At 37.0% G+C, this 57,671-nt stretch carries 55 protein-coding genes and 1 other annotated feature (1 of these 56 only partly in view); of the genes, 43 read left to right on the top strand and 12 right to left on the bottom strand.

The features are described from left to right. Positions 1 to 170: 170 nt before the first annotated feature. The 7 genes from IGK91_RS12565 to IGK91_RS12535 are packed head-to-tail and all read left to right on the top strand — an operon-like array spanning position 171 to position 6,328. Positions 171 to 2,114, top strand: a complete 1,944-nt coding sequence (locus IGK91_RS12565; protein ID WP_010737235.1) for a BglG family transcription antiterminator — start codon at positions 171 to 173, stop codon at positions 2,112 to 2,114. Between the two features lies 1 nt (position 2,115). Then, complete coding sequence (locus tag IGK91_RS12560) at positions 2,116 to 2,577, top strand: PTS sugar transporter subunit IIA (protein WP_010737236.1); 462 nt, start codon at positions 2,116 to 2,118, stop codon at positions 2,575 to 2,577. A 23-nt stretch (positions 2,578 to 2,600) separates the two neighbouring features. Beyond that, positions 2,601 to 3,947: a PTS galactitol transporter subunit IIC gene (locus IGK91_RS12555; protein WP_034866475.1), complete on the top strand. Its 1,347-nt coding sequence runs from the start codon at positions 2,601 to 2,603 to the stop codon at positions 3,945 to 3,947. Positions 3,948 to 3,969: 22 nt separating this feature from the next. Further along, entirely contained in the window at positions 3,970 to 4,254 is a 285-nt protein-coding gene (locus IGK91_RS12550; RefSeq protein ID WP_010720673.1) for a PTS sugar transporter subunit IIB, read from the top strand. Between the two features lie 26 nt (positions 4,255 to 4,280). Beyond that, positions 4,281 to 5,108, top strand: coding sequence for a class II fructose-bisphosphate aldolase (locus tag IGK91_RS12545; RefSeq protein WP_010737238.1), 828 nt, complete (start codon positions 4,281 to 4,283; stop codon positions 5,106 to 5,108). Positions 5,109 to 5,120: 12 nt separating this feature from the next. Beyond that, positions 5,121 to 5,816, top strand: a complete 696-nt coding sequence (locus IGK91_RS12540) for a triose-phosphate isomerase (protein WP_081123406.1) — start codon at positions 5,121 to 5,123, stop codon at positions 5,814 to 5,816. Next, entirely contained in the window at positions 5,813 to 6,328 is a 516-nt protein-coding gene (locus IGK91_RS12535; RefSeq protein WP_034866484.1) for a YjbQ family protein, read from the top strand. Before IGK91_RS12540 ends, IGK91_RS12535 begins: the two co-directional genes overlap by 4 nt. Positions 6,329 to 6,578: 250 nt before the next feature. Here IGK91_RS12535 and IGK91_RS12530 read toward each other — a convergent pair whose 3' ends face one another. From IGK91_RS12530 to IGK91_RS12515, 4 genes are read right to left on the bottom strand one after another with little or no spacing between them, the layout of a single operon-like run. After that, positions 6,579 to 7,184 (bottom strand): response regulator transcription factor, encoded by a 606-nt coding sequence (locus tag IGK91_RS12530; protein WP_010737241.1) that lies wholly within the window; start codon positions 7,182 to 7,184, stop codon positions 6,579 to 6,581. Further along, positions 7,177 to 8,292, bottom strand: a complete 1,116-nt coding sequence (locus IGK91_RS12525; protein WP_010737242.1) for a sensor histidine kinase — start codon at positions 8,290 to 8,292, stop codon at positions 7,177 to 7,179. The genes IGK91_RS12530 and IGK91_RS12525 overlap by 8 nt, the downstream gene beginning before the upstream one ends. After that, positions 8,289 to 9,041: an ABC transporter permease gene (locus tag IGK91_RS12520; protein WP_010737243.1), complete on the bottom strand. Its 753-nt coding sequence runs from the start codon at positions 9,039 to 9,041 to the stop codon at positions 8,289 to 8,291. Before IGK91_RS12520 ends, IGK91_RS12525 begins: the two co-directional genes overlap by 4 nt. Further along, positions 9,038 to 9,922 carry an ABC transporter ATP-binding protein gene (locus IGK91_RS12515; protein WP_081123405.1) on the bottom strand — a complete coding sequence of 295 codons (885 nt, stop codon included), beginning with the start codon at positions 9,920 to 9,922 and terminating at the stop codon, positions 9,038 to 9,040. The genes IGK91_RS12520 and IGK91_RS12515 overlap by 4 nt, the downstream gene beginning before the upstream one ends. Before the next feature lie 585 nt (positions 9,923 to 10,507). On the opposite strand from IGK91_RS12515, the gene IGK91_RS12510 reads away from it, so the two are divergent. Continuing rightward, positions 10,508 to 11,941, top strand: coding sequence for a 6-phospho-beta-glucosidase (locus tag IGK91_RS12510; protein WP_081125498.1), 1,434 nt, complete (start codon positions 10,508 to 10,510; stop codon positions 11,939 to 11,941). A gap of 122 nt (positions 11,942 to 12,063) precedes the next feature. Here IGK91_RS12510 and IGK91_RS12505 read toward each other — a convergent pair whose 3' ends face one another. Then, a complete protein-coding gene (locus tag IGK91_RS12505) occupies positions 12,064 to 12,432 on the bottom strand; it encodes a hypothetical protein (protein ID WP_081123404.1) in 369 nt (122 codons plus the stop codon). Positions 12,433 to 12,683: 251 nt separating this feature from the next. On the opposite strand from IGK91_RS12505, the gene IGK91_RS12500 reads away from it, so the two are divergent. The 12 genes from IGK91_RS12500 (at position 12,684) to IGK91_RS12445 (ending at position 27,811) form a co-directional block, all read left to right on the top strand. Then, entirely contained in the window at positions 12,684 to 14,333 is a 1,650-nt protein-coding gene (locus IGK91_RS12500) for a MutS-related protein (RefSeq protein ID WP_010737246.1), read from the top strand. A 301-nt stretch (positions 14,334 to 14,634) separates the two neighbouring features. Beyond that, on the top strand, positions 14,635 to 15,570 hold the full coding sequence (locus IGK91_RS12495; protein ID WP_010720660.1) for an ABC transporter ATP-binding protein: 936 nt from the start codon (positions 14,635 to 14,637) through the stop codon (positions 15,568 to 15,570). Further along, positions 15,563 to 16,333 carry an ABC transporter permease gene (locus IGK91_RS12490; protein WP_010737247.1) on the top strand — a complete coding sequence of 257 codons (771 nt, stop codon included), beginning with the start codon at positions 15,563 to 15,565 and terminating at the stop codon, positions 16,331 to 16,333. Before IGK91_RS12495 ends, IGK91_RS12490 begins: the two co-directional genes overlap by 8 nt. Before the next feature lie 260 nt (positions 16,334 to 16,593). Then, a complete protein-coding gene (locus IGK91_RS12485; protein ID WP_010737248.1) occupies positions 16,594 to 17,112 on the top strand; it encodes a GNAT family N-acetyltransferase in 519 nt (172 codons plus the stop codon). Between the two features lie 116 nt (positions 17,113 to 17,228). Continuing rightward, entirely contained in the window at positions 17,229 to 18,191 is a 963-nt protein-coding gene (locus IGK91_RS12480) for a tRNA dihydrouridine synthase (RefSeq protein WP_010720657.1), read from the top strand. 738 nt (positions 18,192 to 18,929) lie between these two features. Continuing rightward, positions 18,930 to 20,420 (top strand): phytoene desaturase family protein, encoded by a 1,491-nt coding sequence (locus IGK91_RS12475; protein ID WP_081123402.1) that lies wholly within the window; start codon positions 18,930 to 18,932, stop codon positions 20,418 to 20,420. Beyond that, positions 20,407 to 21,276, top strand: a complete 870-nt coding sequence (locus tag IGK91_RS12470; protein ID WP_010737250.1) for a phytoene/squalene synthase family protein — start codon at positions 20,407 to 20,409, stop codon at positions 21,274 to 21,276. The genes IGK91_RS12475 and IGK91_RS12470 overlap by 14 nt, the downstream gene beginning before the upstream one ends. Positions 21,277 to 21,536: 260 nt before the next feature. After that, complete coding sequence (locus IGK91_RS12465) at positions 21,537 to 21,830, top strand: WXG100 family type VII secretion target (RefSeq protein ID WP_010720654.1); 294 nt, start codon at positions 21,537 to 21,539, stop codon at positions 21,828 to 21,830. 151 nt (positions 21,831 to 21,981) lie between these two features. Then, positions 21,982 to 22,257: an EsaB/YukD family protein gene (locus IGK91_RS12460; protein ID WP_010720653.1), complete on the top strand. Its 276-nt coding sequence runs from the start codon at positions 21,982 to 21,984 to the stop codon at positions 22,255 to 22,257. Then, a complete protein-coding gene (gene essB / locus IGK91_RS12455; RefSeq protein ID WP_081123400.1) occupies positions 22,258 to 23,430 on the top strand; it encodes a type VII secretion protein EssB in 1,173 nt (390 codons plus the stop codon). Positions 23,431 to 23,644: 214 nt separating this feature from the next. Then, on the top strand, positions 23,645 to 27,337 hold the full coding sequence (gene essC, locus IGK91_RS12450; RefSeq protein ID WP_430605307.1) for a type VII secretion protein EssC: 3,693 nt from the start codon (positions 23,645 to 23,647) through the stop codon (positions 27,335 to 27,337). Positions 27,338 to 27,367: 30 nt separating this feature from the next. Then, positions 27,368 to 27,811: a hypothetical protein gene (locus IGK91_RS12445; protein ID WP_430605306.1), complete on the top strand. Its 444-nt coding sequence runs from the start codon at positions 27,368 to 27,370 to the stop codon at positions 27,809 to 27,811. A gap of 347 nt (positions 27,812 to 28,158) precedes the next feature. On the opposite strand, the gene IGK91_RS12440 is transcribed toward IGK91_RS12445, so the two are convergent. Together IGK91_RS12440 and IGK91_RS12435 are read right to left on the bottom strand one after the other, a co-directional pair. Further along, on the bottom strand, positions 28,159 to 29,391 hold the full coding sequence (locus tag IGK91_RS12440) for an SWIM zinc finger family protein (protein WP_430605305.1): 1,233 nt from the start codon (positions 29,389 to 29,391) through the stop codon (positions 28,159 to 28,161). A 157-nt stretch (positions 29,392 to 29,548) separates the two neighbouring features. After that, positions 29,549 to 30,016 (bottom strand): Rrf2 family transcriptional regulator, encoded by a 468-nt coding sequence (locus IGK91_RS12435; RefSeq protein WP_010737255.1) that lies wholly within the window; start codon positions 30,014 to 30,016, stop codon positions 29,549 to 29,551. Between the two features lie 127 nt (positions 30,017 to 30,143). On the opposite strand from IGK91_RS12435, the gene IGK91_RS12430 reads away from it, so the two are divergent. Both IGK91_RS12430 and IGK91_RS12425 read left to right on the top strand, forming a co-directional pair. After that, positions 30,144 to 30,992 carry an SDR family oxidoreductase gene (locus IGK91_RS12430; RefSeq protein WP_010737256.1) on the top strand — a complete coding sequence of 283 codons (849 nt, stop codon included), beginning with the start codon at positions 30,144 to 30,146 and terminating at the stop codon, positions 30,990 to 30,992. Between the two features lie 444 nt (positions 30,993 to 31,436). Next, the gene (locus IGK91_RS12425; RefSeq protein ID WP_010737257.1) at positions 31,437 to 31,877 is read left to right on the top strand and encodes a DUF2798 domain-containing protein; all 441 of its coding nucleotides are present in this window, start codon (positions 31,437 to 31,439) and stop codon (positions 31,875 to 31,877) included. 152 nt (positions 31,878 to 32,029) lie between these two features. On the opposite strand, the gene IGK91_RS12420 is transcribed toward IGK91_RS12425, so the two are convergent. Beyond that, a complete protein-coding gene (locus tag IGK91_RS12420; RefSeq protein WP_010720645.1) occupies positions 32,030 to 32,545 on the bottom strand; it encodes a PadR family transcriptional regulator in 516 nt (171 codons plus the stop codon). A 112-nt stretch (positions 32,546 to 32,657) separates the two neighbouring features. Between IGK91_RS12420 and IGK91_RS12415 the strand changes: the two genes are divergently transcribed. After that, complete coding sequence (locus IGK91_RS12415) at positions 32,658 to 33,872, top strand: MFS transporter (protein WP_034700062.1); 1,215 nt, start codon at positions 32,658 to 32,660, stop codon at positions 33,870 to 33,872. Between the two features lie 262 nt (positions 33,873 to 34,134). Beyond that, positions 34,135 to 34,452, top strand: a complete 318-nt coding sequence (locus IGK91_RS12410) for a hypothetical protein (RefSeq protein ID WP_010737260.1) — start codon at positions 34,135 to 34,137, stop codon at positions 34,450 to 34,452. Positions 34,453 to 34,540: 88 nt separating this feature from the next. Here IGK91_RS12410 and IGK91_RS12405 read toward each other — a convergent pair whose 3' ends face one another. The 3 genes from IGK91_RS12405 to proB all read right to left on the bottom strand — a co-directional run bounded on the left by IGK91_RS12405 (position 34,541) and on the right by proB (position 37,036). Then, complete coding sequence (locus IGK91_RS12405) at positions 34,541 to 34,885, bottom strand: hypothetical protein (protein ID WP_010720642.1); 345 nt, start codon at positions 34,883 to 34,885, stop codon at positions 34,541 to 34,543. Between the two features lie 103 nt (positions 34,886 to 34,988). Continuing rightward, positions 34,989 to 36,233: a glutamate-5-semialdehyde dehydrogenase gene (locus tag IGK91_RS12400; protein WP_010737261.1), complete on the bottom strand. Its 1,245-nt coding sequence runs from the start codon at positions 36,231 to 36,233 to the stop codon at positions 34,989 to 34,991. Further along, positions 36,230 to 37,036 carry a glutamate 5-kinase gene (gene proB, locus IGK91_RS12395; protein WP_181934444.1) on the bottom strand — a complete coding sequence of 269 codons (807 nt, stop codon included), beginning with the start codon at positions 37,034 to 37,036 and terminating at the stop codon, positions 36,230 to 36,232. The genes IGK91_RS12400 and proB overlap by 4 nt, the downstream gene beginning before the upstream one ends. A 201-nt stretch (positions 37,037 to 37,237) precedes the next feature. Here proB and IGK91_RS12390 point away from each other — a divergent pair, with 201 nt between their 5' ends. The 12 genes from IGK91_RS12390 to IGK91_RS12335 all read left to right on the top strand — a co-directional run bounded on the left by IGK91_RS12390 (position 37,238) and on the right by IGK91_RS12335 (position 47,670). Next, positions 37,238 to 37,768 (top strand): dUTP diphosphatase, encoded by a 531-nt coding sequence (locus tag IGK91_RS12390; protein WP_010720639.1) that lies wholly within the window; start codon positions 37,238 to 37,240, stop codon positions 37,766 to 37,768. 50 nt (positions 37,769 to 37,818) lie between these two features. Continuing rightward, positions 37,819 to 39,189, top strand: coding sequence for a DNA repair protein RadA (radA, locus tag IGK91_RS12385; protein ID WP_010720638.1), 1,371 nt, complete (start codon positions 37,819 to 37,821; stop codon positions 39,187 to 39,189). Positions 39,190 to 39,222: 33 nt separating this feature from the next. After that, complete coding sequence (locus IGK91_RS12380; protein ID WP_034867277.1) at positions 39,223 to 40,383, top strand: PIN/TRAM domain-containing protein; 1,161 nt, start codon at positions 39,223 to 39,225, stop codon at positions 40,381 to 40,383. A gap of 216 nt (positions 40,384 to 40,599) precedes the next feature. Then, positions 40,600 to 42,060, top strand: coding sequence for a glutamate--tRNA ligase (gltX, locus tag IGK91_RS12375; protein ID WP_081123398.1), 1,461 nt, complete (start codon positions 40,600 to 40,602; stop codon positions 42,058 to 42,060). Next, positions 42,057 to 42,297, top strand: a binding site (T-box leader). Its footprint overlaps the gene before it by 4 nt. 75 nt (positions 42,298 to 42,372) lie before the next feature. After that, positions 42,373 to 42,909 (top strand): serine O-acetyltransferase EpsC, encoded by a 537-nt coding sequence (gene epsC / locus IGK91_RS12370; RefSeq protein WP_010720635.1) that lies wholly within the window; start codon positions 42,373 to 42,375, stop codon positions 42,907 to 42,909. Further along, positions 42,906 to 44,318 (top strand): cysteine--tRNA ligase, encoded by a 1,413-nt coding sequence (gene cysS / locus IGK91_RS12365; protein ID WP_010737263.1) that lies wholly within the window; start codon positions 42,906 to 42,908, stop codon positions 44,316 to 44,318. The genes epsC and cysS overlap by 4 nt, the downstream gene beginning before the upstream one ends. Further along, positions 44,315 to 44,710 (top strand): Mini-ribonuclease 3, encoded by a 396-nt coding sequence (locus IGK91_RS12360; protein ID WP_010720633.1) that lies wholly within the window; start codon positions 44,315 to 44,317, stop codon positions 44,708 to 44,710. The genes cysS and IGK91_RS12360 overlap by 4 nt, the downstream gene beginning before the upstream one ends. Continuing rightward, positions 44,703 to 45,590, top strand: a complete 888-nt coding sequence (gene rlmB, locus IGK91_RS12355; RefSeq protein WP_010720632.1) for a 23S rRNA (guanosine(2251)-2'-O)-methyltransferase RlmB — start codon at positions 44,703 to 44,705, stop codon at positions 45,588 to 45,590. Before IGK91_RS12360 ends, rlmB begins: the two co-directional genes overlap by 8 nt. A gap of 4 nt (positions 45,591 to 45,594) precedes the next feature. Next, entirely contained in the window at positions 45,595 to 46,125 is a 531-nt protein-coding gene (locus tag IGK91_RS12350; RefSeq protein ID WP_010737264.1) for an NYN domain-containing protein, read from the top strand. Between the two features lie 77 nt (positions 46,126 to 46,202). Continuing rightward, positions 46,203 to 46,781 carry a sigma-70 family RNA polymerase sigma factor gene (locus IGK91_RS12345; RefSeq protein ID WP_034700053.1) on the top strand — a complete coding sequence of 193 codons (579 nt, stop codon included), beginning with the start codon at positions 46,203 to 46,205 and terminating at the stop codon, positions 46,779 to 46,781. Positions 46,782 to 46,894: 113 nt separating this feature from the next. Continuing rightward, on the top strand, positions 46,895 to 47,140 hold the full coding sequence (locus IGK91_RS12340) for a Veg family protein (RefSeq protein ID WP_005875105.1): 246 nt from the start codon (positions 46,895 to 46,897) through the stop codon (positions 47,138 to 47,140). Positions 47,141 to 47,232: 92 nt separating this feature from the next. Next, positions 47,233 to 47,670 (top strand): GNAT family N-acetyltransferase, encoded by a 438-nt coding sequence (locus tag IGK91_RS12335; RefSeq protein ID WP_010720628.1) that lies wholly within the window; start codon positions 47,233 to 47,235, stop codon positions 47,668 to 47,670. A gap of 89 nt (positions 47,671 to 47,759) precedes the next feature. Here IGK91_RS12335 and mscL read toward each other — a convergent pair whose 3' ends face one another. Beyond that, positions 47,760 to 48,224, bottom strand: a complete 465-nt coding sequence (gene mscL / locus IGK91_RS12330) for a large conductance mechanosensitive channel protein MscL (protein WP_010720627.1) — start codon at positions 48,222 to 48,224, stop codon at positions 47,760 to 47,762. A gap of 235 nt (positions 48,225 to 48,459) precedes the next feature. Between mscL and yfmF the strand changes: the two genes are divergently transcribed. The 7 genes from yfmF to rny all read left to right on the top strand — a co-directional run. Further along, the gene (gene yfmF / locus IGK91_RS12325) at positions 48,460 to 49,728 is read left to right on the top strand and encodes an EF-P 5-aminopentanol modification-associated protein YfmF (RefSeq protein WP_010737266.1); all 1,269 of its coding nucleotides are present in this window, start codon (positions 48,460 to 48,462) and stop codon (positions 49,726 to 49,728) included. After that, the gene (gene yfmH / locus IGK91_RS12320) at positions 49,721 to 51,010 is read left to right on the top strand and encodes an EF-P 5-aminopentanol modification-associated protein YfmH (protein ID WP_034867280.1); all 1,290 of its coding nucleotides are present in this window, start codon (positions 49,721 to 49,723) and stop codon (positions 51,008 to 51,010) included. The genes yfmF and yfmH overlap by 8 nt, the downstream gene beginning before the upstream one ends. A gap of 230 nt (positions 51,011 to 51,240) precedes the next feature. Continuing rightward, the gene (locus IGK91_RS12315) at positions 51,241 to 52,131 is read left to right on the top strand and encodes a RodZ domain-containing protein (protein WP_010720624.1); all 891 of its coding nucleotides are present in this window, start codon (positions 51,241 to 51,243) and stop codon (positions 52,129 to 52,131) included. Positions 52,132 to 52,299: 168 nt separating this feature from the next. Next, positions 52,300 to 52,878, top strand: coding sequence for a CDP-diacylglycerol--glycerol-3-phosphate 3-phosphatidyltransferase (gene pgsA, locus IGK91_RS12310; protein WP_010737268.1), 579 nt, complete (start codon positions 52,300 to 52,302; stop codon positions 52,876 to 52,878). Between the two features lie 315 nt (positions 52,879 to 53,193). Further along, on the top strand, positions 53,194 to 54,441 hold the full coding sequence (locus IGK91_RS12305; RefSeq protein ID WP_010737269.1) for a competence/damage-inducible protein A: 1,248 nt from the start codon (positions 53,194 to 53,196) through the stop codon (positions 54,439 to 54,441). Between the two features lie 105 nt (positions 54,442 to 54,546). Beyond that, complete coding sequence (recA, locus tag IGK91_RS12300) at positions 54,547 to 55,587, top strand: recombinase RecA (protein ID WP_010720621.1); 1,041 nt, start codon at positions 54,547 to 54,549, stop codon at positions 55,585 to 55,587. Between the two features lie 568 nt (positions 55,588 to 56,155). Beyond that, a protein-coding gene (rny, locus tag IGK91_RS12295) for a ribonuclease Y (protein WP_010720620.1) crosses the window boundary here: on the top strand, positions 56,156 to 57,671 show its 5' portion. The gene runs 41 nt beyond the window's last position; 1,516 of the gene's 1,557 nt are visible here — the first part of the coding sequence; it begins with the start codon at positions 56,156 to 56,158; its stop codon lies beyond the right edge, outside the window.

The raw sequence follows: 57,671 nt of genomic DNA, 5'->3' as shown, positions 1-57,671 counted from the left end.
CTTTTTTCATTTTGAATCATAAAAAAGATGTCGTGAGTTTCACCAACATCAAAAAAGTATAGGGGCATAATAATCTGTTCCACTTTAATGTGGAACAGATTACGTATTTATCTTTAGTGAGAAAAACTCTATGATATAGACAAGGAAAACGTTTTCTGAGGTGATAATGGATGTTATCAAAGCGCGAGAGTCAGTTAATTGAATTACTTTTAGAGGAGGAGAATTTTCAACCAGCAAGTTTCTTTAGTGAAAAACTCAATGTTTCAAATAAAACAATTTATCAAGATATTCAGAAGCTTGGACAGTTCTTGAATCGTTTTGAGTTAAAAATTGAAAAAAAACCTCGCATTGGGATCTACCTAATTGGAACGTCAACTAAAAAAAATGATGCCAAAATATTTATCACTAGTAAAGAAGCTATGTCAACAGAGGTAAAGTATAGTTCAAATTATCGTAGAGTGTACTTATTCGCCAATCTAATTTTTAAAACGGATAAAAAAAGATATGAGTATTTTGAAAAAAAGTTTTTTGTCAGTATTGCAACTTTGCGTAAGGATTATGAGGAAATCATCAAATATTGTCGGTTAGCTGGGATTAGGATTACTTCAAATCATGTAATAGACACACAAAAAACACCTGAAGAGTTGATCCAGCGGACATTTGTCAATTATTTTGAAAAAAACATCGGTGTAGGGAATGAAAAATGTCAATATCACTTTGTTTTTGATCAAGCGATGGTTCAGTTTGTGGATGATTTTGTAAAGAATTTTTACCAACAGTCTAAACAGCAACCAACAAATTATATTGTCCATTCACTCAAACTTTCGTTGTTAACTTTGATTGGTCGAGTAAAGCATGGCTACCATTCACAAACAAATAAAAATCCTTTGTTTGTCGAAATAAAGAAAATGGAATTATATATGGTGGCACTAGATTTTTCAAATGGGGTCAAAGATGAATTGAATTGTTCCTTTACGATAAATGATCTTTACTTTATTTGTTCGTTGTTTATGGGACATGGAGTGAGACCGTTTGTGAATCTGGCAACCCATAGTCAACAAATCATGGAGACCACCAAACAATTTATTCAAGATATGTCGACACTGGTTGAGAAGGATTTGGGGCAAGATAGTCAGCTGCTTCAATCTCTATTTGCCCATATTGAGCCAATGGTTTATCGGTTGCAAATGGGGATTACCATTAAAAATCCTTTAAAAGAGGATATCATTCGGCAATACAGCACAATGTATACGCTAACAACTTACTGTATTCCAAAATTGGAAAAAGCAATGGGAATCAGAGTAACGGATGATGAAATTACTTTTTTGACTATTCATTTTCAGCTAGCTTTTGAAAAAATTGTGAATACGAAGCATGTTTTTCTTATTTGTCCAACGGGGTTGGGAACTTCGCAATTATTATTTCAGCGTATTCGTCATAGTTCTCCTAGCACCGTAGTCTATGAAGTGATTGATGTTCAAAAGTTGCAGGATTACAACTTAGATAGTGTCGATTTGATTATTTCAACAGTCAAATTAGAAAATGAATATCAAACGCCGATTATTTATGTTCGACCATTACCAACGAAAGAAGAAATTGCATTGATTAATCGTCATCTTCTTACCTTGAATCAACAAGACAATACATTTTTACCATCCATTGCACCGGATAAAACGATTTTAAAGAAATATTTGAAGGATGGTTGGATGTTCTTGAATCAAGATTTTGATAGTAGAGAATCTGTACTTTCTTTCATCACTGAGAAATATAAAGAAGAACAATTAGTAAAGGATAATTTTCTTGAGGTTGTACTTCAAAGAGAAAAACTAGGAGCTACCGGACTTTCATCAGGCGTAGCCATCCCACATGCAAATCCTAAATATGTAGTCAAAACAAAAATTTCTATTATCACTCTAAAAAACAAAATTACTTGGGGAGATGTGGATGTAAGGGTTGTTTTATTCTTAGCGATTGCAGAAGAAGATATGATTCAAGTGAAAAATATGATTGCACTACTTTATGATGTCTTTGTCTCACCTGAGAGAATAAAAAGTATTGCAAGTAAAGAAACAAGGAATGAGATTATTAACGAAATTATAGGAAAGAGGAAGTAAGATGACGAGTTATTTTGGAAAGAAAATTGCATTATTTCAATCTGAGGTAAAGAGTCAGAAGGAAGCTTTATCAATTATTGCAACTTGTCTATATCAAACAGGTTTAGTGAAGGATTCGTTTGCAGAGAATGTACTGAAAAGAGAAGAAGTGTTTCCTACTGGCTTATTAATCAATGATGTTGGGATTGCTATTCCACATACGGATGCAGAACACGTGAATGATTCTCAAATTGCATTTATGTCATTGAAAAAACCAGTAACTTTTTATGAAATGGGAACTGCAGATAAGGAAATTTCAGTCAGCTTGATCTTCATGTTGGCGTTGAAAGAACCACATGCACAGTTAGAAATGTTACAGAAGTTAATTACGATGTTTCAAAAAAAAGAGGTGGTTCAAAAGCTTCAAGCTGTAAATAATACTGAGGAGTATTATCAAATTATTGAAAAAGAAGGATTCGTTTAATAACCATTTTGAGGGGGAGCATTATGTTAGATTTATTACAAAAATTTGTTGATCTCGGATCAATCGTTGTATTGCCAATCTTAATTTTTGTTTTTGGTTTGATTTTAGGAACGAAACCGAGTAAGGCTTTTATTTCAGCATTAACGGTTGGTGTTGGATTTGTCGGGTTGAATTTAGTTATCGATTTATTGACCAATAGCTTAGGACCAGCAGCACAAGCGATGGTTGAACGTTTTGGACTAAACTTAACAACCATTGATGTTGGTTGGCCGGCAGCAGCTGCGATTTCTTATGGAACCGTTTTAGGTAGTTTGGCGATTCCAGTAGCTATCGTAGTCAATGTGTTATTAATTATTGTTGGCTTAACAAAAACACTGAATGTTGATATTTGGAATATCTGGCATGCAGCATTTGTTGCTTCACTTGTCTACGCAGTAACGAATGACTTTGCAATGGGCATGTTGGCAACGGTTATTTATACAATGATGATTTTATTGTTTGGCGATATTTTAGGACCAATCATCAATAAATTCTATGGATTTCCAAATATTACCTTCCCACACGGAACGGCAGCACCCGGGTTTGTTTTTGCCTTACCTTTAAATTGGTTATTCGATAGGATTCCAGGATTGAAAGATTGGCATGCAGATCCAGAAACGATTCAAAAACGGTTTGGCATCTTTGGTGATTCAACAGTCATGGGCTTTTTAATTGGTTTGGTTATGGGGATTTTAGCTGGATATGATGTTGCGGGAATTGGACAATTAGCGGTGAAAACTGGCGCTGTAATGGTCTTAATGCCTAAAATGGTGGCACTTTTAATGGAAGGCTTAACGCCTATTTCAGAATCAGCAAATTCATTTGTTCAAAAACGTTTCCCAGGAAGAGAATTATATATCGGAATGGATGCCGCATTGTCAGTAGGACACCCAGCTGTATTATCTTCTTCGTTAATCTTAGTCCCAATCACGATTTTATTAGCAGTGATTTTACCAGGTAACACAACCTTGCCTTTCGGTGATTTGGCAACTATTCCATTCTTAGTTTGTTTGATGGCAGCTGTCTTTGGTGGAAACATTATTCGAACAATCTTAGGTGGGACGATCTACATGGTCACCATTTTATACATCACTTCATGGGTGGCACCATTTTTAACAAAAGCAGCACAAGCGGCAAACTTTGATTTACAAGGACATTCATCAGTAACTGCGATGGCAGAAGGTGGACTGTGGACAACACTTCTATACGTGGGTGGTGCAAAACTATTTGGTTACTTTGCCCTAGTCGGAATTGGTCTGATTATTACAGGTTTACTATTCTACGTGAATCGCATTTTACCTAAAAGAGCAGCTAAACAAACTGAAGTTTAATACAAAATAGGAGAGATGACAGATGAAAAAATTATTAATTATGTGCGGAACAGGTGTGGCTACTTCAACAGTGGTAACAGGAAAAGTAAAAGAATGGTTGAAATCAAAAGGACTCGAAAATGAAGTGAAACTATATCAATCAAAAGTTGCTGATGAGATTGGCAAAATTGATGACTACGATATTGTGGTCAGTACGACCGTGGTTCCTGACAACATTAAAGATAAAGTAATTATGGGGCTTCCTTTATTAACCGGAATTGGCATTGATGGGTTGTTTGACGAAATTGAAGCGAAGATTAAAGCCTAAAAAATACTTGAAAAGAAGGTAATCAAATGTTAGTTACAACGAAAGAGATGTTTGAAAAAGCGCAAAAAGAAAACTATGCGATTCCGGCAGCAAACTTTTTTGATTTAGATTCTGCAAGAACCTTTGTAGAGGTTGCAGAAAAAATGCAAAAGCCATTAATTTTAGCCTTTGCACAAGCGCATATTGAAGAATGTCCTCTTGAAGAGGCAGCATTAATTGCAACATATTTAGCCAAAAAAGCAAGTGTTCCAGTAGCACTTCATTTGGATCATGGACAAGATGAGGAAATCATCAAGCAAGCAATCGAGCTTGGGTTCACTTCTGTGATGATAGATGCTTCGCAGGATGAGATTGAAACAAATATTCGTCGTTCAAAAGCAATTACGGAATATGCTCATGAAAGAGGTGTTGTGGTAGAGGCTGAGATTGGACACGTGGGAACGGGAAATAGTTATGAATTTAAGGAAACCACGGACACCATTTATACCGAAGTGGAGGAAGCAGCACGTTTTGCGAAAGAAACCGGCGTCGATTCATTGGCAGTTTCGATAGGTACGGCTCATGGGCAATACAAAGGAACACCGAAAATCAGCTTTGAGCGGTTGGAAGAAATTAAAAATGAAGTTTCAATTCCATTAGTGTTGCATGGGGGCTCATCATCTGGTGATGAAAATCTACACAAATGTGCTGTTTCAGGGATCAATAAAATTAATATCTTTACTGATTTTATCACAGCAGCAATGGATGTAATTAACGAAGAAAAACCAGAGGATTATTTTACACTTAAACGATTAGCGAACCAAGCGATTGCAGATACGTTATCGCATTATTACAAAGTATTTGCAACAAAATAGAGGAGGGTTCTCATGAGAACAGTAAGAAAACCATTTTTTGTGGTTAATCCTAAATCTTATTTGTATGGTGAACAGGCATTGGAACTAGCAAAAACAGCGGATCAATTAGCTGCAGCATACGACATCGATATCATTTTTACTTGTCAACATGTTGATGTTCGGCTAATTAAAGAACAGACAACGCAGTTGATTGTGAGTGTTCAACATATCGATGGGATAGCCCCTGGTAGAGGGATGGGACACGTTTTACCTGAAGGCGTTGTAGCGGCTGGAGCAGAAGCGACCTTCCTTAATCACGCAGAATGTCCTTTATCGGTTAGTGAGCTGTGCGATGCCGTCAAGCGAGCAAAGGAACTTGGTCTATTGACTATTGTTTGTGCAAATTCTTTAGAAGAGGCGAAGCTCGTAGCTTCCTTGAAACCTGATGTGATGGTTTGTGAGCCTACGGAATTAATAGGTACAGGTCAAGCAAGTGACATTTCTTATATGATTCAAACCAATGAAGCTGTACGCAAGATGGATCCTGAAATTTTTATTCTGCAGGCAGCAGGGATTTCAACGGTAGCAGATGTTCGCAAAGCACTTGATTCGGGGGCTGATGCAACGGGTGGAACCAGCGGGATTGTTTGTGCCAAAGATCCTGTGGACACATTGAAAGCGATGATTGAAGAAGTAAGTAAATGGAAAAAGGAGCAATCGACAAAATGACAACTTATACTGAGCAACTTGTTTTGACTTCAAATGGTCAGCGAGTGACGTATCATAACATTACCGAACAAGTAAAAGAAATGGTGGCAAAAAGTGGGATAAAAAATGGCATTTGTCTTGTTCAGTCGCCACATACTACTTGTTCAGTTATTTTTGAGGAATTCATGCACGATTTGGATTTTAATGGGGATGAATTTTTACAGGTTGATTTAAATCGGATTCTTGATCGAATTATTCCTCGAGAATTAACGGAAAATACCAATTATCGTTATCCTGGTCCGAAGCATCTTGATTTCTTGCTGTCCTTAGATGATCCAGACTATGCTGGTGATGCTGGAACGATTTTAAATGGAGATGCACATATTCGAGCATCATTCTTCGGAGCAAGTGAAAATTTCATTGTCAAAGAGGAAACATTAATGACAGGAGCTGTCGGCTCGATTTATTTCATTGATTTTGATCAAAACCGTGTTAGAAATCGAAAATGCCATATTTTAGTAATGGGTGAATAGAAAAGTAATAAGAAACAAACATTTGGGAAACTAATTGAATGGTCACACCTATAAAAATTAATACGAAAGATAATAGTTAGTTCATTCCGTTTTTTTGGTTAAACTACTAAAATTCATCATAGAGAATACTATAGGGAAACAAAAACTATTTAGTTTAGAAAAAGTATAGCCAGTTATCTGATCGGTAAATAAGATCATTGGGAAGACCTTGCTTAAGGCGTTCTTCTCAGTGATCTTAATTTATTGTTGTTTAAATCCATCCTTGCTTTATTGCAAAATTTATCGCTTCAATTCGTGAACGTGATGCTGTTTTGCTTAGAATAGCAGAGATGTAATTACGTACAGTTCCCTCACTCAAAAATAGAGTTTGGGCAATTTGTTGGGTGCTGATGCCGGTTTTTAACAACGTTAAAATTTCAAGCTCTCTTGGGGTTAAAGGGTTTTTTTGAGTAATGAATGATTGAATAACCAATTCAGGTGAAAAAATCGTATCACCCGCCATGATTGAGCGGATCGAACGAATAAGTTCTTCACTGGGACTATCTTTTAGCATATAACCGTTGACATTGTTCTGTAAAGCTTGCTGAAAATAGTGTTCTTGCGCAAAGGTAGTCAGAACCATAATTTTCACATCCTGTTTCAATAAACGAAGCTGCTTAGCAATTTCCAAGCCAGTCAACTTAGGCATTTCAATGTCTAATAAAACGATATTTGGTTTCAATTTGATGATGTCAGATAATGCCGTATCACCATCTGTTGCAGAACCAATAACTTCAAAATCTGTTTCAAGATTCAAAATCATCGTTAATGCAGTGTTCAATAATTGTTGATCCTCTGCCAAATACAATTTAATCATGCTCATTCTCCTTAGGCAACGAAATGACAATCTTTACTCCTTGTGTTCCAGTGATCGTCAACTGTCCTTTTTCAGTTTGAATCCGTTCTTTCATTCCGCTGATTCCATAGCCGGTTGATTTTAGTTGAGTGAATCCTTGTCCATTATCTTGAATGGTAATAAAATAGGTATCTATATTCTCGGTAAAATCAATCATCGCAATACTAGCTTTGCTGTGACGAATCATATTTGTGATGGCTTCTTTAATAACTGCGGATACTGTATGTTGAATGTTCGTCGGCCATTTTTCGGCTAGTTCCTCTCCTACAGAATGAAGCTGAATATTGGTAAGAACTAAATTTTTTTCTTCTTCTAGCATCGTTTGGGCAATTGTTCGCTCTTGTAAATTTGAAACGATCCCGCGAACTAATGATAAGTTTTTTCGGGAAGTCTCAGCAATATCATGTAATTCATTGGTTGCTTGGCGTGAATCAATTGCTATTAATTTCTCCGCTAATTCAGCCTTTAATGAAATGATGGAAAACGCTTGGCCTAAATGATCATGGAGATCACGAGCAATACGATCTCGTTCATTTTGGCGCACAACTGCTTCTAAACGTTTATTTTGTTGGTTGAGGCGATAGATCCGCCGATAAGATTCCCCTACCGACTTAGCTGCTAGTGGTGTAATAATAGCAGCTATGATAGTGATACCTACATTAATGTAACTGGATGAATGGGTGAAACGAGTGGTCCACAACATAGCGCCAAGACTAATCATGACGCTTACATAATAACCAGTCAAATAATGATAGAATAAACGTTTGGTTACTGGCAGGGAGCCAATCTCCCAGGCAACGAAAATAAAGAGATATCCATTTTTTTGAAAGATACCAAATAAGCAGGCAATCAATAATTGAAGGAAAACGTCCCCTGTTAAAAATTTATGAACTTCATAGCCATCTCGGTAAGCTTTTAAAAAAATAACTAAAAGTAATATAAATAACCAGTCAAACCAAGAAGTAAGGGGGAACAATGAATAGATCGTCGGTATTAAAAATACTAACCAGAAATAAGGTGCAATGCCGAATCGTTTTGGGAAAAATATGTGCTTTTCGAAAAAACTCATATGGTAGAAACCTCACTTTTACTTTGAAAAAAGACGACTACTTTGAACAGTACGAATAAAATGATCGTCCAAACTAAGAGTACCCCAAAACTAACAAAATTAAAACGTTGATAATTGATAAATCTTCTTAAAATTACAGCTGTTTGATAAGTTGGTAGCCAGTGTCCAACCTTTTGTACCCATGGGGGCATTATGCTAAGTGGCCACCATAGTCCGCTTAAAATTGCCATGGGAAAAACGATGAGATTACTAAGCAAATTTACTACGTTATCTGAACCTAATAGAGAGATGATCATTCCAATCAATATAAGTGGGAATGATAACAATGGAACGAGGAATAAAAGACCTATTAAATGAAACCAATTAATTGTTAGCTGATTTACTAAAATTCCAGTCATTATTAGTGCCAAAACCGAAAGTATATTTAACGATAGAAAGACGATTAACATCGATAGATAATATTGTGATTTTGAACCTGGACGTAGTGCTACAAATAAATCGAACTTTCTAGTATGATCTTCTAACAGAGTATGTGCGACTGTCATAACAGAACTAATCAATGAGCTATACACAATCATACTAATCATATAAGCGATATTCCATGTTTTCGAAGCTGCTGGTTGTGTTATTACCTGAGTAAATATAAGGTAAAAGCCTGTTGGCATGGCGATACTGAATAAGAGGAAGCGCAAGTTACGGAATACGATGCGTTTATAGTTGATTTGAACTTGAAACAAGAATTTTTTCATTTACCGCTACCTCCAATTACTTTTTGAAATAAAGAAGCCAACGAATTTTGCTGAATGGCTAATTCGTCTAATTGATTAAGATAAGGAATTAAAGCTTCCATCACTACGTTTGGCTCATCAGTTATTAATTGAAGCTGCTGATTAGTTTTTAAACATTCTTTAACAGCTGAAATGGATGTGAATGTTTCTTTTGGTAATGGAGTGGTAAATTGGATGCTTATATGACCACTTTTTTTCCGCAATGATTTCAAGGTACCATCGTATACTAACCTAGTATCTTTTAAAATAAGGATTCGATCTGCAATCTGATCTAGTTCCTCCAGATAATGGTTAGTGATAAAAAAAGTCTTTCCATTTTGCTTCAAACGGTCAATACTTTCCCAGAATGATTGTCGACTATTACTATCCATTCCAGCAGTCGGCTCATCTAAAAAAATTAGTTGAGGGTTTCCTGCCATAGTTGTTGCAAAAGTCAACCGACGTTTTTGTCCGCCAGACAATTGATCTAAGTAACACTTCTCTTTTTCTTTTAAGTTGGCTAAGCGAATCAAGGCTTCATAAGATAATGGGTTGTGATAGTAACTACGAGCAAGATTTAAACATTCTTTGACGGTGACTCGTTCGAGTGATAAGTTTTGTTGCAACATTACACCGACTTTGTCACGGACTTTCCTGATATCTTGGGTTCCCATCACATAAGTAGTTCCTGAATTTGGTTGAATCAATTGGTTAAGTAGATTGATCAGAGTGGATTTTCCTGCACCATTTTCTCCTAATAGTGCGACAGTCTCTCCGGGTGCAATCTGAAATGAGATATTATCTAAAACGGTTGTCCGGTTATACACCTTCGATAAGTTTTGTACATCGATTATTGGATTCATATTCTTTCCTCCTACTGATGTTATCTTAGCTATTTTTTGAGTTGTAAAACAGTCATGGATGTCATCAGTTGGACATGACAATTGTCATGTCTAAAGAACACAGAAATGTAGACTGCTGACTGAATAGTCAAAAAGTTGTTATTATTAATTAAAGAAGTGGAGAAAAGCTAAACTACCTTGTTGATTGTTCATTATGGAAACTCTTTTCACTTATATCTACTATTAAATTTCGCTAATTTTGATGTGGGGGAGGACTTTTGTTACTTGGCAACCAACTGATTTTTTTTGGAAGTTTGTGATTCATGGGGCACGTAAATTACTTTTATCAGACGTTCTACGGTATAATAAATGACGAACATGTTTCATTCATTTTCCTCTTACAACTAATTGAAAGCGTTTGTATTTTTGCTTCAAGAAAGATACTTAGATGCTTGGAGTATACTTTTGTTGATATCATTGATTGGAAAACGATACCTGATGCGCTTGTCACTAAAGTTTTTCCTGACAAGTGTGCATTTGGTGGTGTTCTAACTTCGTTTACTAAAGCAATTGAAATAAATTTGAGATGAAAAAGGAGCGGATAGGATGGCTTTTCCAGAGAATTTTTTATGGGGCGGTGCATTAGCAGCCCATCAATTTGAAGGTGGTGTAATTGGAACGTCAAAAGGGCTTTCGGTGGCTGACGTGATGACAGCTGGCTCACATGGTGTACCTCGAGTAATTACAGATGGAGTTGTGGAAGGTAATTATTATCCCAATCATGTAGGGATTGATTTTTACTATCGCTATAAAGAAGATATTGCACTGTTTGCTGATCTTGGGTTCAAATGTTTTCGTACATCGATTGCTTGGTCACGTATTTTTCCAAATGGAGATGAGCTGGAACCTAATGAAGAAGGTCTTCAATTTTATGACGATGTCTTTGACGAGCTGTTGAAATATGGGATTGAACCGGTTATTACATTGTCCCATTTTGAAATGCCCTATCATATTGCCAAAGAATATGGTGGATTTATGAATCGTCAAACGATCGATTTCTTTCTTAAGTTTGCAGAAGTGGTATTTGAGCGCTATCAAAATAAGGTGAAATACTGGATGACATTCAACGAGATCAACAACCAAATGAACTATTCAAATGATATTTTTGGTTGGACCAACTCAGGGGTTCATTTTGGCGATTATGAAAATCCAGAAGAAGCGATGTACATTTGTGGCCATCATACGTTAGTTGCTTCTGCTAAGGCGGTTAAACTAGGAAAATCAATTAATCCAGATTTCGAGATTGGGAATATGATTGCGATGGTGCCTATTTATCCATTTTCTTCTCGACCAGCGGATCAAATCTTAGCGCAACAGATGATGCATGATCGTTGGTTTTTCTGTGATGTACAAGTTCGTGGACACTATCCAAATTATGCCCTTAAAATGTTTGAGCGTAAAGGGTACCAGATCGATATAACAGAAGCAGATCGACAAGCACTCGCTGAAGGTACAGTGGATTATATCGGTTTTTCATACTACATGAGTAATACGGTCGATTCGCAAGTCCATCAAGATGTTTCAACGAATGTTAGTGGTGGAAGTACGTACTCCGTAACGAATCCATTTATTAAGGAATCCGACTGGGGGTGGGCGATCGATCCAGAAGGTCTCCGCTATTCATTGAATGCTTTTTATGAGCGTTATGAACTCCCATTATTTATTGTTGAAAATGGGTTTGGTGCCATTGATGTTCTGGAGGCGGATCACACGATTCATGATCCTTACCGTATCGAATATTTACGTAGTCATATCCAAGAGATGGAAAAGGCGATCAATGAAGATGGTGTCGTGCTTTTGGGTTACACGCCGTGGGGTTGTATTGATTGCGTGTCATTTACAACAGGGGAGATGAAAAAGCGTTACGGTTTTATCTATGTTGATCGGAACAATGATGGTTCTGGTACGCTAGAAAGGTATAAAAAAGACTCCTATGATTGGTATAAGCGGGTAACAACCTCTAATGGAACAGAGCTTTAGACGAGCAAACATGTAAATAGAACACAAAAAATCAGCTGGTTGTTTTCAAATCAGCTGATTTACTATTTATTTGTATTAAATTGAAAGAGAGTAAAAAGTTTATGCAAGTTGACCAACCTTGTTTATAGAACCGTTTTTATTTTTTTCCATAAGTGATCCAGATCCATTGTTCCGTACTCTGCTTTAGAAATAGCTATCACTGGTATCTGAGGGAATTTCTTTTCAATTTCTTCTTTGGCATAGGCAAACGTTGGGGTTAGTAAAATAATATCTGCTTCCGAGGCGTGTTCGTCTATCTGACTTGCTTCATATATTTTAAGAGCCCAAGATTGATTTTTTTCTCTTAAAAACTTCGCTAATTTCATTTCTAAGAACTGGGTTTGCAAACTACCATTGGTAGAAATAAAATTAAAAGACAGATCAAAAATGACAATAGTTTTCATTTTTTGTTCCGCATGTTTTTGAGGATTGTTCATCGAAGTAGTAGCCATTTGTTTTCTTCCTTTCGTTTCACCTATTCGTTATCTCTAGTATACGACAATTATTTTGTAAGCGCTATTTTAAGTTGGTGGAAATAAGTGTGCTTTTTCTTTTAATTTCATTTCATATAGCTACATAGTGAATAAATTGAATAAATATGAATAAACAGCTATTTTATGTTGAACTTTCATTATTCAGCTCATAAAAGGGGTCAAACAATGCTATACTTTATCCAATGGAAAACAGAATAGGAGAAAAATGTATGGATCAAAAAACATTTATTGTGCTATTGATTTGTGGCGTGATCGTTTTGCTCATTGCTCTAGATTTCAATGCGCGTCGAAAATTAAAAGAAAGTGTCCATCAGAAGTGGGGAAGAGTGCCTTATCAACCTCGATTTGATAAAGAAAAAAGTTTAAAGGAAGCGTGGCTCACAGAAAAAGAATTTCGTTCATGGTCAAGTGAAGTGGATGACTTGACGTGGTACGATTTGGATATGTTTGAAGTTTTTGAAGGCATCAACCTGACATACTCTAGTATTGGTTCAGAAGCTTTATATCAACGGCTGAGGAGCTTTAACTTTGGAAAAGATCAGCGATTAGAAAAGTTAATTGCTTTTTACCAAGAAAACCCTCAAACAAGAGAAAAAATCCAATATCAATTTGCACGACTAGGGAAAAAAGATGGTAATTTTACGAAGCAATATTTAGCGGATGGCCAAAGTAAACAGATCGGACATGTCGGCTTTTATACTTTTTTAGGTCTCTTACCGATCATTGGTTTAATTTTATTATTATTTGGACAAGTCTTAGGTATTTATCTAGCGATTGGTAGTTTGATTTTTAACACACTTTATTATCAAGTCAAGAAACAGACATTAGAAACTGAGATTAATAGTATGGGTTACCTAGTCTCAACGATCTCAACAGCGAATCAAGTAGCAAAGATTGCTACACCGGTTCAAGATGAATTACGGCAAAATGTTAAACCGTTAAAAGATATTCCTAAATTTGGTTTTTCTTTTCGAGTTAAGAGTGGGTCGGAAGCAGAAATTTTATTTGATTATGTCAATATGATGTTCATGTTGCCGTTTATTTCTTATCACTTTGTTATTAGCAGGTTAGAGAAAAAAACGAAAGAAGCAATGAAGGTTTGGGAATTATTGGGAGAAATGGAAGTAGCGGCTGCGGTTCTCAACTATCGTACTTACATGCCCATTACCTGTCAGCCAGAATTTACGGACAATGGCGTAGAGGCAGAAGATCTCTATCATCCTCTCTTGAAGGAAGCGGTAGTGAACCCAGTAGATTGGCACCAGAACATTTTAGTGACGGGCTCGAATGCTTCAGGTAAATCTACTTATGTGAAAAGTATTGCGATCAATTGTATCTTAGCACAGACGATCCAAACAGCCCTCGCAGAAAAGTTTACCTTGCAGCACGGTCACGTACTGACTTCTATGGCGATCGAAGATGACTTGTTTGCAGGAGATAGTTATTTTGTTTCAGAAATCAAATCGATTAAACGTCTACTAGCTCAAGTGGAAAAAGGGGAAAGATGTTATTGTTTTGTGGATGAGATTTTAAAGGGAACCAATACGATCGAACGGATTGCTTCTTCTGCAGCAGCAGTAAGATGGTTGGCAGATTATCCTTCACTAGCTTTTGTGGCGACTCACGATATTGAATTGACTGAGATCTTGAAAAATGAATGTGAGAATGTCCATTTTGAGGAACAGGTCACAGCAGAAAAAGGAATCAGTTTTGATTTTAAATTAAAGCAAGGTCCAGCAAAAACCAGAAATGCGATTGCATTATTGAAAGTCTTAAATTATCCGGAAAAACTAGTTGCGGATGCAAAAGAAGCAGCAACATTTTTTGATCAACATCGAAAATGGGAGATTTTTGACTAAAACGTGCGGTCTTAATATGTCAGGCTTGAATGGTTTGTCGCAAACTCATTTATATTAAAAAAGGAAGAAAGCGTGCCTTTTCCTGATGGAGAAATCATGCTTTCTTCCTTTTTGGAAATGGATAAAAGGATTCATTTATTTTAGTAGAACAATTGATCGAAAGAAGATGAAATGATTGATTTTATATTGGATGCTCGAATACATAAAATTCTATTTTTATTTTGAAAACTTTATTCATTTTCTTTCAATCATTCCATGTTACAATAGAGAATCAGATGGAAAAAAGGAGATCGTTAAAAAAATGACACAGGCTCTTGAAATAAAGAATTTAAAAAAAGTATACGCAACGGGAGTTGAAGCGTTGCGAGGGATTGATTTAACGGTGGAAGAGGGCGATTTTTATGCCTTGCTTGGTCCTAATGGTGCGGGGAAATCTACGACAATTGGGATCATCACTTCACTTGTGAATAAAACTTCTGGTGAAGTAAAAGTGTTTGGTTATGACTTGGATACTGATTTGGTTCGTGCCAAACAACAAATCGGATTAGTACCGCAAGAATTCAATTTTAATCCTTTTGAAACAGTTCAACAGATCGTAGTGAATCAAGCAGGATATTATGGTGTTTCACGACAAGAAGCAATCAAGCGTAGTGAAAAATACCTTAAGCAATCCAATCTATGGGAAAAAAGAAATGTTCGTGCACGCATGCTTTCTGGTGGTATGAAACGGCGACTGATGATTGCTAGAGCATTGATGCATGAACCGAAACTATTGATTTTAGATGAACCTACTGCAGGTGTAGATATTGAACTAAGACGTGAAATGTGGGAGTTCTTGCGAGAATTAAATGAACAAGGTACCACGATTATTCTAACGACTCATTATTTGGAAGAAGCCGAAATGTTGTGTCGGAATATCGGGATTATCCAATCAGGTGAATTGATTGAAAATACAAGTATGAAATCATTACTTTCTAAATTACAATTTGAAACGTTTATTTTTGACTTAGCACCGTATGAACAAGCGCCAGTTCTACAAGGGTACACTAGTACGTTTGAAGATGAGCGGACCCTTGCTGTTGAAGTAGAACGGGATCAAGGGGTCAACGGAATCTTTGATCAATTAAGTGAACAAGGGATAAAAGTGCTTTCGATGAGAAATAAATCGAATCGCTTAGAAGAATTATTCTTGAAAATCACGGAAGAAAATGGTCATGTGGAGGAAAAAAATGTTTAGTCTTTATTTTACAGCTTTAAAAAGTTTAGCCATCAAGGAAACCAATCGCTACTTGCGGATTTGGGTCCAAACACTGGTTCCACCAGTGATTACCACCTCACTTTATTTTGTGATCTTTGGGAAAATGATTGGCGGACGTATTGGGGATATGGGTGGATTTTCCTACATGGAATTTATTGTTCCAGGGTTGATCATGATGTCCGTTATCACTAGTTCTTATTCCAATGTTTCGTCCTCATTTTTTTCTCAAAAATTCCAGAAAAATATTGAAGAAATTTTAGTTGCGCCCGTTCCCACACATGTGATTATTTGGGGATTTGTGATTGGTGGACTGGGACGTAGTATCTTGGTCGGGGCGTTGGTAACGATGATTTCGCTATTCTTCGTTCCGCTAAATGTCTTCTCTTGGGGCATCGTGATTGTTACTTTGCTGATGACATCGATTTTATTTTCACTAGCGGGTTTGATCAATGGGATTTTCGCACAGTCGTATGATGATGTGTCGATCGTGCCAACCTTTGTCCTTCAGCCATTGACATACCTCGGTGGTGTCTTTTATTCGATCTCTATGTTGCCACCAATCTGGCAGGCAATTTCTAAAGTTAATCCGATCGTTTACATGATTTCAGGATTTCGTTATGGGTTCCTTGGAACGACAGATGTACCCATCATGATTTCGATCACGATTCTTGTGTTATTTAGTTTAGTGCTTTATTCACTATGCTGGTATTTAATCAATAAAGGTAGAGGGTTAAGAAGCTAGAGTTTGTGGAATGATCAAAAAAACTTATTTGGTTTTCTACAGAAACGGATTGATTTGATCAAATTTTTGGTAATAGACAAGAAATAGTTGAGTCTAGGATAGATGCTTATCCTAGACTTTTTTTGTTCGATTAAAGGACTTCCTGATACAAATTTAGACGATCTCCACTTAAACTAGCTAAATATAATGTGTTAAAATGATAACTAATCTTTAGCTTTTAGTGTCTTATCTAGTATAGAAAAATAAAAAGGGGATATGGAATGACAATTGAATTTCGCAAAACGACGTTAGCTGATGTGCCAGCCGTCATGAAAATCATTAATGAAGCAAAACGGTTATTAGCTTCCGCTGATAGTCCGCAATGGCAAAATGGTTATCCAAATGAAGAAACGATCAGGCAAGATATCGAAAAAACATGGTCTTATGTTTTGGTAGTCGATGGAATCATTGCTGGAACATTAGCCTTACAAAAAACATCTGATAAAAATTATCAAGAAATCTTTGAAGGAAGTTGGGAAAAAGCTGATGCGCCCTATACAACAATCCATCGCATTGCACTAGCTGATGCATTTCGCGGACAAAAGCTGGCTTACCGACTCGTTGAGTATGCAGAAGCAGAAACAAAGGCCTTAGGAATGGCACAAGTAAGAGTTGATACGCACAAAAAGAATACTAGTATGCAACGTATCATGGCTCATTGTGGGTTTGAGTTACGTGGTATCGTCTATGTCGACGATGAGATAGACAATGAACGATTGGCGTATCAAAAATTGCTTTAGTAAAGGAAGCAGTGGTTTTGCTTCTTTTGTTGATTCCTAGTATAATGACTCTGTTTTTTAGAATAGTGAACGAAGAGTATTACATGGCGAAACTACAATGAAATGGAGAGTTATCAGTGAAAGAAAATTTTTGGGCAGAATTACCGAAGCCCTTTTTTATATTAGCACCAATGGAGGATGTCACAGATGTGGTGTTTCGACATGTTGTGCAGGCGGCAGGAGCGCCCGATGTGTTTTTTACAGAATTTACAAATTCCGATAGTTTCTGCCATCCTGATGGTAAAGAAAGTGTCAGAGGTCGCTTGACATTTACCGAAGATGAACAGCCGATGGTTGCTCATATCTGGGGTGATAAACCAGAATTTTTTAGACAAATGAGTATCGAACTAGCAGAAATGGGTTTTAAAGGGATCGATTTGAATATGGGATGTCCGGTTCCTAACGTTGCTGAACGTGGGAAAGGGAGTGGCTTGATTCTTCGTCCAGAAGTTGCAGCGGAACTGATCGAAGCAGCGAAAGCAGGAGGATTACCTGTAAGCGTCAAGACAAGAATCGGCTATACAGAACAAGAAGAGTTGGAAGGTTGGTTGAGTCATTTATTGAAACAAGATATCGCCAATCTTTCTGTTCATTTACGTACGAGAAAAGAAATGAGTAAAGTAGATGCTCATTGGGAGTTGATCCCTCAAATCGTAGCATTAAGAGATCAACTTGCGCCACAAACGTTGCTTACGATCAATGGCGACATTCCTGATCGGCAAACGGGCTTGGAATTAGTTGAAAAATATGGTGTAGACGGGATTATGATCGGTCGTGGGATCTTTAAAAATCCTTTTGCTTTTGAAAAAGAACCAAGGGAACATTCAGCAACTGAATTGATTGATCTTTTACGTCTGCAATTAGATCTCCAAGACCAATATGCCAAAGAAATCCCCCGTTCAATGACTGGGCTACATCGTTTCTTTAAAATCTATGTCAAAGGATTTCCGGGCGCAAGTGACTTACGTGTTCAATTAATGAATACTAAATCGACCGACGAAGTCAGAGCGCTTTTAAATGCTTTTTCTAATCAAGAGTAACCGATGAAAATTTCAAGAATACTGTATTCTGTTTGTATTTTTGAATCTTATAAAAGAAATCAGAGGTAGATAAAACGCCGAATGATCCGAATGAATTTTCGTGATCATTGGGCTTTTTTTGTAAAAGTAGTTATTTAATGAGAAAATTGAATGGCAAATGAGACAAAAATTGTCACAGTCTCTTCTAGTATCTCTAAAAACGAATAAACGGCGTTCAAGAAGCAACTCCTCAACAATAAGCGATGATTTTCTAAAACATGAGGAGCTGTTTCAAAAAATTCTTTCTTATTGTCATCAGAGCTACCCGATGTTTTCACGACCTCTGATTCACGGTGTTCAAAGAGCTGACCTTCGGCGATAAGTCAAAAAATCTCAAAACATGGGAAGCTGTTTCGAGATTTCCATCCTTAATGCTCCTGCGATTACTCGTCGCAGTTTTTACTTGGTGAGCGCTCAGGTCAAAACCCTCTTTTCACGACCTCTTGTTCACGGTGAGACAAAAGTAGCATCTTCGGAAATAAGCTGAAATTTACCAAAAATTTGAGAAGCACCAAGTAGGTAACAATCAACATCAAAAACTAGTTTTTGTGTTTCTTGTCAATTTTCGGAAATTCCTTCTTATTTCTTGATGCTAAACACTTTTGTCTCAACCTCTTTGAGCATATTAGTTTATCACTTGATAAATTTTGCGTTATCATTAAATTTATCAAGTGATAAAAAAGGTAAGTAGGTGATCCCATGAAAAAAATTATTGTCATTGGGGCGGGAGTAGCTGGATTAAGTGCCGCAGTTCGGTTGCAAAAGCTAGGATATGAAGTCACACTGTACGAAAAAGATCGTCAAGTTGGCGGGAAAATGAATCAAATCAAAACGGCAGGATTTACCTTTGATTTAGGGCCAACGATTGTAATGATGCCAGAAATTTATCGGGAAGTATTTGAATTTTGTGGGAAAGACCCCGATGACTACATTTCAATGAAAAAAGTTGATCCAATGTTAAAACTGTATTTCAACAAAGAGGAACCAATCGAGTTTTCCAATGATTTAATTGAATTGACAAAGACGTTGGAAAACATTTCGTCAGAAGATACACAAGGTTATTTCGCATTTTTAGCAGATATCTATCAGCGATATACGATCGCAAAAGAAGCCTTTATCACGAAATCATTTCGTGGTTTTTGGGATTTTTATAATCCTAAATCATTATGGGCAGGGATCCGCTTGCGGACATTCAGCGATGCGTATACGTCTATTTCTAAATTTGTGAAGGATGACCGTTTGCGTAAATCATTGGCTTTTCAAACACTTTATATCGGGGTATCGCCTTATCAAGGACCCTCTTTATATACGATTATTCCAATGATCGAATTATTTTATGGTGTTTATTTTATTGAAGGTGGAATGTATACGTTAGCGACTTCATTGGCTCGATTGTTTGAAGAGTTAGGTGGAAAGATCGTTTACGAAACATCAGTAGATGAAATCCTAATTGACAATAAGATTGCTAAAGGGATCCGAATCGGGAAAGAACAAGTGATGGCTGATGCTATTGTATGTGGCGCTGATTTTCCTTATGCGATGAAGGAATTAATTCCTGATGAAAGAAAACGGGGAAAGTATACAAATAAAAAAATCGCTAAATTTGAATATTCATGTTCTTGTTTTTTGATGTATCTTGGCTTAGACAAGAAATACCCAGAGGAACACTTGCATAGTATTTATTTTGCAGAAGACTTTAAAAAAAATGTTGATGATCTCTTTGAACGAGGAAAGTTACCAGATGATCCATCTTTTTATTTGTACCGACCGTCATTGATGGATGATTCGCTTGCACCTGAGGGTCAGGAAGGCTTATATGTCTTAGTACCAGTGCCAGAATTGTCAAAATATGAGAAGTGGACGGAACAAACGATGCAAGCCTATCGCCAAAAAATCATCCGATTGCTCAAAGAAAAGACGATTTTTAAGGATATCGATGAGCATATCGTATCCGAAACATTGATCACGCCCAAAGATTTTTCTGAACGTTTCAATGCTTATAATGGAGCGACTTTTGGCTTAAAACCGACATTGAAACAAAGTAATTATTACCGCCCGCATAACAAATTTTCTGCAGCAGAAAATTTATATTTTTGTGGGAGTAGTACCCATCCTGGCGCAGGGGTACCAATTGTTATGCAAAGCGCAAAATTAGCGGTAGAGGAGCTGTTGAGAGATGATAACCATTAACAATGATCCTTTTCAAGAATACCAAAAAGATTTTGCCTATTGTGAATCAATCATCAAGAAAAATTCAAAATCGTTTTACCTGGCTTTCTCACAGTTGCCTAAACGAAAAGCTCAAAGTGTCTATGCCGTGTATGCGTTTTGCCGACGTGCAGATGATTTGATTGATCGCGACAACAATCAAGCGGGATTGAGACAGTTAGAACGGCAATTGCTAGATTTTAATGAGGGAAAGGTTCCCAACGATCCAGTCTGGCGTGCGTTATCAGTGGTCTTTGACAATTTCCCCATGGTAACCGCTCCTTTTTTTGATATGCTGACTGGTCAACGAAAAGATGCTGATTTTAAGCAACCAGAAACAAGAAAAGATCTTGAAGAATATTGTTATTACGTTGCAGGTAGTGTAGGTTTGATGTTGCTTCCGCTTTTAACTGAGCGCCCAGCTGACATCGTTGTACCAGCTAAAAAATTAGGAGAAGCGATGCAGTTAACGAATATTTTACGAGATGTTGGAGAAGATTATCAAATGGGGCGAATCTACCTGACAAAAGAAGACATGACTAGATTTGGGGTGGCAACTACCATGTTAAAAGAAAAGCAAGCCCAAACACAATTAGTCGCTTTATGGGAATCACTGGCTAAGCAGGCTGAAAACTTATATGAAGAATCATTTGAAATGTTTCCTCTTATTACAGAAGATTGTCGTCAAGCACTTGCCAGTGCTGCGTTTATTTATCGTGAGCAATTAAATATCGTGAGAAAACAGCATTATTCTTTATTTGATAATAAGAATAAAGTTAGTCATTATCGAAAAGTACAGCTTTTAAAAGAGGTCAAAAGTTATCTCAAAAGCTATTGAACCGTCTGATTATTAAAGAACCGAATATAAATTCAATATTGTTGTTTTCAAACGATCATTAGTTGAAAAAATTGAAAGCAATGAGCCCGAGACCAAAAAGGTTGTCGGGCTTTTTATCACTGTTTTGTTACATAGGTCTTTCTATGCGAGAAAAATTTTCAGATAAAAATAAAGATTTAGCGGAATATTTTAGAACTTGTCGTATATTATTCATGACCAAGGTAATAGTTTTACCAACTAAATGCTAGGAGGATGGAAGAATGGGACCAATTGCAGTTACGCCTGATCAATTAAAATCACAAGCGAAGATCTATCAGCAATCAGCGCTCCAAATACAAGAGGCTATCCGAAAAGTAAATACGATGAACCAGCAAATTGCACATAATTGGAAAGGACAAGCTTTTCAAGCATATCTTGATCAGTATCACCAGTTAGAAGGTAGCGTTAAACAAATGACACAATTATTTGAAAGTATTTATGAGCAACTCAACAACTATGCGAATACCGTCTCAGAACGGGATCGTCAAGATGCTCGGAATTTTGGGTTGCTATAGCGTTTATCAGTAAAAACCAATCTTCGTTTGACTTGTACCCATTAAAGCAGCAAATGTCAGTTGTTTTTTAGCTATTTTCATTTGGTTTTTGTTTTGATTCCTTGACTTTGAATGTAAAAAATAAGCCATACATGAAAAAAGGGGTAACTCAATGAAACAGGGAATAGTCATTGATATTTGTTTGCAAATCGAACAGCAAACGATCGACTTGCAAATACCTAGGGAAATAACCATTAGGCGCTTAAAGGAATTATTTGTGAACGCGCTTCAGGTTTCTTCGATCGTGCTACCGGCTGCGTTCGATTTAGAAGTGACAAATAAATCAATACGATTGAATGAAGAATTTCTTTTATCAGATTATCCAATTAGTCATGGTGACCAACTGTTAATCAAGCCACGTATCCTTAATGGTGGTGACAACAAGTAATTGAAGAGCGAAAAGGATGTATTTAAAAAAGAAGGTATTAAAATAACCGATGAACGAGTGGAAATTCAGCTACAAGCGAATCAATATGCGCTGGATCAGATCGAACAATATACATTTTTTTTAAAACCTAAAAGAAATTTACTGGCAGGTGACGTTAGCCATTTATCTACAGAAAAATTAATCATTCAATACAAAAAAACAAATCAAATGAAGTGTTTCTCACAGGTTTTGATTAAATTAGATTTTTACCAACGATTATTGCTTGCCCAAAAAGTCAATCAATTGTGTGATTTTATGAATGGACCGATCCAACCATTGTTTCATCCCGATAATTTGTTTCTGTTTGGAGAAGAGATTTTTCTTGCACATCGAGGGTTTATGCAAGTTATCGCTCCATATACGGTCACTGAAAATGATTTTCTGAAGCAATATCGGGCACTGGTGTTGGCTATCTTATATCCTAATTTGAGTTATGAGAGTTTAAATGGAGGAAGTGAAGGATTAACAGATGACTTGTCGAAATTGCTCCATGGAGCAAAAAATGTAACAGAAATCAATCAGATTATTAGCGACCAAATCGAAACACAAAAGGAGATTCGAGCGACAGAATTACGTGTGGTCAGTAGGAAAAATTACTTTATTTTTAAACGGGGTAGCCTTTTATTCAGCTTGTCAACCATCCTTTTTGCTTTATTAACAGGAATTTATGCGTTTTATCAATTACCACAGATAGAACGGAGCGTGGATGCACAAGCAAAATATATAGCCAAGGATTATGCAGGTGTTTTAACGGCTTTAGCAGATGTATCCCCCAGTTTGTTTTCTCAAAGTATCAAATATATAGTGGCTGTTAGTGTCATTCAATTAGATCATTTAACTTCATTAGAAAAAACAGCTATTTTAAATCAATTATCTCAAGAGTCAAGTGAGAATCGTTTGCTTTATTGGATTTACATTGACAGAAATAATCTCCAACAGGCATTGGATATCGCTCAAAACATTGGAGATGAGCAGTATCTTTTGCATGTCTATACTAAGTTATATCTGACAGTAAAAATGAACGATCAAATGAGTGGTGAAAAAAAGCAAAAATTACTAAAAAACTATCAAGAAAAAATTAGTCAATATAGCAAAAAGCCAGGAGAGAATAAATCTGAAAATCCCACAAAATAAGACACTATGCACCGAAAATCAGATGAATATCAGTCTTTCCATCCTTTTTGATCTCTTTTATTTTGGGGAGATGTTTATTCATGAAGTATTTACTCAAAATGATAAAGAGCTGGTGATCGCCGGCAAAAAAATCTGTTATATCAAACAGCATATAAATTTTTCAGACTCTTCGATCAAAGATGATCCGAGGTTTCTGATATTAAAGCATGAAACATTGCAGAGAAAGTGGATCGATCCACCGAAGCAATTGATTGATATTTCATGTGCAACAACCTCTGCCTTGATGATTGAATCAGATGCAATGATTGCGATAGATTATCAGGATAATAACTATCAATTGAGTATATATCCTAGTAAAGCACCCGTTTATTATAATCAGCAACTTGTAACAAAAGGTGTATTTACTTTCCAAGTAGGTGATCAGATCGTAGTGGATCAGTGGATTATCGAAAGGCGGGAAAAGCAGTGGCAGATCATCGGTTTAGGTCAAGCGATCCAATTAAATCCATGGGTACTTTCTGAAGTCCCTTATATACCTGAATATCCTAAGCACTTCCCCTTTTTTAGAAGAAGCCCTAGAATCTATCTGGAAGAGCCAAAAGTACAAGTGGAGGTTCGATTACCGAGACACGAAGCAGCTCAGGAGAAACAATCCTTTTTTAAATTGGTTCTCCCGTCTTTAGGCATATTTATCTTAAGCGGAATGTTTCTATTTTTTAGCAATCGAAACCTGCTTCTGATACTAGGTATGTATGGACTTAATTTATTGACGTCCAGTATCTCTACTATCAATTATTTATTAAATAAAAAGAAAATAAAACGAAAAAAAAGTGAACAAAAAATAACTATCCAACAATATAGAATCAAAAAAGCTTTTGAATTAAACAGGTTACAGCAAAGACAAAAAGAAGTTTTACAGTACATGTATCCTTCTAATAATCAATTAGCACGAATGACAAAGGAATGTCATCCAAGAATCTATGAACGTCGACCAAAGGATAAAGATTTTTTAACCGTTTGCTTAGGAATAGGCGAACGTCCATCCAGTTTTAAAATTGTTAGTTCTTATTTGGATGAGGATCAATGGAACGATGAAATTCTATCCGATTTTATTCGTCCTTATCAAAAATTAAAGAACGCACCTATTGCGATTTCATTAGCAACTCAGTCAGTGGGGCTTGTCGGTCCATCGAATGTTTTGCAGGAAGCTCTTCAATCTTTACTATTTCAAATTTCTGTCTTGCACTCTTACCAAGAGGTTGAGTTTATCACTCTTCTTCAAGAAAAAGAATATGAAAAAACATGGAAAAATTGGCGTTGGTTACCACATCATACGTTGCGATCCTTTCCACTTAAACAAAGAGGGCTCCTATTCAATTTAAAAAATCGAGAGTTGGTTTTAAGTGCATTTTATAAGATCCTTTCTAAAAGGAAGCAAAAACTACAACATGCTGATTATCAGAAGATAGCTTTTAAACCAACTTATGTTTTTTCAATTATCACAGAAGAAGGCTTGTGGGAGCATGAAATCAGTGAGTTTTTAACGGAAGAATTAAATCGGTATGATGTCGTAGTTATTTGGGCGAAGGAATCTATCGATCAGTTGCCTGAAACTGTAACGACGTTAATAGCGTATCAAAGTCAAGATATTGCTATGTTGATCAATCATAAAGAACAACACATTAATCAACCATTTACACCTAATCGTTTACCAACTAGTTATCCACTTGAACAAGCAATTTTTCGCTTAGCTAACTTATTCCATGAAGAAATTGAAAATCAAAATCTGCCAGAAAAAATCAATTTATTAGAGCAATATCAAGTTCAGACTGTTGAGGAGTTAATGATTTCTAAGCGCTGGTTGAACGCAGAGCCAAGTAAGACATTGCGTTCATTGATCGGCTGGCAGAGAAAAAATCAGGGGATCTACTGGGATCTCCATGAACAGGCACATGGACCTCATGCTTTAATTGGTGGCACGACTGGTTCAGGGAAGTCAGAATTTCTGATTACTTATTTAGTGGGATTAGCCATCAATTTTTCTCCTGAAGATGTAGGGATTCTAGTGATTGATTGGAAAGGTGGCGGCCTCGCACAAACAGTAAGTAAGTTGCCACATTTTATGGGTGCGATCACTAATTTAGACCGAGTTGGTACGTCCCGTGCATTGATCAGTATCAAAGCGGAGCTGGAAAAGCGACAAAGGTTACTTGCGACCTATGAAGTAAACAACATCAATGAGTATATGCAGTTATACAAACAACGAAAACAAAGGAACGTTTCTGCGTACCCTGATCAGCCGCTGCCTCATCTTTTTCTAGTATCCGATGAGTTTGCCGAATTAAAAGTCAATGTGCCAGAATTTTTGGAGGAGCTGACTTCAGTAGCGCGGATTGGTCGTTCACTTGGCGTCCATTTAATTTTAGCTACCCAAAAACCAGCCGGAGTAGTCAACGACCAAATCGAGGCGAATAGTAAAAGTAAAGTGGCATTGAAAATGGCAAGTGTTCAAGACTCAAAGGAACTTTTACAAACAACAGATGCAGCTTATGTGTCAAGACCAGGGAGGGGTTATCTTAAGGTAGGAGAAAATGACGTCTATGAATTGTTCCAAAGTGGTTATACAAAAGCACCCTACGCACCAAACCAATCTCTTGAAGATGAACGGATCGTTGTTGTGAATGAATTTGGTCAAAAGGAAGTCCTCTTTGCTCCTACAGAAAAAGATTCGAGGAAAGCAGCGGGCAGTATAGTTACGCAATATGAGGCAGTCAGAAGGTTGATTGTACAAACTTTTCAACAATCAACATTCAGCCAACCATCACAACCTTGGTTACCAGAATTACCAACGTGGTTAGTAATGCCTATCTTTAAAGGAAATGAACGGAATACATTAAAGGTTCCTATAGGCTTGTTAGATGTACCTCATGAGCAAAAGCAAAGTCATTATTACTATGATTGCGAGAAAAGTAGTCATACCGTTGTATTCGCTAGTTCTGGATATGGAAAATCTACGTTATTACAAACAATTGTTTTAAGTCTTGCAAGACAAAATACTCCAAATCAAGTATGGTTTCATCTAGTTGATTTTGGTACTAATGGCCTTTTACCGTTGAAGAAGTTGCCACATGTCGTTGACATCGTCACTTTAGAAGAAGAAAAAAGACAAAAAATGTTTGTGAGAATCAAGCGATCATTGGCGGAGAGAAAACAACTGTTTAAAGAAAAGGGTGCCACAAATCTCTACCAATACCAAGAAAAAACGAGCATCCAATTACCGATCATTTTTATTATATTAGATAGCTACGAGAGTTTGGGGATAGAGGATAAACGAAAAGATTCCATCGATGAAACAATCGTGCATTTACTAAGAGATGGTGCAAGTTTAGGGATTTATCTTATTCTATCTGCAAATCGTGTCGGGAGTATTCGCCTAAATATGATGAGTCAATTTGCAACAAAGCTGTTTATGTATTTACATGATGAAAGTGAAATCAAACAATTGCTGGGAAGAGAAGCGATTGTTGCGTTGCCTATTAAAGGAAGAGGGCAAGTGATGCTTGACCGACCAACGATATTACAATTTTATTTACCCACTAATGGTCAAAATGAATCAGAAATATTCGAAAAAATGGCAGAAGAAATAACAAATATAGATCAAGACTGGGTAGGAAAACGTCCTGAAAAAATCCTGATGGTGCCCGAACGGTTAACGCCAAAACTTTTCAGTCAGTTTGTGCGCAATAAAGAAAAAGACTTGGTGTATCTAGGTTTGAATAAGCAAACAGTTGAGGTGGAATCATTTGCATTTTTTCTTGGAAAGCAGCTAGGTTTATTTTTTACTTCCAATGTACAATTGCAGAGGATGTTTTCATGGTGGCTATCACAAATGATGGATGTGGAATAAAATGTTATTTTAATCGATGTTTCTGGAACATTGGAGCAAATAAAAAACGAAGTGACTTCGTATTTTAGCTTGCATGATGTCGCAAAACGAAGTGAGAAATTTACTCATTTCTGGGATGAACTGTGGTTCACGCCAAAAACGAGAAAAATCGTGGTTCTTAATGGACTGGCTGATTTCGTGGAAGAAATGGGGTTATTCTCGGGAGAAGTGGGCAAGTTATTAAATAGAGGAAATTCGTGTTTTCAATTCATTTTTATTGATCTGTTAGCGAAAACTGGCAACTTTTATGGTGGAATGACTCAAATAGTAAAAGAAAATGTTTCTCAGATCCTTTTTGATGGGAGTCTCCAAACTCAAGGATTTGTTGATGATTTTACATTTACAAGAGAAAATAACCCAAATAATAAAAATAGTTTTTACAGTTTAAAGGATGGAAAGTTGGAAATCATAGTAGTTCCTGTCGAAGAAGAGTGAGGGTAAAAATGATACCGCACTAAAAATAATGTACCCGAACAAGAGGGCACGGGTGCATGGGTTAGCTCCAACAACAGAAGGAAGAATTTTTTGTAATAGCTTCTCAAGTGTTCGAAAATTCATGCGATTTCGAGGAATTAATTCTGGAATGTCTATTTGGCAAGAAGGTATGCTCACCATTTATTCATTTTTACACCTAAAAGAGTCTGGGAAGTCCTTTTTTGTCCCAGACTCTTAACGGTAATTTTTTTGAAAACTTCTTCTTATTATTGAAGTTTAAAGCATTTTTTTCTGTCTTTGGCAAAAAACTCAGGATCACTCGTAAATAACGTTGGCATAATAAATAGTTACATTTTTTTTTCGAGTAATTTTAATTCTTGGATCATTGCTTTTTTTCGCGGGTATTTTTCTTTTAATTCTTTGATCAACAATTGAACCGAGATCATGCTGTTTGGTAAAGTAGCCATTTCTTCAATATATCTCACCAGTTTATGATAATGATTCCGAGTAGTCACAGTGTGGGCTATTTTCCGCAATTCATATTCATATTTCTGTAATAGTGCTTCGGGAGTCTGTTTTTTTAAAATATTGAAATAACGATTAGCTTCTTTGATTCCAGAGGTCTCTAACACACGATTCAATAATAGATCATAGCATTTTTCCTGTGAATAAAGTAAGCCAATGTCTTGATGATTATGTAATTCTTGGAACAAACGGTTTCGCAACGATATCCATTCGTCTTTTGAACAAGTTTTTTTCAATTGGTGAACTAGATTCATATCTAATGCATCATTCTCAATCAATAACTTAAAAACTTGATTTATGTATGCTTCTTTTTTTCCTAATTTATAATAGAGTTTTTTTAGAGAATAACGATGAAGTTGAACGAGATCAGGAGATTGACGATCCAAAAGCAGACTCTCCTGTAGTACTTTTTCTGCTTCTTTGTATATTCTGTTTTTAAGTAAGTAATTAACATATTGTGTCCTGATAGTAGGGGAGTGCCAGTTTTCTTGGATAGTATGTTGAATTTTTTGCTTGGAATAGTTTAAGTACTCCATTTGTTTAACAGATAAAATTTGTTTCTTTTTTTTCAATCCTCTTTTTTTGTCTGCGGGTTCTTTCTTCAACGAGGAAGCAGATTGTTTCTCATAGTATGCTTGATATTTATTGATATCAAAAGAAGCATCTGAATAAATATATTGTTGAAAACGTTTTGCTAAGTGGTCATTTTCCTTTAAAATCATCTTTAAAAAAGGACGGATTTGTGAATCTTCCGCGTAGGAAACCAAATATGCGCTGTTATTTGCATCTTTCTTTTGTAAGTATTTATTGTATTCGAATAAAACGGCTACTAAATGGGGACAATGATCGTTCGATAAGCAGGGGCAGCTACAAACCATTTTTTCTAAATAAAAGTGGTCAACGAGGTCAATGATTGCATGATAGTTTTCATTACTAGTAATGTTGGCAGTAATCTGTTTTTGCTTAACCTTAAAGTTTTTTACCTGTTCCCCAATAAAATAGGAGTATCCTAAATCTATTGTAGTTTCTAAAAAATATTCTTTCCAGTTGTTCACCTAATCTCCTCCTTTATATTAATTCTTACTTAATAAGTTTAACGGATAAATGGATGAAAAACAGTATTTTTTTGTTGATACGTAAGTTATTTAATTTTAATATAAATGGCTATTTTTAGGTATATTTTTTTATAGTAAAATAATTACCAATTGTTGTTTAAAGAAATTTTTTTATTCTTTCGTGATTGTGAGGGCGTTTTTCAATTTCTAATACAGCAATTTTGTGTAGCAAAGAGTCTAACGTGATATGTGACATTTCTTCCTCTACTTTTGCTTGGAGTTGGGTATAGCTTGCCGTCAATGTTTCTTGAATATTCGCACCAACGATACAATTTGGGTTTGTTTTCGGATCCACTTGAATGAGATTAGTATTTCCTTCAATACTTTTATAAATATCTAAAAGTGAAATTTTTTCAGGAGAACGAGCTAAAGAAGGTGCAGCTTTTCCGACTTGCGTAATAATCAAATTCGCTTTTTTTAGTCGGCTCATGATTTTACGGACATTAGCTGCACTGGTTTCAATACTTTTCGCAATCATCTCACTAGATAACATATCGCTATCTTGAAAAATTGCTATGTAGGCTAAGATGTGGATCGCATCGCTCAATTGTAAAGAATATTTCATACTATCCCATTCCTTTCGACGTTTATTCTTGACTTATTTTAACATACTCTTTAAGATAATGGTGTAACTTAAAAATGTACAGGTTCTATTTAAAAAATTTATCAACGTGAAAAAAGGAGTGGTTAGAATGAATTATCTCATTACTGGAGCAACTGGTGGTTTTGGTAACTATGCTATGGAGTACTTAAAACAGCTCGTTCCTCAGGAAAATATCTATGTGTTGGCGCGGAATGAAGAAAAGGGGAAAACACTTGAAGAAAAGGGTTGGAATGTCCGTTTCGGAGATTATGCTGATTATTCTTCTATGAAAAATGCCTTACAGGGAATTGATCGCTTGTTGTTTGTGTCTGGTGCACCTGGTAATCGGCAAGCTGAGCATGAAAATGTTGTGAAGGCCGCAAAAGCAACTGGTGTTTCTTACATTGCTTATACTAGTTTTGCTGATGCCGATCACTCGACCAGTATTCTAGCGCCAGATCATCAGTTTACAGAGAAAGTAATTGCTGATTCTGGAATCGCACATACTTTTTTACGTAATAATTGGTACTTAGAAAATGAATGGCCACTCATTGAACTTGCCTTAAAGAATGGGCGCTTTATTTATTCAGCAGGTGAAGGCAAAACTGGCTGGGCATTAAAACGAGAATATGCCGAAGTTGCAGCAAAAGCACTAGCAAACTTGAACTTTCCAGAAGTTCTTGAATTATCGGGTCAACCGATCACGTATGAAGAACTAGCTAAAGAATTAAAAGAAGTGACAGGCAAACCTATTGATATCGTGGCTACCAATGACCATGAGTTCATCAAAAATTTAGAGGAGGCTGGTTATCCTGAATCTGCTGCACAAATGTTTGCAGCTATTCAAAAAGATATCAAGAATAATCAACTCGATGTTTCCTCAAAAGATTTTGAACAAGCTTTGGGACATCCACTTGTCTCTTTAAAAGATGGACTAGAAGAATTGTTGAATCAATAGTTGTAAAAAGCGGTTGAGACAACGTTTTTAATTTTATAAAACAAGGGTAAATTCTCACAAGTGACAAGAAGTATAAAAATAAGGTTTTTACGGTTGACACTTACCTGCTTACTGTTTCTTATTGAGTTTATTGCTGAAAGTTTAGTCAGTGAAAACCGTGAACAAAAGGTCGTGAAGCATCGTTTAGCTCTGATAACCTTAAGAAAGATTTTTTGGAACCAGTTTTTTGGTTTTGAAAAATTCGGACTTATTTCAAAGAGTAGCTGGTTGAACACTGTTTATTCGTTTTCACACCTATTTAAAGAGTCTGGGATCAGGCTCTTTTTTTGCATTTAAGTGATAAGTAGAAGATTGACTTTTTTGAATGTAATAAAAAAAACACTTACGAGAAAATGAGAAATATGCTACGATACTTTTCGTGACAAATTTAAAGGAGTGGTATAGTTGCCTACAAACAAAAAAGAAGGAATTATTTTTACATCACTAATGTGTTTTCTCATGGTCTTAGGAATGAGTGTGTATAATCTCTGGCTTCATGGGGATTTATATTTTTCAAATCTATTGATTGGTTTAGTTCCAGGATTCATCGTGGCTTTTATTTTAGATGTCTTTATTGTTGGTGTGATTGCGAAAAAAATAGCTTTCAAGTTGCCAGTAAATTCAGAAAGTAAATTTCAAATGATCGTAACGATTTCTTGTCTGATGGTCCTAGGAATGGTTACCTGTATGTCGTTGTTTGGTGTTGTGATTGAGCAGGGAATACCTGACCAACTATTTTCAGCGTACCTTACCGCATGGAAAATGAATGTGATTGTTGCATTGCCTTTGCAATTACTAATCGTAGGTCCTATCTCTCGATTGGTATTAAGCACGATCCAAAACTAAAAAGATCTTTTAGATTATAAAAAAAGAGGATGCGACTTGTTTAGCATCAAGAGATAAAAGAACTTGCCTAAAATTGCGTACACGCTTATTAGGAAGTTTCGTTTATTTTTTGAATGAGCTACTTCAGTCACATGCTCTTTTTTTAAGAACAATTAATCAAAAAATGTTTGCATCATTTCACGAACCTGTGTACACCATTGTAGTTCTTGCTGGCAAAGTAAAATTCTTCGTTGAATAACGACATAACGTCCAAATTCCTCTTTTTTATTTACTGAAAGATCTGCTAGTTTTGCTTGGTTTTTTTGCATGATTTTGTTTAATTGTTGTTCTCTTGTAAATAAAAGACCCGTCGCTGTTGTTTTATCTAAGGTAGAAAAAGCGTACAGTTTGGCTAAAAATTCATCTTTTTGAGTAGGAGCAGGGGTCTCTTCTTTGATCCATTCTTCTACGATCGCTTTTCCTTCATTGGTAAGGGTATAAATTTTTTTCTGCGAATGTTCTTCGATTTCCAGGACAGAAATATAACCTTTCTGGTCTAATTTAGCCAGTGTCGTGTAAATCTGACTGTGGTGAGCTTCCCAGAAAATGGTGATTAATTGTTTTAGTTCATAACCGGAACGAGGTTTAGACAAAAGAACGCATAATAAGATATAGGCTAAAGTATTCATACGATACCTCCTGACTGGTTTTCTCTTATTATAGCATATTTTTTATTTTTGTTTTTACATGTGCATATTGACATGTAAAATAAATCATGTATGATGCTAGGTAGAGAAAGGAATGGGGAATTTGGAGAATCAAATAGAAATCAAAGAAGAACTAACAGAGAAAGGACAGGAACAAAGTAAAGGAAAGAATTCAGCGTTAGTAGTCGCTGCAACTTGTATGTTTGCGTTTATGGGAGTTGGCTTAGTAGATCCCATTTTAAAAACGATTGCTGCTCAATTAGATGCAACACCTGCCCAAACGACATTATTATTTACGAGCTACATGTTGGTAACGGGAGTAGTGATGTTGTTTACAGGTTTTTTATCGAGTCGAATTGGTTTGAAAAAAACATTGATGGCAGGTTTGGTCATTATTGTTGTATTTGCTGGCTTAGGTGGATTGTCCAATGATATTGGTACATTGATCGGATTGCGTGCTGGTTGGGGTGTAGGGAATGCTTTATTTGTTTCAACAGCACTTGCGACTATTGTAAGTATTTTAGTGGGTAACACTGAAAAAGCTATTATGATGTATGAAGCAGCACTAGGCTGTGGGATGGCTGTTGGACCATTAGTTGGCGGCATACTAGGAAGTGGCTCGTGGCGGTATCCTTTTTATGGAGTAGCTACGTTGATGTTTATTGGCTTTTTAGCATTGGCGATCCTTCTTCCAGAGGCAGGAAAACCACAAAGGAAGGTTGGTTTTTGGGAAGGGGTCAAGGCGTTAAGTAATCACAAATTGCGTTCCGTTGGTCTGATTGCCTTATTATATAATTTTGGTTTCTTTACGTTACTTGCCTATGCACCATTCTTATTAGTGGGGTATAGTGAGTTAGAGGTCGGTTTTGTTTTCTTTGGTTGGGGCGTTTTATTAGCAATTGCTTCGATTTTTGTCGCACCAGTACTAGAACAAAAATTCACTACTTACCGAACGATTTTAGCAGCGTTTGTTTTCTTTATTATTTGTTTGGCGTTACTAGGTGCCGGTTCAACTATCCAAATTTTAGTGCCAATCAGCATTGTACTTTCAGGTTTTTTCCAAGGGATCATCAATACATTATTGACAACGATTGCTATGGAGATACCAGGTTTACCAAGAAATGTGGCTTCTTCAAGTTATAGCTTTGTTCGTTTCTTTGGTGGGGCATTAGCGCCATTTATTGCAGGGATCATTGGCGAAAAACTAGGTGAAAGTTATGCTTTTTATTTTGCTGCGATCATTGTCGTAATTAGTGTCTTTTGTATTATTCATCATCAAAATTATTTTGTAACAGATGAAGATCAATAAAAATGAGGTTTTGAAAGAAAGAATAAAAACCGAAAAAAATAGTTAATGATGAATCAATAAAACCTTGAATTTCACATACTGTGTTTCAAGGTTTTTTTTCTGTTATTTGTGACGTTCGATCTACAGTTCTGGTAACTGGTATCGTGAGAGGGTTTATTTTTAACATGTGTTTCAACGAAAAAGGTCAATGAATACACTGTTTTTGTCATAAATCATGTTATGATGAGAATAAGACACAGCCAGTAAAAAGTGAGGAAAAGCGATGATTGAAGAATATTTCAAAGAAGTAGGTATCACGTTGGTTGAACTTCCCATCGAGTTGGTGGATGATCGACCCGTTTATGGTGGTTATCTAAAAGAGCTGCCTGTAATCAATGCGACAGGAGAATCTCGAAAAATCATGCACCAGAAACTAGCGAGTATGTATCAAGCCTATCGTGAACAACTACTTACAGATATGGAAATAGAAAAAGAAAAAACAATGAATCTGTCGACAGAAGAATTGTTAAGATATTATGATGGTGAGACATTCGATGGGTTTGCCATTTTTTCTAACGATAATGAAGATCATCTTGGCTAAAATAAGCTATTATCGACTTAAAATTACGCTTAATGCGTTTCTTTTAGTCGATAATAGCTTATTTCACTCATTGTAGTTATGAGGCATTCTAGTTAAAGCGCTTGGGTAAGTTGTTTTTGTTTAATTGATATTTGAAAGACAAATGGAAAATTCCGGCAATCAATAAAGTGATCGTATAAGCAATCGAATGGTGGAACGCTAGATTGTAATTGATCACAGCTAAAATGCCTAAAGCGAGCATATAACTAACATGTAGCCTTTGAACAATGCCTTTAGGACCAATTTTTTGAAGATAAACTTGCCATTTTTCCTGAGTGGGATTAAAATTTCTTTTTTTTATTTGGAAAAAAGTGGCTAAAATCATCACTCCTATAAAGGCAGCGATGTTTAAAGAAATCAAGTATACTAAAAATATCGTGAAAATTTCGAACATAAAAGTAACCTTTCTAACTAAAAAACTTTTCAAGAATCAAAAAATAAAGAAAAATTTTGTCATATTTTTATTGTGAAGACTAAAATGTTTCGTGTGAAACATTTTAGCGGATTTGACCTTCGCCGTAAATGATATATTTCGTAGAGGTCAGTTCATTCAATCCCATCGGACCTCGAGCATGTAATTTCTGAGTAGAAATACCGATTTCAGCACCAAAACCAAAAACAGCTCCGTCAGTAAAACGAGTTGAGGCATTCACATAAACCGCAGCGGCGTCCACTTCGTTCAAGAAACGTTGGCTTGCTTGGTAACTATCCGTAACGATGGCTTCAGAATGTTTTGTATTATGGCGATTGATATGGTCGATCGCTTCATCTAAAGAATCAACGACTTTCACAGCCAGAATATAGTCTAGATATTCCGTATCCCAATCAGCTTTTTCTGCAAGGGTTGCAGTTTCTAAATATTCCATGGCACGCGTATCTGCACGTAGAGAAACCCCATGATCTACTAATGCTTTTTCAATAACAGGTAAAAAGAAAGGGGCGATCTCTGAATGGATCAACAATGTTTCTGCAGCATTACAAACAGATGGACGAGAAGCTTTTGCATTGACGATGATATTCGTTGCCATGGTCAACTGAGCATCTTTATCGATATAAATATGATTGTTACCAGTGCCAGTCTCAATGATTGGGACTGTGGCTTGTTCCTTCACTCTTCTGATCAAATTTGCGCCGCCTCGAGGAATCAACACATCTAAGTACTCTGTTAATTTCATTAATTCAGCAGCCGTTTCATGAGATGTATCGTCCACAAATTGAACAGCGTAAGGAGACAGGCCAGCATCAGTTAACGTTTGTTGCAGAAGCTTCACTAATAATTGATTGGAAAAGAAAGCTTCCTTTCCGCCTCTAAGAATAACGGCATTTCCTGATTTAAAAGCCAAGCTGGCTGCATCAGTCGTCACATTCGGTCTAGATTCATAAATGATTCCGATGACACCAAGTGGGACACGTTTTTTTCCAATCAGTAACCCATCAGCATTCTTCCACATTTGTTCTACTTTTCCAATTGGATCCTCTAATGAAGCGATTTTACTGATTTCTTCAGCCATATCATGGATACGCTCAGGCGTTAAGCGTAAGCGGTCAAGCATCGTTTCGCTCATCTGATTTTCGGTTGCTTGCTCTAAATCTTTCTGATTGGCTTCAAGTATCGCTCCTTGATTTTTTTTGAGCATCAATGCCATCTGTTTGAGAAGGTCATTTTTCTGTTCTGTACTCATCAAAGCAAGAGTTTGGGCGCTTTGTTTTGCATTTTTTCCAAGTTGATTTAAATCAGTCATATGTGTTCCTCCTTAAATAAGGTTCCAAGTTCTTTACCGGCTAAAAGATCGAAGATAATGGTAGGATTTTTTCCGTTTGCCAGGATCATTGTACTGTTGGCTTCAAAAATACGTAATGCTGCTTGTAACTTACTAGACATTCCTCCTGTTCCAAAGGTGCTGCCAGCACCACCCGCTTGTGCCATTAAACACTCGTCAATGACCGAAACGGTTTGATACATCTTTGCGTCTGGATTTTTTGAAGGATCGGCGGAATAAAATCCGTCAATATCAGATAAAACAATTAATAAATCTGCTGTGATCAATTTTGTAACGATCGCAGATAGTTGATCATTATCACCAAATTTCGTTGTATGTTCAAGTTCATCGACTGCTACAGTATCATTTTCATTAACGATCGGGATGGTTCCCATTGCTAATAACTGTTCAAGTGTGTTGATCACATTGACTCGACTTTGAGGAAAATCGATCACATCCCGAGTAACGAGGATCTGAGCTGTTTGCTGATTGTAAACACTGAAACGTTGATTATAAATGTTCATCAATTCTGCCTGTCCGATCGCAGCAATTGCTTGTTGTTCCGGGATCGTTGTGGGGCGTGTAGCTTGATTCATTTTGTGCATCCCGACACCAACAGCGCCGGATGAAACTAATACGACTTCTTTCCCTTGATTCCGAAGATCAGACAAGACAAAGGCAAGCTGATCAATCGCAGCGAGGTTGATGTTTCCATTGGGATAGATTAAAGTACTCGTTCCCACTTTAATAACAATTCGTTTGGCTTTTGTAACTTCTTTTCGCATGTGACACCTCTAACTAAATACACGTTTTGATTTCGTTCTATTCTACTTGTTTTACACCATAAAGTCATGTATAAAATTTATTTTTTTATGACAGCAGTATTTTATTCATCTTAACATAAATTAATGAAGAATTTTTTAAGTCGTCCTTTTGGTATCATGAATATGGTAAAATAAATATAGTCTATTTTGGGAGGAAATTCGGTGAGAAAAAGAGGATTTGAAGTTATTTCAACATATGCACAACAAAAGATACAATTACCTCAACGAGCAACTCATCATGCTGCTGGATATGATTTTGAGGCGGCAGAAGATATTGTTATTCCAAGTATTTGGAAAGCTGGATTAAAACAAGGGATAACAGCTCTTTCAGAGGTATTGAAAAATGAAGAAACAACAGTCGACGAGAAAAAATTAAAACCAGTTCTTGTTCCAACTGGGATCAAAGCCTATATGGGAGAAGATGAATTTTTACAGTTAGCCAATCGTTCAAGTAATCCGTTGAAGCGTTTTTTAGTTTTAAGTAATGGAGTAGGTGTCATTGATAGTGATTACTATAATAATGATGCAAATGAAGGGCATATCATGTTCCAATTTACTAATTTTGGTTTGAAGGATGTTGTCATCAAAAAAGGTGAGCGAATTGGACAAGGAATTTTCTTGCCATTCTTAAAAGCAGATCAAGACCAAACAGAACAGGCTCGTAAAGGTGGCTTTGGTTCATCAGATGTATAACTACTCAAGGTTTATTTAATTCAAAAATAATTATTTAAGGAGGCGGGACAATGGCAAAAAAAGCGAAAGTCCAGTTTGTTTGCCAAAATTGTGGCTATGTTTCGCCTAAATTCTTAGGGCGTTGCCCAAATTGCGGGAAATGGAACACGATGGTCGAGGAAATCGAGCAAGATACGACTGACCGTAGAACACGAACAAGTTTGACTGGAGAAAAAGCCAAACCAACGAAAATTGCAGAAGTGATTCCTAAAAAGGAACCACGAGTCAAAACAAAATTAGATGAATTGAATCGAGTTTTGGGCGGGGGCGTCGTTCCGGGGTCAATGATTTTGATTGGTGGCGATCCAGGCATCGGTAAATCCACATTACTTTTACAAGTATCCCAACAATTAGCTGATATCGGCGGGAAAGTATTATATGTTTCTGGAGAAGAAAGTGCAGAACAAATTAAATTACGTGCCGAGCGTTTGGGTTCAATAAATACAGAATTTTACTTATATGCTGAAACTGATATGAATGAAATTAGCCGTGCCATCGAACAGATTTCACCAGATTATGTGATCATTGATTCGATTCAAACGATGACACAACCTGATATTACGAGTGTAGCAGGGAGTGTCAGTCAAGTGAGAGAAACGACTGCTGAGTTGTTGAAAATAGCGAAAACAAATGGGATTGCGATTTTTATCGTAGGACATGTAACGAAAGAAGGATCGATTGCGGGTCCACGTATGCTTGAACATATGGTTGATACTGTTTTGTATTTTGAAGGAGAACAGCATCATAGTTTTCGTATTTTGAGAGCAGTAAAGAATCGATTTGGTTCAACAAATGAAATTGGTATATTTGAAATGCATGAACATGGATTAGAAGAAGTTGCGAATCCTTCCCAAATCTTTTTGGAAGAACGATTAGAAGGAGCAACAGGCTCAGCGATTGTTGTGGCGATGGAAGGTACCCGCCCAATTTTAGTGGAAATCCAAGCACTGGTAACACCAACAATGTATGGAAATGCTAAACGAACCACTACTGGCTTAGATTTTAACCGAGTATCATTGATCATGGCAGTTCTCGAAAAACGAGCAGGCTTACTGTTGCAGAATCAAGATGCTTACTTAAAAGCAGCAGGTGGGGTAAAATTAAATGAACCAGCCATTGATTTAGCGATTGCTGTGAGTATTGCTTCCAGTTACAAAGAAAAAGGGACACAACCGACAGAATGTTTTATTGGCGAAATCGGGTTGACGGGCGAAATTCGCCGTGTCAGTCATATTGAACAGCGTGTCAAAGAAGTACAAAAGCTGGGTTTCACAAAAGTTTATTTGCCAAAGAACAATCTAGGAGGGTGGAATCCTCCGACTGGCATTGAAGTCGTAGGTGTCGCTACCTTGGCGGAAACGTTAAAACGTGTCTTTCGTTAAAAATAGTAAAATTAAAGAAATGGAGGAAAGAGTATGCAAAAACGTGTCATCACCTTGCTGATGATTATTGTCGGTGCCAGCTTAGGTATTTCTTTTTTACCAATGGCTTGGCAGACAATTGGTCAGCAAACAAATGGATGGCTGAATAATACATTTACCAATAGCCTGTTAGGTGCACTTATTTTCTTTTTATTGTCTTTGCTATTGGCAAAACATATCTCAGCTGTTATCAAGCAAATTGAGGAAAAATTAAGTGAGGTTAGTTTAACTTACCTATTGTTTGGTGCAATTGGTGGGATTATCGGGCTAACTTTAGGTGTAATTATTTCAACGCCACTATATAATTTGAAAATTCCGTTTGTAAATAGTGTTCTTCCCATCTTATTAATGGTTATTTTAGGCTATTTAGGATTCAGGATGGGAACCACTCGAATCGATGAATGGAAAAAAATCTTTGGTTCAAGAAACAAGAAAGTGGAACAAGAAACACCTAGTCAAGTGGAGAGCCAAATACTGGAACGGAAATTAGGCGAGAACTTTCATAAATACAAGATCTTAGATACTAGCGTGATCATTGATGGACGAATCTATGACATCACCAAAACTGGTTTTTTAGAAGGCACACTGATGATTCCGAATTTTGTGCTTTATGAATTACAGTATATTGCTGATTCTGGCGATAGCCTAAAACGTGTTCGCGGACGCCGCGGGCTGGATATCCTCAATGCTTTGCAAAAAGAAGAAGGAATCTCTGTTGAAATGTATGACGGTGATTTTGAAGATATCACTGAAGTGGACAGCAAATTGATCAAATTAGCGAAAATTTTAGATGGTGTCATCGTGACAAATGATTATAACTTAAATAAAGTCTCAGAGTTTCAAAATGTACCAGTGTTGAATATCAATGCTTTAGCGAATGCAGTAAAACCGGTAGTTATTCCAGGTGAAAACATGAATGTTTTAGTCGTAAAAGCAGGAACAGAACGTCAACAAGGGGTTGCTTATCTCGATGATGGCACCATGGTGGTCGTGGAAGATGGACAGCATTATATGAACGAACATATCGAAGTGGTTGTTACAAGTGCCTTACAAACAGCTGCCGGGCGGATGATTTTTGCAAAACCAGCCCATGCAGGTCGTGGGATCGATAATAAAGACAATAAAAAAGAAACTGAAAAAAGTAAACATGCTTAACGAAAGAAAAATCGGAATATGAGTATAAAAAGTAGCCAACTGGTAAGGAAATTCAACCAGTTGGCTTTACTATTTCCCATATTAAAGGTAAAATTTGTGCTGAGTGGCTTTCATTTTAATGAAAAAGCCTTTAAGAAATATGAGGATGTAAAACAGAACATGTTTTTCGTGTTTTGTCTCATATTTTAAAGTCTAGTTTGAAAGAAGAGGAAGAAAATGACGAAAGTACGCGTACGCTATGCACCAAGTCCAACTGGGCACTTACATATTGGGAATGCTCGAACAGCATTGTTCAATTATCTATTTGCTCGCCACAACGATGGAGACTTTATTATTCGTATTGAGGACACAGACCAAAAACGAAACATTGAAGATGGTGAAAAGAGCCAATTGGAAAATTTGGCTTGGTTAGGTATCGATTGGGATGAATCTCCTGAAAATCCTGGAGAATATGGTCCTTATCGTCAATCTGAAAGAAAAGAAATTTATCAGCCTTTGATTGATCAACTTCTTGCAAGTAATCGGGCATACAAATGTTACTGTACAGAAGAAGAGTTAGAAGCAACTCGTGAAGAACAACGTGCACGTGGAGAAATGCCTCATTATGCGGGTACTTGTGCAAATCTAACACCAGAAGAACAAGCAGAAAAAGAAGCGCAAGGGATTGAACCAGTGATCCGATTCCGTGTACCACGTAATACGGAATATGCGTTCAAAGATATGGTCAAAGGGGATATCACCTTTGAATCAGATAATATCGGTGGCGACTATGTCATTCAAAAACGTGATGGTATGCCAACATATAACTTTGCTGTAGCTGTAGATGATCATATGATGAAGATTACTCATGTCTTACGTGGGGATGACCATATTGCAAATACACCTAAACAATTGATGATCTATGAAGCTTTTGGTTGGACACCACCAACATTCGGTCACATGACATTGATCATCAATACAGAAACTGGGAAAAAACTAAGTAAACGTGATGAATCGATTTTACAATTTATCGAACAGTATCATGAATTAGGTTACTTACCAGAAGCAATGTTCAACTTTATTGCATTATTAGGTTGGTCACCAGTAGGCGAAGACGAAATTTTCAACCAAGAAGAATTGATCAACATGTTTGATCCAAATCGTTTGAGTAAATCACCTGCAGCCTTCGATGCGAAGAAATTACAATGGGTGAATAACCATTACATGAAAGAAATGGATTTAGATAAGTTAACAGACATGTGCTTGCCTTACTTGATCGCTGACGGTCGAGTACAAGAAAATCCTGATGAAAAAACGATCGAATGGGTCAAAAGAATCGTTAGTCTGTATCAACCACAAATGAGTTACGCAGCTGAAATCGTAGAAGCTTCTTCCTTATTCTTCAATGAACATCCTGTATTGAACGATGCGGCTAAAGAAGTATTAGCAGGCGAAACTGTTCCACTTGTTCTTAATGCATTTAAAGCACAACTAGAACAAATGGAAGTCGTGGATGCCCCAACCGTAAAAGCAGCAATCAAAGCTGTCCAAAAAGAAACTGGCGTTAAAGGTAAAAATCTTTTCATGCCGATCCGAGTAGCTGTTTCAGGACAAATGCACGGACCAGAATTACCAGATACGATCGAATTGCTTGGTCGTGAAAAATCATTAGCACATTTAAATCAAGTCATCAACTAAACACGATGAACAGAAAGAAGTAAGTAATCATTGATCTCAAGAGAGGTGACGGGCGGTGGAAGTCACTGATTGATGTTTACTGAAATGCCTCTGGGAGTGGTTTCGGCGAGTGAAATAGACACATCTCTTTGTGACGAATTTCAGGTAGTCGAGAACGTGTAAGCTTACGTTAACAGCTAGAGGTAATCATATCTGATTATAAATAAAAGTGGAACCACGCCAATTAGCGTCTTTTAATAAGGAAACTTGTTAAAGGCGCTTCTTTATTTGTCAGAGAACTACATAAATTATTGAGAGGAAGGAGCGATGACGATGGGGTGGTTTGCCCGAGCGGTAGAGGCAGCTAAAAAAAATGACCCGGCTGCTCGTTCAACATTAGAAATCGTTTTGACATATCCAGGGTTTCATGCCTTATTTTGGCATCGGGTGTCACATTACTTATATCAGCATAAACTTTACTTGCTGGCAAAAATCAATGCACAATTTTGGCGATTTATAACAGGAATCGAGATACATCCTGGAGCCCAGATCGGACAAGGTGTTTTTATCGATCATGGGATGGGGATCGTGATTGGAGAAACCGCAGAGGTCGCTGATGATGTAGTTCTTTTTCATGGAGTTACGTTAGGTGGTACAGGTAAAGAAACGGGCAAAAGGCATCCCACAGTGAAACAAGGGGCAATGCTTTCTGCCAATGCTCAAATATTAGGACCGGTCACGATTGGGAAACATACGAAGATTGGTGCCGGTGCAGTCGTTTTAAAAGACATTCCAGATTATGCTACAGCCGTGGGGGTTCCTGCAAAAGTAGTACGGATTAATGGAGAAAAAGTGAGGAGATCAGAATGATAAAAATTTACAATACATTGACTAGACAAAAAGAGGAATTTGTACCGATTCAAGCAGGAAAAGTCGGTATGTACGTGTGTGGTCCGACTGTTTATAACTATATTCATATTGGAAATGCCCGCAGCACGATTGCTTTTGACACGATTCGACGCTACTTTGAATATCGGGGATATCAAGTCGATTATGTTTCCAATTTCACTGATGTAGATGATAAAATCATTCGTGCTGCTAATGAATTAGGGATCACGGCGCCAGAAGTAGCCAACCGTTTTATCCAAGCATTTGAAGAAGATACCAAGGCGTTGAATGTGGAGCCAGCTACAGCGCATCCTCGTGTGATGGATCATATGCCAGATATTATTTCTTTCATCCAAGTATTGATCGAAAAAGGTTATGGATATGAATCAAATGGCGATGTCTACTACCGTACAAGAAAATTTTCAACCTATGGACAACTTAGTGATCAATCGATTGATGAGTTAGAAGTGGGCGCGAGTCAACGGACGGGAGCAGAACAAAGTCAGAAAGAAGATCCGCTTGATTTTGCACTATGGAAAAAAGCAAAACCTAATGAGATCTCTTGGGATTCTCCATGGGGACCCGGACGTCCAGGATGGCACATCGAATGTTCCGTTATGGCAACGAAACATTTAGGGGAAACAATTGATATCCATGGTGGTGGGCAAGATTTAGAGTTTCCACATCATGAAAATGAGATTGCCCAAAGCGAAGCAAAAACGGGAAAGAAATTTGCCAATTATTGGATGCACAATGGTTACGTCACGATTGGCGATGATGATCAGAAAATGAGTAAATCATTAGGTAACTTTATTACTGTCCATGAAATGATCCAAACGGTAGATCCACAAGTGTTACGCTTCTTCATGGCAACAACTCAATATCGCCGACCGATTCGTTATAGTGAGGCAACGATGAAGGAAGCAGCGACAAACTTGCAACGCTTAAGAAATACATTTGATAATCTTAAATTCCGCCTAGCAACAGCAGAAAAATCTCTGGCGGATGACACAAAGTATTTAGCTGAACTTGAACAAATCGAACAACGCTTTATTGAAGAAATGGACGACGATTTTAATGCTGCGAATGGAATTACCGTCGTTTATGAATTGGCAAAATGGTTAAACACGTATTTGGAGAAAACAACTGTTTCAGCGGATGTTCTAGCAAACGGGGAAGCATTATTTACCCAATGGTTGGCTATTTTTGGTATTTTATTTACATCTGAGGAATTACTTGATGAAGAAATCGAGCAGTTGATCGAAGAACGTACGCAAGCAAGAAAAAATCGTGATTTTGCCCGTAGTGACGAAATCCGTGACCAATTAAAAGAAAAAGGGATCTTGCTTGATGACACACCGCAAGGAACTCGTTGGAGAAGAGAAGCATGAAAGACTATACACAATTAAACGGACTAGCTTTAGCTTATGTAGGAGATGCCATCTATGAGATCTATATTCGTGACTATTTGATCGAACAAGGGGCGACTAAACCGAATAAACTTCATAAAGCAGCCACGAATTATGTTTCAGCAAAAGCACAAGCTTATCTGATTAAAGAGATGCTAGAAGAAAAATTGATGACACCAGAAGAAGAAACTTTTTATCGTCGTGGTAGAAATGCCAAAAGTCATACAAGTGCAAAAAATGCAGATGTCACAACTTATCGAATTGCCACAGGTTTTGAAGCTTTGATGGGGTATCTGCATTTGACGAAACAAACAGAACGGTTAGAAGAATTAATTGAATGGTGTATCCAGAAAGTCGGTGAAAAAAATGGGTAGAGAACAAAAAGAACGTCATTATAACAAACGTAAAAAAGCAACGAAACAGCCAATGAACGCTTCATCACAGAAAAAATCGCAAAAAAAGCGAAACCATTATGACACTTCCTATGAACCTGTAGTTGGGGAGAAAAAAGAGGAAGCAATCGAAGATAATTTTGTCTTTGGTCATCATGCAGCAGTAGAAGCCTTACAACAAGGTAGAGGGAATAAATTATTTTTACAAGAGGACTCACGGGGAGAAAAAACCGAAGAGTTAAAGAACATTGCTAGAGATCAAGCTGTACCAGTTAAATGGGTACCAAAACAAAAATTAGATACATTAAGTGATCATGGTGTACATCAAGGAGTAGTCTTAGCGATTACCCCGTATGAATATTTATCCTTAGACCAGCTTCTTCAGCAAACCAAAGAAAAAACAGAAACACCTTTCTTTGTCATTTTAGATAGTATTGAAGATCCTCACAATTTTGGTTCGATCCTACGAACAGCGGATGCAAGTGGGGTAGACGGCGTAATCATTCCTAAGCATCGGGCGGTAGGCATTACGCCAATCGTTACAAAAACCTCTACTGGAGCAGTCGAACATGTACCTGTAGCACGAGTGACTAATCTTGTTCAAGCGGTCCAACAACTAAAAGAAGCCGGTTTTTGGGTTTTTGGGACAGATATGGATGGTACAAATTTCCAAAAATGGAATGCAAAAGGCGCTATTGCTTTAGTGATTGGTAATGAAGGACGAGGAATGAGTCCTGGATTGAAAAAAGAAATGGACGAACTTTTGACCATTCCAATGGTCGGTCACGTTCAAAGTTTGAATGCGAGTGTTGCTGCTGGATTGTTGATGTATCAAGCTTTTTCTCAACGTCAAGGAGAGTGATCAGATGAAAAAGCAGCTCCTAATTGTTGATGGTTATAACATGATCGGTTCTTGGCCAGAACTCGTTTTGTTGAAAAAACAAGAAAAGATGGCGGATGCTAGAGAAGCTTTGTTGCATCGTTTGTCAAATTATGCCAAATACGAAGGAATTGAAGTGATAGTTGTTTTTGATGCACAATTGGTTCCAGGCATTCAGCAAAACTATAAGAAATACCAATTAGAAGTCGTCTTTACAAAAGAAGATGAAACGGCAGATAGCTATATTGAACGTATTGCTGGCCAATTGAATGATCGTTTAACGCAAGTAACTGTTGCCACGAGTGACTTAGCCGAGCAATGGATGATCTTTTCACAAGGGGCTTTGCGGACTTCTGCCTATGAATTATACAAAACGATCCAGAAAACAGAGAAAAACATTGCACAAGATAATATAAATATGCAATTTGATAATTTTCGTCGTAATTCGCCTTGGAGTAAAGAACAATTAGAAAAATTGTCCCAAAAGTTAGACGATTTAATGCGAAAAGGTAGATAACATAGTTATATGATTAGTCAATCGGATGATTGATGGTAAGATTCCTCCATAATCGAAAGAGATGGAGGAATTATTTTATGTCTGAGGAGTTATTGCGCGCCGCACGTGACGGTGATGAAGAAGCATTCGCTATCCTATATCAAAAATATTTTCCACTTTTGTTACGTTTAAAAAATATGTACTACCTAAGAAATTATGTGTATGAAGATTGGGAACAAGAAGCAAGGATCGCCTTATACCAAGCTTTAAAGACTTATGAAAATAACAAAGGCGTTAGCTTTGGCAGCTATTATAAAAGCATTATCAGTAATCAAATTTATTCATTATTAAGAAAACAAAATGCCTTGAAACGTAGAGACCAAAAAGATGAATTATCGATTGATCAGAAGGTTGAAACAGAAGGTCCGGACTTTTTAGCAGAAATCACTACTCAAGAACCACTTGCGATGCAACGATTACTGTTAAATGAAGCCATTGAAGATTGCGAAATCAAATTTTCAAAAAAGGAAGCAAAAATATTTTATTATTATATGCAAGGAACCGATTTCAAGAGGATGGCAGAGGAACTTTCAATGGATGTCAAACAAGTCAAGAGTGCGTATAGCCGTGTGAAATTTAAAATAAAACAACATCTCAAAAATTATCATGAGGAATAATTTATAAAATTATTAATGTTTTTCTTATTTGTTTTTATTGCATTTCTTTTTTTTATATGGTAAACTTGAAATTTTTTAGAAAGTGTGGTATATTGGGTAATGAGGTGAACTGTATGCCAACAACTTTAGCTACAATCAAAAAAGATTTAGAAGGTCGTATCGGCAGCCCAATCATGCTGGTTGCTCAGACAGGAAGAAAGCGTCAAACAGAACGCCGAGGCGTTTTAACAGAAACCTATCCTTCAGTATTCGTTGTTGATTTGGATCCTGAAGAAAATTCTTTTGAACGAGTATCGTATAGCTATTCAGATGTACTTACTCGAACAGTCGAGATTGAATTTTTAACTGAAGCAGTTTAAAAAGCAAGCGAGCCTAGTTTTTTATAAGGTTCGTTTGCTTTTTTGTTTGGAAATAGGTATGCTGAAAAAAAGAGAATTGGAGGCACTTTCAAATGGAACATTATGTAAAAAAATTTGCAGATTTGACCACTCAAGAATTTTATGAGATTGTCAAAGAACGCATTGCTGTTTTTGTCGTAGAACAAAATTGTCCCTACCAAGAAGTGGATGAAATTGATAGCCAAGCTTGGCATACGTATTTCAAAGATGAAGCAGGGAAAATTTCTGCTTATACACGTATTTTTGAAGAAGATGGAACCATTCATTTTGGTCGAGTGTTGGTCAATAGTGAGCATCGTAAAGAAGGGTTGGGACGTAAGATCGTGCAACGTACGATGGAAGTAATTGAAGCCAATTACCCGCAACGACCGATCGTCATTGGGGCGCAAGTCTATCTTCAATCTTTTTATGAGTCATTTGGATTCGAGGCCATTTCAGATGTTTATTTAGAAGATGACATCCCCCATATCGATATGAAAAAATCGAGCTAAAGTGATCATGACGATAGGTAGCGCAATACAAAAAAGAACAGTTACAGTGAAAACTGATAGCTGTTCTTTTTTGTATCATTTAGTTTTCTTTATTTTTCAGTTGTCTGATCAACGGTTGCTTGTGTAGTTGGTCGTCCGTTGTTTTCTGCTGTTTGTTGTGCAAGTAGATCACGAATGTCGCTCAAATAATCTTCAGCAGTTGGTTTGGCAGGTGCTTCTTCTGTTTCTTTTTCAGGACGTAATCTTTTAGCGTGGTTGGCTGCTTTTACCACTAAGAATAAGACAAACCCTGTAATAATAAATGTTATGATTGCACTAATAACATTGCCGAAAGCAAACGTAACTCCTTTAGTAGGTGACCAGTCCAAGATAGAAAGGGCGCCTTCCAAATCAGACGTGCCAGTAATCATCGCTACAACCCAGCCTACAAGAGGTGTGATCAAACCTTGAACGATCTGATTGACAATGCTAGTAAATGCACTCCCGATAACAACCCCAACGGCTAAATCTAATACGTCGCCACGCATAATAAACTCTTTAAATTCTTTAATCATTTTTCTCCTCCTCTCACTTATCCTTAGTATAACGAAGAATAAAAAAATATAAAAACGACATGCATTTATGGCTAAGGTCTGTCGTTCAAGTACTTATATGCTATACTAGAAGGTGACTCTTAAGTGATGCAAGAGAGAATTAAAGCAGTAAAAAATAGTAGCCACATATTCTTTTATCCTCCAAGATAAAATCAACCATGTCGGAGAACGAACTGCTAATAAAGGAGCATGTACTATGACATATCAACTGGCAGAGGGTGTAAACCTCCACGTCTTGCAAACAAAACAATATAAAACGGTTCGTATCTTTGTTCGCTTTACTACGCGTTTAAAAAAAGAAGTCATCACGAAACGTTCCCTTTTAAGTAGCTTGTTAGAAACGAACAGTTTAAATTATCCTGACCAGACTCAGTTAAGTGCAAAATTGGCGGATCTTTATGGTGCTAGTTTTGGAACGTCCGTGAGAAAAAAAGGCAATCTTCACTGGTTGGATGCTAGCATCAACTTTGTCAATGGCAAGTATATCAACGATACCAGCATTTTAAACCAAGCTGTTGCTTTTTTGAAAGAAGTTCTCTTTTATCCAAACATTACGGGGGAAAAATTTGATCCAGCCACTTTTGCTTTAGAAAAAAACAATTTGAAACTTTATTTAGAGAGCTTAAATGAAGACAAGCAAACGATGGCTTCACTGGCGCTTCAAGAGTTGTATTTTGATCAGTCGGAGGCGCAGAAAATACCAAGTTTTGGAACAATCGAAGATCTAGATGAACTCACAGCTGAAGTGTTAGCTGACTATTATCATCAGATGATCACAGAAGATCAGATCGATATCTTCGTAGTGGGAGATGTCTCTCCTGCAGAAGTCCAAGCAGCTTTTAGTGAATGGGCATTTCCAGAGCGAGAAAGATTACACCCGGAAATTTTTTATAGCCAACCGCAAGAAAATATCATCAAAGAGCGACAGATCGAAGAACCAGTGACTCAGGCGAAATTAAATTTGGCTTATCAAACCAATGTCTATTATGACCAACCGGATCGTTTTTCATTGATGGTCTTCAATGGATTATTTGGCGGTTTCCCACACTCTAAATTATTTATGAATGTTCGTGAAAAAGAGAGCCTAGCTTACTATGCTTCCAGCAGCATTGATACTTTTCGTGGGTTCCTAAGTGTTCAAACAGGAATTGATGGACGTAAACGTAACCAAGTATTGCATCTGATCCATGAACAATTAGAAAGTCTACGAAATGGGGAAGTCACAGAACTTGAATTGACACAAACTAAGGCCATGTTACGAAACCAATATCTATTATCATTAGATGCCCCACAAGTAGCTGTCGAGACTGCCTATTTAGAGAATTGGTTGCCAGAAACGAAATTAACAGCTGACGAATGGTTAAAACGGATGGAAAAAGTAACGGTCGAAGACATCCAAAAAATAGCTCGACAAATCGAGTTGCAGGCAATTTTCTTTTTAGACGGAGGTACAACAAATGAATAAAACAGAATATGATCAAATCAACGAAACACTGTACCATGAAGTATTACCAAATGGTTTGACTGTTTATTTATTACCTAAAAATGATTACCATAAGACATATGGTTTATTTAGTACAAATTACGGTTCGATCGATAATGAATTTATTCCATATGGTTCAGATAAAAAGATAAAAGTTCCAGATGGTATTGCCCATTTCTTGGAACATAAATTGTTTGAAAAAGAGGATGGCGATGTCTTTCAATTATTTGGACAACAAGGGGCCTCAGCTAACGCGTTTACCAGTTTTACCAAAACAAGTTATTTATTTTCAACGACAGATCAAGTTGAAAAAAATTTGACGACTTTACTTGATTTTGTCCAAGCACCTTATTTTACGGAAGAAACAGTTAATAAAGAAAAAGGGATCATTGGGCAAGAAATACAAATGTATGAAGATGATCCAAATTGGCGGATGTTTTTTGGCATTTTGAATAATTTATACCCTGAACATCCTTTGCATATCGATATAGCTGGCACAGTTGAAAGTATTGAAGCAATCACTGCTGATGATTTATACACGTGCTATCGGACATTTTATCAGCCAAGTAATATGGTCTTGTTCGTAGTAGGAAAATTAGAGCCGGAAAAGTTGATGGAATTGATTCGAACCAATCAAAATGCTAAGGATTTTCCACCAGCTCAAAAAATCGAACGTTATTTCCCTGACAATAATGGTGATATTATTGCGAAAAGCTCAATGCGCTCAGCAATCACTAGAGATAAGTTTGTCTTGGGAATCAAAGGGCTAGATGTTTTACCAGCAGAAGGGAAGGAATTATTGAGATACAAGACTGCTCTCAATCTTTTATTCCAATTGTTATTAGGGAATACTTCTCAAAATTATTTGAAAATGTACAATGATGGTTTAATTGATGACAGCTTCGGTTTTGAATTTAGTTTAGATCGAGAATTTCATTTTGCTGACTTTAGCGGAGACACGGATCAGCCAGAAAAAGCAGCTGAAAAAGTGAAAGAAATTCTTCTGCATTTTGAAGAGGATCAAGAACTGTCTGAAGAAAATCTAACATTGTTGAAGAAAAAGATGTTAGGACAATATTTCCAAACATTAAATTCACTGGAATACATTGCAAACCAATTCACGCAAAGCCTATTTGGGGATCAAACATTATTTGATTTACCAGAAATTATTGAATCCATTCAATTAGCAGATGTATTAAAAGTAGGTCGTTCTTTTATCAAAGAAGAAGCGTTCAGTGAGTTTTATATGCAGCCAAATGTCTGATATAGAAGTAGAGATGACGAATGGGAAAGTAGTTAAACTCTTAAATTTCGTTATAGAGTGCATTCAATGTTACCCTAAGATAACTTCGTTTATGGTATTCTTAAGAAGATAAAGAATAAAAAATGGGCGTTGGTGTATGGCGTGTTACATTCTTAACGAAAAGGAACAATTAGACGACTAGCGTTTATACAATTGCTGGTTAGAATAAAAAGACTGGAGAAGATGAACGAGTGGCTTTTGAAACCATCGGAGAAACATTAAGGCAAGCTCGCCTAAATAAGAAAATATCTTTAGATGAATTACAGCAGATTACGAAAATTCAAAAACGTTATCTAGAAGCAATCGATAATGATGATTTTGATCAACTACCTGGAAAATTTTATGTTCGGGCATTTATTCGTCAATATGCAGAAGCTGTCGGTGAAGATGGCGATCATTTAGTTGATGTATTTGATGGGAAAAGCAAATTATCAGCTGGAGAAGTTGTCGCACGTCCTGAACCAGAAACAGTGAGTGGTTCGAGAAAAGCTATGCATCAGGAAGAAGCCAATCCAAGTAAGTTTTGGACAAGTCTACCGGTTATTTTACTTGGTTTAGTCGCTTTAGCAATTATTACTGTTGTGGGTTATATGACTTGGCAGGATCGAAAATCTGACCCGATTATTGATACAACGGCAACTTCAGTTTCGGTTGACGGTGCAATTACACAAACGACATCTAGCACTAAGAAAGAGCGTGAATCCTCTTCTTCAACAAGTACGACAACCACTTCAACAACACAAGAAGAGAAAAAGATGGCGATTACGGCTGGTGAAGACACAGGTAGTACGATCGCAGTGAATGTTACGGATGCGAAAAAACCTGTTACACTTGAATTTGCAGCGACTAACCGAATTTGGATCGGTGTATTAGTGGATAATGCCTATGTTTATCAAGGGACATTAGCAGCAAATGAAACACAAAGCACGCAATTACCGGAAACGGCAACCAATGCAACGATTCGATTAGGAGCTGCAAGTAATGCAACGGTTAAGATAAACGGGGAAGAAATCCCTGTTAATCCAGGAGCGAATAATCAAAATCCTAAAAATGTCACATTGACACTACAGTATGCAGAGTAAATCGCTTATAAGTAGAATGATGTGAAAAAAGAAAACAAGATAAGTACCTGGGAAGGCAGATTCATCTTAGGTGCTTATCTTTTTTCACGACTGCTGATAAAAACTGATCATTATCGGTGGAAAGTTTAGAACGAGTCACGTAGAATAGGGAAGAAAGGAGTGGATAGTGTGAATTTACCAAATAAATTAACTGTACTTAGAATTTGTATGATCCCGATTTTTATTTTAGTTGTCGGATTACCCTTAGATTGGGGACAAGTAACCGTAGGAACAACATCACTTGCTGTGACGCAATTAGTAGGAGCGATTATTTTTGCTTTAGCAAGTATTACCGATTGGCTCGATGGAAAAATTGCTCGTGCCAGAGGATTAGTCACCAATTTTGGAAAGTTTGCTGATCCATTAGCAGATAAAATGTTAGTGATGACCGCTTTTATCATGTTGGTGGGGCAAGGTAAGGCACCAGGATGGGTAGTTGCGATTATCGTTTGTCGAGAACTAGCTGTTACCGGTCTGCGACTATTGTTAGTCGAAGATGGGGAAGTCATGGCAGCAGCGTGGCCAGGAAAAGTAAAAACGGCTACGCAAATGGTGGCTATTATTTTGTTATTCATCAATAATATTCCATTTAATCTGATCAATTTACCGATGGATCAAATCATACTGTATGCTTGTTTGATCTTCACGATTTATTCAGGTGTTGATTATTTTATGAAAAATAGTGGTGTGTTCAAAGGTTCGATGTAAGATTCCTTACAAAGATGTACCATTTCGATAATTCGTCTTACCCCAAAATAACATTTTATATTTTGGGGTAAGACGAATTTATTTATGCTGATTCACGTTTCAATCATTTATTTGATCGCCATTTTTCTAAACTAGCTAGATGCCTAGCTATCTTATGATGAAGATGAAAATGATGAAACTCTTTATCAGAAAATGAGCAAATGATAAATGAAACGTTTAGCAAATGGCGTATACTATTAGTAGATAAAAAGAGATTGAGAAGAGACCAAAACAGGCCAACGAGAATTCGTCTGTTGTAATGAAGGAAGCGAAAAAATGAAATCAGAAATCATAGCAGTAGGGACAGAACTTTTACTAGGACAAGTAGTCAACACGAATGCCACGTTTTTATCTGAACAGTTAGCAGACCTCGGGATTGATGTGTATTATCAAACGGTGGTTGGTGATAATCCCGACCGCTTAGAATCATTACTCCAATTAGCAGAAACCAGAAGTGACTTGATCATTTTATGTGGAGGGTTGGGACCGACAGAAGACGACCTGACGAAAGAAGTTACTGCGAAACATCTAGGGGAAGAATTGATCCAAAACACCGAAGGCTATAAAAAATTGTTAGCATTTTTTGAAACGACCAAGCGTAAAATGACTGAAAATAATTTACAACAATCACAAATCATCGATGGGGGGATTGCTTTACCTAATCGCACAGGCTTAGCATTAGGTACGTTCTATCAAACAGCAGACCATGTCTATCTCTTGTTACCTGGACCACCGAGCGAATTAAAGCCAATGTTCATTGAACAAGCTCGCCCATTATTGGAGCAAAACTTTCCATCTGAAGAAATGCTGATCTCAAAAGTTTTACGTTTTTACGGTATCGGGGAATCCCAACTAGTCACAGAATTAAAAGACTTGATTGAAACACAGATCAACCCAACGATTGCCCCTTACGCAAAACCTAACGAAGTCACTTTACGATTAACTGTGAAGACCAAAGACAAACATGCAGGAAACCAAGCCTTACTTGTTTTGGAAGAAAAAGTATTGGCGAGAGTAGGTGAGTACTTCTATGGATATGGTGATGATAATTCATTGCCTAAAGTGGTCGTAGAATTATTAAAGGAAAGAAACCAAACAATAACTGCAGCAGAAAGTTTGACTGCTGGAGCCTTTCAATCAGCTTTGGGAGAGATCTCTGGTGTTTCTCAAGTCTTCCCAGGAGGCTTCATTACCTATTCTTTAGAAACTAAAGCAGAATTTTTACACATCGATGATGCACTATTGAAGCAGCATGGAACCGTCAGCCAAGAATGTGCAGAACAAATGGCTATCCAAGCACGTAATTTAGCAAAAACAGATTATGCGATTTCGTTTACTGGAGTGGCTGGACCAGATACCTTAGAAGGACAGCCAGCTGGAACAGTTTGGATCGCGGTTGCAACAAGCGAAGGGGAGGTCATTTCGCAGAAATACCAATTTACCAGAGACCGTTCTCATATAAGGAATAGCGCAGTAATGCAAGGATTTGATCTCATTAGAAGACAACTATTAAGAAAAAAATAAATGCGAATATTTGTTCGGTTTTTTCTTGCTTTTTGTCATTAAAAACGATATGATTAGTACAATGAAATGTCGCACTGATTTGTGAATATAAGGAGGATTATCGTATTGGCAGATGATCGTAAAGCAGCCTTAGATGCTGCGTTGAAAAAAATTGAAAAGAACTATGGGAAAGGCTCGATCATGAAACTTGGCGAAAAAATCGACCAACAAGTTTCGACTATCCCAAGTGGTTCTCTTGCATTAGATGTTGCTTTAGGTGTTGGTGGTTACCCACGAGGACGTATCATTGAAGTATATGGTCCTGAAAGTTCAGGTAAGACAACCGTTGCCTTGCATGCAATCGCTGAAGTACAAAAAAATGGCGGAACAGCCGCTTTTATCGATGCTGAGCATGCCTTAGACCCACAATATGCTCAAAAATTAGGGGTAAACATTGACGAATTACTTCTTTCACAACCAGATACTGGGGAACAAGGACTAGAAATCGCTGATGCGCTTGTATCAAGTGGTGCAGTAGATATCGTAGTAGTCGATTCGGTTGCAGCTTTAGTTCCACGTGCTGAAATCGATGGAGAAATGGGTGACTCTCACGTAGGGTTACAAGCTCGATTAATGTCACAAGCATTGCGTAAACTATCTGGGTCGATCAATAAAACAAAAACGATCGCTATTTTCATTAACCAAATTCGTGAAAAAGTTGGAGTGATGTTCGGTAATCCTGAAATCACACCTGGGGGACGTGCATTAAAATTCTATGCAACGATTCGTTTAGAAGTGCGCCGTGCGGAACAATTGAAACAAGGAACAGACATTGTTGGGAACCGTACGAAGATCAAAGTAGTTAAAAATAAAGTAGCGCCACCATTCAAAATTGCTGAAGTCGATGTGATGTATGGGCAAGGAATTTCTCAAGAAGGAGAATTGCTTGATATGGCGGTTGAAAAAGATATCGTTGATAAAAGTGGTGCTTGGTATTCTTACAAAGAAGATCGTATTGGACAAGGTCGTGAGAATGCAAAAAATTACATGTCCACTCATCCCGAAATGATGGCAGAAGTTTCTGCTTTAGTCCGGGCGGCTTATGGGATCGGTGAAGATGTAGAAATACCCGAAGAAACGCAAGCAGAACTTCCTTTAGAGGAATAAGATGAAGTAAGAATAGAAATAATCGAATAACTATTCAAAGGATGTTTGAGCATCGAGAGAACTCGCGTCGTTCAGAGAAAGTGTTTTCCTTTGATATGTTGTCGATTGAATCTAATAAGCCGAAATTTTTTAAAATTTCGGCTTATTTTTTGTCTTTTAAGTAGTCATTTGACTATACTTTCTCCTAAAACATAATGGGAAATGGGAATGTTTATGCAGTGACTGACTACATCGGCAGAAAGGGACTATTCTACTTAAATGAAAGGATAGTTTGTTACTTAAAAGTCATTTTTTGTTCTTAATTTTCATTAATGCAAAATTATTTGTTCTTAATATGTTTTGGTTATTATTTAATATTATCTTTTATTCATAAAATGACCTTTAAATGAAAATAGAGAAAGCCGTTTCTTATGTATTTAAAGTTGACACTACGGGGTACAAACATTAGAATAAACTTGTGCATGTTTTTGTACACCTATGCATAAAGCATATTAACAAGTTTAGAGTACTTTATCATAAAAGTTATATAGATGATAAAAATGAAAAAGATAGTATGGAGGTGGATTTTATGGTATTCAATATTCTCCTCGCTATCATCGGTTTAATTGTCGGTCTTGGTTTAGGGTTTATGGTTGCAAAGTCACGTCATGAAAAAGAAATTGCAGGTGCTCAATCATCAGCAGCTGGAATTATTGATAGTGCAAAGAAAGAAGCAGAAACTCTAAAAAAAGAAGCATTGTTAGAAGCTAAGGAGGAAAACCAGAAATATCGTTCTGAAGTGGAGAGTGAGTTGAGAGAAAGCAAGTTAGAATTAAAATCTCAAGAAAATCGTTTAATTCAGCGTGAACAAACGTTGAATCGTAAGGATGACTCATTGGAAAAACGTGAGACCTCACTTGAAAGCAAAGAAGAAGCACTTAGTTCAAAACAGCAATTGATTGAAGAGCGAGAAAAAGACGTTGAAAAGTTGATTGAAGAACAACAAAGAGAATTAGAAAAAATTGCTGGTTTATCTAAAGAAGATGCAAAAGATGTCATCATGAAATCAACTGAAGAAGAATTGAATCATGAATTGACGTTAATGGTCAAAGAATCGGAACAACGTGCAAAAGAAGAAGCAGATCGTAAAGCCAAAAATCTTTTATCGTTAGCGATTCAGCGCTGTGCGGCAGACCAAGTATCTGAAACAACTGTATCCGTAGTAACTTTACCAAATGATGAAATGAAAGGACGCATCATTGGTCGAGAAGGACGAAATATCCGTACACTAGAAACATTGACTGGAATTGACTTGATCATTGATGATACACCAGAAGCAGTGGTCCTTTCAGGTTTTGATCCAATTCGTAGAGAAATCGCTCGGATGACTTTAGAAAAACTGATCCAAGATGGACGGATCCATCCTGCACGAATCGAAGAAATGGTCGAAAAATCGCGTAAAGAAATGGATGAACGAATCCGTGAGTACGGGGAAGAAGCGGCGTTTGAAGTTGGTGCGCATACCCTTCATCCAGATTTGATCAAAATCATGGGTCGTCTTCATTTTAGAACTAGCTATGGACAAAATGTTTTGAAACATTCAGTAGAGGTTGCTAAATTGTCAGGTATACTAGCCGCTGAGTTAGGCGAAGATATCCAATTAGCTAAACGAGCTGGTTTGCTTCATGATATCGGGAAAGCATTAGATCATGAAATCGAAGGTTCTCACGTAGAGATCGGTGCAGAGTTAGCTGCTAAATACAAAGAAAATCCTGTAGTGATCAATGCGATTGCATCTCATCATGGAGATGTTGAAGCAACGTCAGTTATTTCTGTCTTGGTAGCTGCTGCAGATGCCTTATCCGCTGCACGACCAGGAGCTAGAAGTGAATCCTTGGAAAATTATATCCGTCGCTTAAGAAGCTTAGAAAACATTTCAAATAGCTTTGCCGGAGTAGAATCTAGTTTTGCTGTTCAAGCTGGACGAGAAGTTCGGGTTATGGTAAAACCAGAAGAGATCTCTGATTTAGATGCAGTTCGTTTAGTACGAGATATTCGTAAACGAATTGAAGAAGAATTAGATTATCCAGGGCATATCAAAGTCA

The sequence above is a fragment of the Enterococcus sp. DIV1208 genome (genome assembly GCF_050530455.1).
Lineage (GTDB): Bacteria > Bacillota > Bacilli > Lactobacillales > Enterococcaceae > Enterococcus_B > Enterococcus_B hirae.
The sequence above is the reverse complement of the archived record's forward strand: the minus strand, read 5'-3'. Positions and strand labels throughout refer to the sequence as shown.

Excerpts from the sequence above, each read along its gene's own strand:
- mscL (WP_010720627.1), bottom strand. The coding sequence starts at position 48,224 with ATGATTAAAGAATTTAAAGAGTTTATTATGCGTGGCGACGTATTAGAT.
- IGK91_RS12460 (WP_010720653.1), top strand. The coding sequence starts at position 21,982 with ATGAAACAGGGAATAGTCATTGATATTTGTTTGCAAATCGAACAGCAA.
- IGK91_RS12400 (WP_010737261.1), bottom strand. The coding sequence starts at position 36,233 with ATGACTGATTTAAATCAACTTGGAAAAAATGCAAAACAAAGCGCCCAA.
- IGK91_RS12555 (WP_034866475.1), top strand. The coding sequence starts at position 2,601 with ATGTTAGATTTATTACAAAAATTTGTTGATCTCGGATCAATCGTTGTA.
- IGK91_RS12420 (WP_010720645.1), bottom strand. The coding sequence starts at position 32,545 with ATGAATACTTTAGCCTATATCTTATTATGCGTTCTTTTGTCTAAACCT.
- IGK91_RS12500 (WP_010737246.1), top strand. The coding sequence starts at position 12,684 with ATGGATCAAAAAACATTTATTGTGCTATTGATTTGTGGCGTGATCGTT.
- IGK91_RS12490 (WP_010737247.1), top strand. The coding sequence starts at position 15,563 with ATGTTTAGTCTTTATTTTACAGCTTTAAAAAGTTTAGCCATCAAGGAA.
- IGK91_RS12560 (WP_010737236.1), top strand. The coding sequence starts at position 2,116 with ATGACGAGTTATTTTGGAAAGAAAATTGCATTATTTCAATCTGAGGTA.
- gltX (WP_081123398.1), top strand. The coding sequence starts at position 40,600 with ATGACGAAAGTACGCGTACGCTATGCACCAAGTCCAACTGGGCACTTA.
- IGK91_RS12485 (WP_010737248.1), top strand. The coding sequence starts at position 16,594 with ATGACAATTGAATTTCGCAAAACGACGTTAGCTGATGTGCCAGCCGTC.
- IGK91_RS12535 (WP_034866484.1), top strand. The coding sequence starts at position 5,813 with ATGACAACTTATACTGAGCAACTTGTTTTGACTTCAAATGGTCAGCGA.
- yfmF (WP_010737266.1), top strand. The coding sequence starts at position 48,460 with ATGACATATCAACTGGCAGAGGGTGTAAACCTCCACGTCTTGCAAACA.
- IGK91_RS12475 (WP_081123402.1), top strand. The coding sequence starts at position 18,930 with ATGAAAAAAATTATTGTCATTGGGGCGGGAGTAGCTGGATTAAGTGCC.
- IGK91_RS12565 (WP_010737235.1), top strand. The coding sequence starts at position 171 with ATGTTATCAAAGCGCGAGAGTCAGTTAATTGAATTACTTTTAGAGGAG.
- IGK91_RS12410 (WP_010737260.1), top strand. The coding sequence starts at position 34,135 with ATGATTGAAGAATATTTCAAAGAAGTAGGTATCACGTTGGTTGAACTT.
- IGK91_RS12510 (WP_081125498.1), top strand. The coding sequence starts at position 10,508 with ATGGCTTTTCCAGAGAATTTTTTATGGGGCGGTGCATTAGCAGCCCAT.
- IGK91_RS12465 (WP_010720654.1), top strand. The coding sequence starts at position 21,537 with ATGGGACCAATTGCAGTTACGCCTGATCAATTAAAATCACAAGCGAAG.
- IGK91_RS12550 (WP_010720673.1), top strand. The coding sequence starts at position 3,970 with ATGAAAAAATTATTAATTATGTGCGGAACAGGTGTGGCTACTTCAACA.
- radA (WP_010720638.1), top strand. The coding sequence starts at position 37,819 with ATGGCAAAAAAAGCGAAAGTCCAGTTTGTTTGCCAAAATTGTGGCTAT.
- IGK91_RS12335 (WP_010720628.1), top strand. The coding sequence starts at position 47,233 with ATGGAACATTATGTAAAAAAATTTGCAGATTTGACCACTCAAGAATTT.
- IGK91_RS12545 (WP_010737238.1), top strand. The coding sequence starts at position 4,281 with ATGTTAGTTACAACGAAAGAGATGTTTGAAAAAGCGCAAAAAGAAAAC.
- IGK91_RS12470 (WP_010737250.1), top strand. The coding sequence starts at position 20,407 with ATGATAACCATTAACAATGATCCTTTTCAAGAATACCAAAAAGATTTT.
- IGK91_RS12380 (WP_034867277.1), top strand. The coding sequence starts at position 39,223 with ATGCAAAAACGTGTCATCACCTTGCTGATGATTATTGTCGGTGCCAGC.
- IGK91_RS12305 (WP_010737269.1), top strand. The coding sequence starts at position 53,194 with ATGAAATCAGAAATCATAGCAGTAGGGACAGAACTTTTACTAGGACAA.
- rlmB (WP_010720632.1), top strand. The coding sequence starts at position 44,703 with ATGGGTAGAGAACAAAAAGAACGTCATTATAACAAACGTAAAAAAGCA.
- yfmH (WP_034867280.1), top strand. The coding sequence starts at position 49,721 with ATGAATAAAACAGAATATGATCAAATCAACGAAACACTGTACCATGAA.
- IGK91_RS12435 (WP_010737255.1), bottom strand. The coding sequence starts at position 30,016 with ATGAAATATTCTTTACAATTGAGCGATGCGATCCACATCTTAGCCTAC.
- IGK91_RS12430 (WP_010737256.1), top strand. The coding sequence starts at position 30,144 with ATGAATTATCTCATTACTGGAGCAACTGGTGGTTTTGGTAACTATGCT.
- IGK91_RS12530 (WP_010737241.1), bottom strand. The coding sequence starts at position 7,184 with ATGATTAAATTGTATTTGGCAGAGGATCAACAATTATTGAACACTGCA.
- IGK91_RS12405 (WP_010720642.1), bottom strand. The coding sequence starts at position 34,885 with ATGTTCGAAATTTTCACGATATTTTTAGTATACTTGATTTCTTTAAAC.
- IGK91_RS12505 (WP_081123404.1), bottom strand. The coding sequence starts at position 12,432 with ATGGCTACTACTTCGATGAACAATCCTCAAAAACATGCGGAACAAAAA.
- IGK91_RS12525 (WP_010737242.1), bottom strand. The coding sequence starts at position 8,292 with ATGAGTTTTTTCGAAAAGCACATATTTTTCCCAAAACGATTCGGCATT.
- IGK91_RS12415 (WP_034700062.1), top strand. The coding sequence starts at position 32,658 with ATGGGGAATTTGGAGAATCAAATAGAAATCAAAGAAGAACTAACAGAG.
- IGK91_RS12520 (WP_010737243.1), bottom strand. The coding sequence starts at position 9,041 with ATGAAAAAATTCTTGTTTCAAGTTCAAATCAACTATAAACGCATCGTA.
- proB (WP_181934444.1), bottom strand. The coding sequence starts at position 37,036 with ATGCGAAAAGAAGTTACAAAAGCCAAACGAATTGTTATTAAAGTGGGA.
- epsC (WP_010720635.1), top strand. The coding sequence starts at position 42,373 with ATGGGGTGGTTTGCCCGAGCGGTAGAGGCAGCTAAAAAAAATGACCCG.
- IGK91_RS12350 (WP_010737264.1), top strand. The coding sequence starts at position 45,595 with ATGAAAAAGCAGCTCCTAATTGTTGATGGTTATAACATGATCGGTTCT.
- IGK91_RS12540 (WP_081123406.1), top strand. The coding sequence starts at position 5,121 with ATGAGAACAGTAAGAAAACCATTTTTTGTGGTTAATCCTAAATCTTAT.
- IGK91_RS12345 (WP_034700053.1), top strand. The coding sequence starts at position 46,203 with ATGTCTGAGGAGTTATTGCGCGCCGCACGTGACGGTGATGAAGAAGCA.
- cysS (WP_010737263.1), top strand. The coding sequence starts at position 42,906 with ATGATAAAAATTTACAATACATTGACTAGACAAAAAGAGGAATTTGTA.
- IGK91_RS12495 (WP_010720660.1), top strand. The coding sequence starts at position 14,635 with ATGACACAGGCTCTTGAAATAAAGAATTTAAAAAAAGTATACGCAACG.
- IGK91_RS12340 (WP_005875105.1), top strand. The coding sequence starts at position 46,895 with ATGCCAACAACTTTAGCTACAATCAAAAAAGATTTAGAAGGTCGTATC.
- IGK91_RS12360 (WP_010720633.1), top strand. The coding sequence starts at position 44,315 with ATGAAAGACTATACACAATTAAACGGACTAGCTTTAGCTTATGTAGGA.
- IGK91_RS12515 (WP_081123405.1), bottom strand. The coding sequence starts at position 9,922 with ATGAATCCAATAATCGATGTACAAAACTTATCGAAGGTGTATAACCGG.